This window comes from Aeromonas sp. SCS5 (assembly GCF_001887375.1).
GTDB classification, from domain to species: domain Bacteria; phylum Pseudomonadota; class Gammaproteobacteria; order Enterobacterales; family Aeromonadaceae; genus Aeromonas; species Aeromonas jandaei.
Window position 1 is genome coordinate 1 of sequence record NZ_LFCS01000007.1, and the last position, 57,128, is coordinate 57,128.

At 59.8% G+C, this 57,128-nt stretch carries 49 protein-coding genes, 1 pseudogene and 1 riboswitch; of the genes and pseudogenes, 24 read left to right on the forward strand and 26 right to left on the reverse strand.

Annotated features, from left to right (window positions below; genetic code table 11):
- The 3 genes from BS300_RS21430 to BS300_RS09890 all read left to right on the forward strand — a co-directional run.
- Positions 1-189: hypothetical protein (locus BS300_RS21430; RefSeq protein WP_204378240.1), on the forward strand; the 189-nt coding region annotated here is incomplete at its 5' end.
- Positions 190-282: 93 nt separating this feature from the next.
- A complete protein-coding gene (tmaR, locus tag BS300_RS09885) occupies positions 283-600 on the forward strand; it encodes a PTS system regulator TmaR (RefSeq protein ID WP_033115541.1) in 318 nt (105 codons plus the stop codon).
- A gap of 209 nt (positions 601-809) precedes the next feature.
- Complete coding sequence (locus tag BS300_RS09890; protein WP_071912448.1) at positions 810-3,893, forward strand: transglycosylase domain-containing protein; 3,084 nt, start codon at positions 810-812, stop codon at positions 3,891-3,893.
- A gap of 81 nt (positions 3,894-3,974) precedes the next feature.
- Here the strand turns inward: BS300_RS09890 and yidA are convergent, their stop codons facing one another.
- The 4 genes from yidA to BS300_RS09910 form a co-directional block, all read right to left on the reverse strand.
- The gene (yidA, locus tag BS300_RS09895; protein WP_071912449.1) at positions 3,975-4,784 is read right to left on the reverse strand and encodes a sugar-phosphatase; all 810 of its coding nucleotides are present in this window, start codon (positions 4,782-4,784) and stop codon (positions 3,975-3,977) included.
- A gap of 114 nt (positions 4,785-4,898) precedes the next feature.
- Positions 4,899-6,566: a FapA family protein gene (locus tag BS300_RS09900; RefSeq protein ID WP_083593462.1), complete on the reverse strand. Its 1,668-nt coding sequence runs from the start codon at positions 6,564-6,566 to the stop codon at positions 4,899-4,901.
- 257 nt (positions 6,567-6,823) lie between these two features.
- Entirely contained in the window at positions 6,824-7,987 is a 1,164-nt protein-coding gene (locus tag BS300_RS09905; protein ID WP_071912453.1) for a molybdopterin-binding protein, read from the reverse strand.
- A 54-nt stretch (positions 7,988-8,041) separates the two neighbouring features.
- Positions 8,042-9,286: a DUF3391 domain-containing protein gene (locus tag BS300_RS09910; RefSeq protein WP_071912456.1), complete on the reverse strand. Its 1,245-nt coding sequence runs from the start codon at positions 9,284-9,286 to the stop codon at positions 8,042-8,044.
- A 144-nt stretch (positions 9,287-9,430) separates the two neighbouring features.
- Between BS300_RS09910 and metA the strand changes: the two genes are divergently transcribed.
- Positions 9,431-10,378: a homoserine O-succinyltransferase gene (metA, locus tag BS300_RS09915; RefSeq protein WP_042032834.1), complete on the forward strand. Its 948-nt coding sequence runs from the start codon at positions 9,431-9,433 to the stop codon at positions 10,376-10,378.
- Here metA and BS300_RS09920 read toward each other — a convergent pair.
- On the reverse strand, positions 10,353-10,898 hold the full coding sequence (locus BS300_RS09920; protein WP_071912458.1) for a tyrosine-protein phosphatase: 546 nt from the start codon (positions 10,896-10,898) through the stop codon (positions 10,353-10,355). The two genes, metA and BS300_RS09920, sit on opposite strands and share 26 nt — an antisense overlap.
- Before the next feature lie 143 nt (positions 10,899-11,041).
- On the opposite strand from BS300_RS09920, the gene BS300_RS09925 reads away from it, so the two are divergent.
- Complete coding sequence (locus BS300_RS09925; protein ID WP_033115549.1) at positions 11,042-11,512, forward strand: Lrp/AsnC family transcriptional regulator; 471 nt, start codon at positions 11,042-11,044, stop codon at positions 11,510-11,512.
- 37 nt (positions 11,513-11,549) lie between these two features.
- Here BS300_RS09925 and BS300_RS09930 read toward each other — a convergent pair whose 3' ends face one another.
- The gene (locus BS300_RS09930; RefSeq protein ID WP_071912460.1) at positions 11,550-13,544 is read right to left on the reverse strand and encodes an LTA synthase family protein; all 1,995 of its coding nucleotides are present in this window, start codon (positions 13,542-13,544) and stop codon (positions 11,550-11,552) included.
- Positions 13,545-13,803: 259 nt separating this feature from the next.
- Between BS300_RS09930 and BS300_RS09935 the strand changes: the two genes are divergently transcribed.
- From BS300_RS09935 to BS300_RS09945, 3 genes are all read left to right on the forward strand, one after another.
- The gene (locus tag BS300_RS09935; protein WP_071912462.1) at positions 13,804-14,061 is read left to right on the forward strand and encodes a DUF2442 domain-containing protein; all 258 of its coding nucleotides are present in this window, start codon (positions 13,804-13,806) and stop codon (positions 14,059-14,061) included.
- Positions 14,062-14,306: 245 nt separating this feature from the next.
- Complete coding sequence (locus BS300_RS09940) at positions 14,307-16,274, forward strand: TonB-dependent copper receptor (protein WP_071912464.1); 1,968 nt, start codon at positions 14,307-14,309, stop codon at positions 16,272-16,274.
- Between the two features lie 109 nt (positions 16,275-16,383).
- Positions 16,384-18,012 carry an alpha-amylase family protein gene (locus BS300_RS09945; RefSeq protein WP_071912466.1) on the forward strand — a complete coding sequence of 543 codons (1,629 nt, stop codon included), beginning with the start codon at positions 16,384-16,386 and terminating at the stop codon, positions 18,010-18,012.
- A gap of 73 nt (positions 18,013-18,085) precedes the next feature.
- Here the strand turns inward: BS300_RS09945 and BS300_RS09950 are convergent, their stop codons facing one another.
- On the reverse strand, positions 18,086-18,625 hold the full coding sequence (locus BS300_RS09950; protein WP_042032827.1) for an MgtC/SapB family protein: 540 nt from the start codon (positions 18,623-18,625) through the stop codon (positions 18,086-18,088).
- Positions 18,626-18,652: 27 nt separating this feature from the next.
- Entirely contained in the window at positions 18,653-20,095 is a 1,443-nt protein-coding gene (locus BS300_RS09955; RefSeq protein WP_071912468.1) for a RimK family protein, read from the reverse strand.
- Positions 20,096-20,281: 186 nt separating this feature from the next.
- On the opposite strand from BS300_RS09955, the gene BS300_RS09960 reads away from it, so the two are divergent.
- From BS300_RS09960 to BS300_RS09970, 3 genes are read left to right on the forward strand one after another with little or no spacing between them, the layout of a single operon-like run.
- Complete coding sequence (locus tag BS300_RS09960; protein WP_071912470.1) at positions 20,282-20,761, forward strand: N-acetyltransferase; 480 nt, start codon at positions 20,282-20,284, stop codon at positions 20,759-20,761.
- A complete protein-coding gene (locus BS300_RS09965) occupies positions 20,758-21,003 on the forward strand; it encodes a DUF3624 domain-containing protein (RefSeq protein WP_071912472.1) in 246 nt (81 codons plus the stop codon). Before BS300_RS09960 ends, BS300_RS09965 begins: the two co-directional genes overlap by 4 nt.
- Positions 21,004-21,060: 57 nt before the next feature.
- A complete protein-coding gene (locus BS300_RS09970; RefSeq protein ID WP_071912474.1) occupies positions 21,061-21,807 on the forward strand; it encodes an SDR family oxidoreductase in 747 nt (248 codons plus the stop codon).
- Between the two features lie 87 nt (positions 21,808-21,894).
- On the opposite strand, the gene BS300_RS09975 is transcribed toward BS300_RS09970, so the two are convergent.
- Positions 21,895-23,367 carry a C69 family dipeptidase gene (locus BS300_RS09975; protein ID WP_071912476.1) on the reverse strand — a complete coding sequence of 491 codons (1,473 nt, stop codon included), beginning with the start codon at positions 23,365-23,367 and terminating at the stop codon, positions 21,895-21,897.
- Between the two features lie 472 nt (positions 23,368-23,839).
- On the opposite strand from BS300_RS09975, the gene BS300_RS09980 reads away from it, so the two are divergent.
- Both BS300_RS09980 and BS300_RS09985 read left to right on the forward strand, forming a co-directional pair.
- On the forward strand, positions 23,840-24,295 hold the full coding sequence (locus BS300_RS09980; RefSeq protein ID WP_071912478.1) for a hypothetical protein: 456 nt from the start codon (positions 23,840-23,842) through the stop codon (positions 24,293-24,295).
- Between the two features lie 143 nt (positions 24,296-24,438).
- Entirely contained in the window at positions 24,439-25,590 is a 1,152-nt protein-coding gene (locus BS300_RS09985) for an iron-containing alcohol dehydrogenase (RefSeq protein ID WP_071912479.1), read from the forward strand.
- Between the two features lie 269 nt (positions 25,591-25,859).
- On the opposite strand, the gene BS300_RS09990 is transcribed toward BS300_RS09985, so the two are convergent.
- The 3 genes from BS300_RS09990 to BS300_RS10000 all read right to left on the reverse strand — a co-directional run bounded on the left by BS300_RS09990 (position 25,860) and on the right by BS300_RS10000 (position 27,257).
- Positions 25,860-26,318, reverse strand: a complete 459-nt coding sequence (locus BS300_RS09990) for a methylglyoxal synthase (protein WP_033115561.1) — start codon at positions 26,316-26,318, stop codon at positions 25,860-25,862.
- A gap of 172 nt (positions 26,319-26,490) precedes the next feature.
- Positions 26,491-26,967, reverse strand: coding sequence for a bacterioferritin (bfr, locus tag BS300_RS09995; protein WP_033115562.1), 477 nt, complete (start codon positions 26,965-26,967; stop codon positions 26,491-26,493).
- Between the two features lie 83 nt (positions 26,968-27,050).
- Complete coding sequence (locus BS300_RS10000) at positions 27,051-27,257, reverse strand: bacterioferritin-associated ferredoxin (protein WP_071912481.1); 207 nt, start codon at positions 27,255-27,257, stop codon at positions 27,051-27,053.
- A gap of 137 nt (positions 27,258-27,394) precedes the next feature.
- On the opposite strand from BS300_RS10000, the gene BS300_RS10005 reads away from it, so the two are divergent.
- A complete protein-coding gene (locus tag BS300_RS10005) occupies positions 27,395-27,706 on the forward strand; it encodes an HlyU family transcriptional regulator (protein WP_033115564.1) in 312 nt (103 codons plus the stop codon).
- Positions 27,703-29,769, forward strand: a complete 2,067-nt coding sequence (locus BS300_RS10010; RefSeq protein ID WP_071912483.1) for a GNAT family N-acetyltransferase — start codon at positions 27,703-27,705, stop codon at positions 29,767-29,769. Before BS300_RS10005 ends, BS300_RS10010 begins: the two co-directional genes overlap by 4 nt.
- Here BS300_RS10010 and BS300_RS10015 read toward each other — a convergent pair.
- On the reverse strand, positions 29,756-30,475 hold the full coding sequence (locus BS300_RS10015; protein ID WP_071912485.1) for an SDR family NAD(P)-dependent oxidoreductase: 720 nt from the start codon (positions 30,473-30,475) through the stop codon (positions 29,756-29,758). The two genes, BS300_RS10010 and BS300_RS10015, sit on opposite strands and share 14 nt — an antisense overlap.
- Before the next feature lie 183 nt (positions 30,476-30,658).
- On the opposite strand from BS300_RS10015, the gene BS300_RS10020 reads away from it, so the two are divergent.
- Positions 30,659-31,675, forward strand: a complete 1,017-nt coding sequence (locus BS300_RS10020) for a chemotaxis protein (protein WP_041209293.1) — start codon at positions 30,659-30,661, stop codon at positions 31,673-31,675.
- 105 nt (positions 31,676-31,780) lie between these two features.
- On the opposite strand, the pseudogene BS300_RS10025 reads toward BS300_RS10020, so the two are convergent.
- The 3 genes and pseudogenes from BS300_RS10025 to BS300_RS10035 all read right to left on the reverse strand — a co-directional run.
- Positions 31,781-32,563: pseudogene (locus BS300_RS10025) on the reverse strand (ElyC/SanA/YdcF family protein); the annotation flags it as partial.
- A gap of 176 nt (positions 32,564-32,739) precedes the next feature.
- The gene (locus BS300_RS10030) at positions 32,740-35,487 is read right to left on the reverse strand and encodes a collagenase (RefSeq protein ID WP_071912487.1); all 2,748 of its coding nucleotides are present in this window, start codon (positions 35,485-35,487) and stop codon (positions 32,740-32,742) included.
- 345 nt (positions 35,488-35,832) lie between these two features.
- On the reverse strand, positions 35,833-36,150 hold the full coding sequence (locus BS300_RS10035) for a type 1 fimbrial protein (RefSeq protein ID WP_071912489.1): 318 nt from the start codon (positions 36,148-36,150) through the stop codon (positions 35,833-35,835).
- 87 nt (positions 36,151-36,237) lie between these two features.
- A riboswitch (cyclic di-GMP riboswitch) is annotated at positions 36,238-36,324 on the reverse strand.
- A gap of 804 nt (positions 36,325-37,128) precedes the next feature.
- Between BS300_RS10035 and BS300_RS10040 the strand changes: the two genes are divergently transcribed.
- The 6 genes from BS300_RS10040 to BS300_RS10065 all read left to right on the forward strand — a co-directional run bounded on the left by BS300_RS10040 (position 37,129) and on the right by BS300_RS10065 (position 43,100).
- Complete coding sequence (locus BS300_RS10040) at positions 37,129-37,671, forward strand: fimbrial protein (RefSeq protein WP_043849572.1); 543 nt, start codon at positions 37,129-37,131, stop codon at positions 37,669-37,671.
- Between the two features lie 99 nt (positions 37,672-37,770).
- Positions 37,771-38,160 (forward strand): hypothetical protein, encoded by a 390-nt coding sequence (locus BS300_RS10045; RefSeq protein WP_071912491.1) that lies wholly within the window; start codon positions 37,771-37,773, stop codon positions 38,158-38,160.
- Between the two features lie 67 nt (positions 38,161-38,227).
- On the forward strand, positions 38,228-40,762 hold the full coding sequence (locus BS300_RS10050; protein ID WP_071912494.1) for a fimbria/pilus outer membrane usher protein: 2,535 nt from the start codon (positions 38,228-38,230) through the stop codon (positions 40,760-40,762).
- Between the two features lie 10 nt (positions 40,763-40,772).
- Positions 40,773-41,504, forward strand: coding sequence for a fimbria/pilus periplasmic chaperone (locus BS300_RS10055; RefSeq protein ID WP_071912496.1), 732 nt, complete (start codon positions 40,773-40,775; stop codon positions 41,502-41,504).
- 4 nt (positions 41,505-41,508) lie between these two features.
- Entirely contained in the window at positions 41,509-42,537 is a 1,029-nt protein-coding gene (locus tag BS300_RS10060; RefSeq protein ID WP_071912498.1) for a fimbrial protein, read from the forward strand.
- An 11-nt stretch (positions 42,538-42,548) separates the two neighbouring features.
- A complete protein-coding gene (locus BS300_RS10065) occupies positions 42,549-43,100 on the forward strand; it encodes a fimbrial protein (RefSeq protein WP_071912500.1) in 552 nt (183 codons plus the stop codon).
- A gap of 2 nt (positions 43,101-43,102) precedes the next feature.
- Here BS300_RS10065 and BS300_RS10070 read toward each other — a convergent pair whose 3' ends face one another.
- From BS300_RS10070 to BS300_RS10100, 7 genes are all read right to left on the reverse strand, one after another.
- Positions 43,103-44,338 carry a winged helix-turn-helix domain-containing protein gene (locus BS300_RS10070; RefSeq protein WP_071912503.1) on the reverse strand — a complete coding sequence of 412 codons (1,236 nt, stop codon included), beginning with the start codon at positions 44,336-44,338 and terminating at the stop codon, positions 43,103-43,105.
- A 301-nt stretch (positions 44,339-44,639) separates the two neighbouring features.
- Positions 44,640-46,037 (reverse strand): AMP-binding protein, encoded by a 1,398-nt coding sequence (locus BS300_RS10075; protein WP_071912505.1) that lies wholly within the window; start codon positions 46,035-46,037, stop codon positions 44,640-44,642.
- Positions 46,030-46,959 (reverse strand): o-succinylbenzoate synthase, encoded by a 930-nt coding sequence (gene menC / locus BS300_RS10080; RefSeq protein ID WP_041209283.1) that lies wholly within the window; start codon positions 46,957-46,959, stop codon positions 46,030-46,032. Before menC ends, BS300_RS10075 begins: the two co-directional genes overlap by 8 nt.
- A complete protein-coding gene (menB, locus tag BS300_RS10085; protein WP_197025515.1) occupies positions 46,959-47,807 on the reverse strand; it encodes a 1,4-dihydroxy-2-naphthoyl-CoA synthase in 849 nt (282 codons plus the stop codon). Before menB ends, menC begins: the two co-directional genes overlap by 1 nt.
- A gap of 4 nt (positions 47,808-47,811) precedes the next feature.
- The gene (gene menH, locus BS300_RS10090) at positions 47,812-48,606 is read right to left on the reverse strand and encodes a 2-succinyl-6-hydroxy-2,4-cyclohexadiene-1-carboxylate synthase (RefSeq protein ID WP_071912507.1); all 795 of its coding nucleotides are present in this window, start codon (positions 48,604-48,606) and stop codon (positions 47,812-47,814) included.
- Positions 48,566-50,314, reverse strand: coding sequence for a 2-succinyl-5-enolpyruvyl-6-hydroxy-3-cyclohexene-1-carboxylic-acid synthase (gene menD, locus BS300_RS10095; RefSeq protein ID WP_071912508.1), 1,749 nt, complete (start codon positions 50,312-50,314; stop codon positions 48,566-48,568). The genes menH and menD overlap by 41 nt, the downstream gene beginning before the upstream one ends.
- 32 nt (positions 50,315-50,346) lie before the next feature.
- Positions 50,347-51,666: an isochorismate synthase gene (locus BS300_RS10100; RefSeq protein WP_071912510.1), complete on the reverse strand. Its 1,320-nt coding sequence runs from the start codon at positions 51,664-51,666 to the stop codon at positions 50,347-50,349.
- Positions 51,667-51,873: 207 nt separating this feature from the next.
- Here BS300_RS10100 and BS300_RS10105 point away from each other — a divergent pair, with 207 nt between their 5' ends.
- Positions 51,874-52,779, forward strand: a complete 906-nt coding sequence (locus BS300_RS10105; RefSeq protein ID WP_071912513.1) for a 1,4-dihydroxy-2-naphthoate polyprenyltransferase — start codon at positions 51,874-51,876, stop codon at positions 52,777-52,779.
- A 73-nt stretch (positions 52,780-52,852) separates the two neighbouring features.
- On the opposite strand, the gene BS300_RS10110 is transcribed toward BS300_RS10105, so the two are convergent.
- Positions 52,853-54,247 carry a PepSY domain-containing protein gene (locus BS300_RS10110; RefSeq protein ID WP_071912516.1) on the reverse strand — a complete coding sequence of 465 codons (1,395 nt, stop codon included), beginning with the start codon at positions 54,245-54,247 and terminating at the stop codon, positions 52,853-52,855.
- Between the two features lie 267 nt (positions 54,248-54,514).
- Here BS300_RS10110 and BS300_RS10115 point away from each other — a divergent pair, with 267 nt between their 5' ends.
- Positions 54,515-54,931 (forward strand): hypothetical protein, encoded by a 417-nt coding sequence (locus tag BS300_RS10115; protein WP_071912518.1) that lies wholly within the window; start codon positions 54,515-54,517, stop codon positions 54,929-54,931.
- On the opposite strand, the gene BS300_RS10120 is transcribed toward BS300_RS10115, so the two are convergent.
- On the reverse strand, positions 54,924-55,214 hold the full coding sequence (locus BS300_RS10120; RefSeq protein WP_041209276.1) for a YkgJ family cysteine cluster protein: 291 nt from the start codon (positions 55,212-55,214) through the stop codon (positions 54,924-54,926). The genes BS300_RS10115 and BS300_RS10120 overlap by 8 nt on opposite strands.
- A gap of 81 nt (positions 55,215-55,295) precedes the next feature.
- Entirely contained in the window at positions 55,296-56,675 is a 1,380-nt protein-coding gene (gene dbpA, locus BS300_RS10125) for an ATP-dependent RNA helicase DbpA (protein WP_071912521.1), read from the reverse strand.
- Positions 56,676-57,128 lie beyond the last annotated feature (453 nt).

Here is a 57,128-nt window from a genome sequence, read left to right on the forward strand (position 1 = left end):
GGCCTTTTTGCTATGAGCGATTTGCCCGTGGGCCACAGCCGCGTCCACGCCAGAATAGACACCAAAGCCCGGTCTGATGACCGGGCTTTTTCGTATGGAAATCCACCCGGCTTGTTTATTTTTACTGGTCTGCTTTTGGCTTGTGGTGCGCGATTAGGGTTGTATCTCGCTTATAACTCGGTAGAGTAAGGGCATCTTGAGTTTGCCTGTCCCGCGCCGAGTTCGCCGGGTTCCAGGTGTAACTTGGCCAGTTTTTATCAACCTTAAGCTAGTGGTATCGATATGGAACAAGTAAACAAGTCCACCTTCAGCGATGTACTGGAATATGTGCGTATGTCCCGTCGCCAGAACAAACTCAAGCGTGAAATTGCGGATAACGAGAAGAAGATCCGTGACAACCAGAAGCGTGTACTGCTGCTCGATAACCTGAGCGACTATATCAAGCCGGGTATGAGCATCGATGAAGTGCAGGCCATCATCGCCAACATGCGTACCGACTATGAAGAGCGCGTGGATGACCACATCATCAAGAACGCCGAGCTCTCCAAAGAGCGCAAAGAGCTGAGCACCAAACTGAAGAGCATGAGCTCCCACAAGTAATGCTTCGCTTACCATGTTAAACAACACCGGCCATTGGCCGGTGTTTTGTTATCAGCTCTGATCTCTGCCACTCCTGCAACAATCGGCTCCCCTTTTCAGAGTTGCCCTGTTACCATCAATGCAAAGCGGTCAATAGTTTCAAGCCATTGACTTGAAACGACTAAGCTTGATTGAAACACAATAAATTGCGCAACCATGGTGGGGCTTTTATGGGCGCATCAGAACAGACGGATTTGACACAAGTGGCATCTCAAGATTCATCTGTCCAGACCACGGACGGGAACCCCAAGCGCAAGCGTCGTTCCTGGTGGCGCTGGCTGTTTTGTTTCCTCTTCCTCGCGTGTCTTGGGGCTGTGATCGCTCTGGTTGGCTACGAGATGAAAACCTCGAAGCTGCAATCTCAGGAGATCTCGCGCTATGCCGCCAAGCTTACCTATCAGGTTGAGCCCGGCCAGAGCAAGCAAATCGCTTTCCCTGAAGATGGGCCGTTCGACAAGCGACTTGGCTACGTACAACTGCCAATGATGCAGGAGCGGCTGCTGCAGCGCGGCTATCAGGTGAGCAAGCAGGTGCATTTCTCCGATGCGCTCTACGACTATGCCAAGCGTGGCTTCTTTGTCCCCTATACCGAGAAGGTACAGGCCGGGCTGTCGCTCTATGATTGCCGTGCCGAACCTTTTTACCAGTTCCGGTATCCGACCCATCACTATCCGGATTTTGCCTCGATCCCGCCGCTCATCATCCAGTCGCTGCTCTTTATCGAGAACCGCGACCTGCTGAGCAATGAGGAGCCGTTGGCCAACCCAGCTGTGGATTGGCCACGCTTTGCCAAAGCGGCTGTTTCTCAGGTAGGCAAAGCGCTGGATATGCAGGATCAATCTGCTGGCGGCAGTACGCTGGCGACCCAGGTGGAGAAGTATCGTCACTCTCCGGACGGCTTGACCATGTCCCCCACCGAGAAGATCCGCCAGATGGCATCTGCCAGTGTGCGAGCCTACCGACTTGGGCCAGAGACGCTGGAAGCGCGCAAACTGGTGGCTTGGGCCTATCTCAACTCGGTGCCCCTCTCGGCTGCTCCCGGCTACGGCGAGGTGCACGGGTTAGGTGATGGCCTCTGGGTCTGGTTTGGCGCCAATGTCGAGGATGTAAACCGTCTGCTGGATCCGGCTCGCAACCAGAATGCCTCACTGGCGGAGCAGGGGCTTGCGCTGCGTCAGGTGGTTTCTCTGATGATCGCCCACCGTCGTCCCTCCTACTATCTGGCTCAGGGGCGGAGTGCGCTGGCAACACTGACCGACAGCTATCTGCGTCTGTTTGTGCAGGAGGGGATGATCACGCCTCCGCTGATGGAAGCCGCCCTCAAGGCCAAGGTGACTTTCCGCGACTTTTTGCAATCTCCGGCGGTGACCAAGGTCAATAACAGCAAGGGGTTACAGGTAGCACGTACCCGTCTGAGCCGGCAGCTCGGGGTGCAGCTTTACGATCTCGACCGGATGGATCTGACAGCCGAGACCAGCCTCAATATGCCGTTGCAAAACGAGATTTCTCACTATCTGCAACAGCTGGCTGATCCCGCTTTTGCGGCACAGGTCGGCCTGTTTGGTGAGCGCCTGCTTTCGCCAGAGAAGACCGGTGATGTGCGTTACAGCTTCACCCTGTTCGAGAAGTCGCCGGAAGGGTTCAAGGTGCGGGTGCAGACCGACAACACCGATCAGCCGTTCGACATCAACGAAGGATCCAAGCTCGAGCTGGGCTCCACTGCCAAGCTGCGGGTGCTGACCACCTATCTGGAGATAGTGGCCGAGCTGCATGACAACTATGCCGACATGCCGGCAGCGAGCCTGCGCAAGCTGGCCGATGCCTCTCAGGATAACCTCAGCCGTTGGGCCATCTCCTATCTGATGACGGCGAAGGACAAGAGCCTGCCCCCGATGCTGGAAGCCGCGCTGGATCGCCAATACTCCGCAAGCCCCAGCGAAGGCTTCTTTACCGGTGGCGGTATGCACACCTTCAACAACTTCCGCAAAGAGGATAACGGCCGCATACCGGCGATTCGCGATGCGCTGCGCGAGTCCATCAACCTGCCGTTTGTCCGCCTGCTGCGTGACATTGTGCGTTACAGCCTCTACAAGGAGGGGAACCGCGCCCAGCTGCTCAAGGATGACAAGGATCCCCGTCGTCAGGAGTATCTGGCCAAGTTTGCCGACAAGGAGGGTCAGACCTATCTGCTGCGCTTCTGGCGCAAGTATCACGGCAAGAGTGCCGATGAGCAGCTCGATACCTTCCTGGATGGGTTGAAGCCGAGTGCGGTGCGTCTGGCGGCGGTTCACCGCTATCTGATGCCAGATGCTGACCTGGCGACCTTCTCAGCCTTCCTTGCCAAGCGTCTGCCGAATGAGAAGCTGAGTGCAAAACGGGTCGAGCAGCTCTATGTCAGTTACGGCCCCGGCAAGTATTCACTGCCGGATCAGGGCTATATCGCGCGGGTGCACCCGCTGGAGCTGTGGCTGCTCTCCTACCTCAAGGAGTTCGACAAGGCGACCTTTGCCGATGCTGTCGCGGCAAGCCGTGACGAGCGCCAGGAGGTTTACAGCTGGTTGTTCAAGACCCGTCACCGCAGTGCCCGTGACAGTCGTATCCGCACCATGCTGGAGGTTGAGGCCTTCCTCGATATCCATCAGCGCTGGGCGCGGCTGGGCTATCCATTCGACCATCTGGTGCCGTCGCTGGCGACTGCGTTGGGCAGCTCGGGCGATCGTCCGGCAGCCTTGGCCGAGTTGATGGGGATTATCCAGAATGGCGGTATCCGGGTACCGACGCTGCGCATCGAGCATCTCTCGTTTGCCAGAGGCACGCCTTTCGAGACCGAGTTCGATCCGACTCATACCGAAGGGACACGCGTCTTGCCGGCCGAGGTGGCAACAGCGCTGCGCAATGCACTCTCCAAGGTTGTCGAAGGGGGGACGGCGAAGCGAATTGCCGGCGCCTTTACCATGCCGGATGGCACTGTGCTGGCAATGGGCGGCAAGACGGGGACCGGTGACAACCGGATCGAGACGGTCGGGCGCTATGGCAATGTGACCAGCTCGCAGGCTCGCAACCGTACCGCTACTTTCGTCTTCTATCTGGGGGATGATCACTTCGGCACGCTGACGGCTTATGTGCCGGGCAGCCAATCGGACAAGTTCCGGTTCACCTCCGCGTTGCCGGTGCAGGTGCTCAAGGGGATGGCGCCGCTGCTGATCCCCTATCTGCTACCGGGTTCACATACCCAGTGTCTGGCCACTCAGTGAGTGGCAGACAGAGATAAAAACGGGGAGGCTGTGAAGCCTCCCCGTTTTTTTATTATTGAATACAGAGCTCTCGCTGACTCGTCAGGCGTTCAGAATGAACTGTTCAATCACCTGAGCCACGCCATCTTCATCGTTGCGAGCGGTTGTGTGCTGCGCCAGCGCCTTGATCTCATCGGTTGCGTTACCCATGGCGACACCCAGTCCTGCGTATTCGATCATATGGTGGTCATTGCCGGCATCGCCCACGCAGATCACCTGCTCTGCGGTTAGTCCGAGATGCTCGGCCAATGCGGCAACCCCGGTCCCCTTGTTGCTCTGCTTGTTCATGAATTCGAGGAAGAAGGGGGCACTCTGCACCACTGTGTAGCGCTCATAGAGCTCTGCAGGCAGACTCTCGATAGCGCGGGCGAGCTGGGGCGGTTCGTCGATCATCATCACCTTCATGATCTGCTCGTCGGCCGGCAGGGTGGCGAAGTCGATCAGATTGATGGGCATGCCGATAAGACGGGATTCATGCTCGGTGTAACGGCTGACGCGCGGGCTGATAAGCCCCTTGGTGACAGAAAAACCGTGTACGTTCACCTCAAGCTCGTCGGCCAGTTTGGCGACGGCGCTGGCATCGCTGCCGGTCAGCAGCTGGCTGCGGATGATGCGCTGATCGGCAACCTGCTGTACCAGAGCGCCGTTGTAGCAGATGACATAGTCATGCTCCCCGGTGAGGCCGAGCTCGACCAGATAACGGCTCATCCCCTCCAGCGGCCGGCCAGAGGCCAGTACCACGGTGACACCTTTGGCACGAGCAGCCGTGATGGCGGCGTGGGTGCGGGGAGTAATCTGGCCTTGCGGGTTGAGCAGGGTGCCATCCATATCCAATGCGATCAGCTTGTACATCATTCACTACCTGAGTCTGGGCGGCCCGCCCAATGGGGCCTGGGAAGTGGCGAGTGTAGCGAAAATCGGCGGCCGGATCACGGTCACTACTGATATGAATAGGGTCAGCCTGACCTATTTATGCGCCTCATAGGGGATCATCAGCAGCTGATCTTCCCGGATGCAGAAGTGGATGGGGCCGTGTTCAATATCGACCCGGTTGTGGTGATGGGCCATCTCTACCTCGATACCGGGGAAGAGATGCTGGGTGGCGATGATGTCCATCTCTGCCATCAGCTTTTGCAGCTCTTCGTGGTTGGCCGCAAGTTGCTCTTCCAGCTGGCGGAGCTCCTGCTGATGGCGCTCGCGGATTGGTTTGAGCTTGCGCAGGGTATCGGGATTGCGTTTTTCAGTGGGGAGTTGCACCAGCCGCATCACCAGCTCCTTGATCTTGTCGAGCTGCTCCTGACAGAGCTGTTGCTGTTGTTTGAGCTGATGCTCCTGCTCCTTGTGAGTAAAGTAGCCGCCAAGGATCTGCAGCTTGGTATGGTTGCCGGCCGATGCACCGAGTACAGGAGAGATGATGAGCCGGTTGGCGATGGCGAGCCCTCCCAGCAGGTTGCCTTTGCGCATCCCGCTGTCACCCACCTTGATATCCTGACCGCTGCGGCTATAGCAGTGGCTGAGCTGGGTCTGGATCTGGATATCACCGCCGGCCTCCAGCTGGGCATATTGGGCGTAGTTGGCGTGGATCTCCCCCTGCGCGTTGAGCTGGCAGAGGTACTCGCCCTGTTCATTGCGCCGACCTATGATGCCGTGACGCACCGTGATGGTGCCTCCCGCTTCAATCCAGCCTCCCTCGATAAAGCCGCCGACGACGATGTCACCGCTCACCGAGATCTTCATGCCCGGATTGACATCATCATTGACGATGAGTCCTCCCTCAAAGGTGATGTGACCGTGGCGGGCATCCACCCTCTTCACGCTCAGCACCTCATCCACTTTCATTCCCGCCTTCTCCTGACAGGGGAGACCGGCACGGCTTGCAATCAGCACGTCCGGGTCATCGGGCGAGAAGAAGGTGCCCTCTCCGGCGCTCATGGGACTGTCCTTGCCATGCTTGGCGGGGAGCTCCTGACCGGTCACGGTGAAGCCGGGGACGCCCTGAGTGGCCGGGTGACGGCGCATCAGCTGGGCACCTGCCTTGACGGTGACGATGGAGCCGAGATCCCTCAGATCGACCCGGCCATGATCCAGCTCCTGAGGTTTGAGAATACGTTCGGCAGGGGTCTCCACCAGCCGCTCGTAGCGGGTGTCCTGACCGTTGACTGCGGCTTGGCCGCGGGCGATGACCAGTTTCAGCATGCTGCCGGGGGCCGCTTCCTTGGCGGAGAGGATGGCGGTAGCAAGCAGAGCCTCGCTGACCCCCTGCTTCACCTCGCTGATGGAGATCGCCTCTTGCAACTGTTCGAGGGTCAGGTACTTGCCACCCCAGTCGGCGGTGATCTGGGCGCTGGCACTCATCCGGTCTTTCTCGACCACAATCATCACCTTGGCATCGTGCCGCTTGGCGATGGGGATGGGAGTCGTTGGAACAGAGGCGGCAGGGTTGCCTTGCAGCATGTTGAGCAGGGAGATCGACTGTTTGATCCCCTCCGTCAGGGGTTGGTAGCGGCGGCAGTTGGAAGCGAGCAGCAGGGTCTGCACATCCTGTTCGGTGACAGGTTTGGTGAGTCCCGGCGCGATGCGCAGGCAGACCTGATCCATGTCACTTGATAGCAGCAGCCACTCTTTGCTTAACACCGGCTCTCCTTGCTGGGTGGGAGAGGGAAGAGCCCCTCTACTGTCATTAAATCTCTCAATGATGGATAAAGCGAATCACTGAGCCGAAGAGTGTGCAGTATTTGGATATTTCTGCTGGAAGGTCAATGGATTGAGTGCAAATGGGTGACCGGATCGTAAGAAATGACAGTGCTGATTGGAGATGACCCGGCCCAATGCCGGATCATGAAAACGAGCCTGTGCGGCGCAGACGATTCAGGATTGGTTTTCAGCGTAGGTCAGTCGCCGAGCTGGGCCGTTCTGGTCAGGGTGAGGTAATCGGCCACTACCGGCAATCCCAGCAGATGGCGGCGCAGCATGTCGAGGGCGGCGAAGGCGAGGATCTTGCGGCGGCTCTCGGGATCCGGGTGGCTGACCTTGAGGGTCTGGCCGAACGAGATTTCATCGGCGCAGAGCAGCAGGGGCACGCCGTTCGGTCCCGCCCGGCCTATGGTCAGACTCATGCCATGGGGAGTGCCCGTCAGCTGGGCAAGTTCGCAGCTCAAGGCGCTGCTAAAGCTGGCCTCCAGCGCAGCGTGTTCATGGCACATGGCCAGCAAGGCCCCCCGGCTCTCACATTCATACAGAGTGAGTGGTTTCTCTCCCAGCAGAGTGAGGATCTGCTGCTCCGGTTCGAGATCCCCTCTGCCGACCAGCCAGGGCTCGATGGTGGCGAGCAGTCGCGCTTCGGCTGCATCCATGTCTGCCGTGCTGGCACCGTGGCCAATGAGCTTCAGCTCGATAAGCGGCATAGCGGATCGGTAACCGAGTTCGATCCCGCTGGGCCAGGGGGCCGCATCCAGCATATCGCTGAGGGCTGATTCCGAGACGCCAAACGTGTAGAAGCGGCGCAGCTCGGTGTCGGTCCGGGCACCGGCCAGCACCTTGAGGCGCGGCATGATCTGCTCGCGCACCATCTGTTTGAATTCGAAGGGGACGCCCGGGGTGAAGAAGAGCCGGCTCAGGCCGTGGCTGGCCGGGTGATTGACCATAAAGCCGCAAGCGGTACCGACCGGGTTGTCGAGGATCTCGCAATCCTGCGGCAGCCAGGCCTGCTTGGCATTGCTGGTGGGCATGGTTCGGCCGCGGCTGGCGTAACGCGCTTCAATGGTGGCGAGCCAGTCCGGAAACAGGGTGAGCGGCTGGCCGAAGGCCTCGGCCGCTGCCTGGGCGGTGAGATCGTCGGCAGTGGGGCCGAGCCCGCCACACACCAGCACCACCTCGGCGCGGCTGGCGCTCTCCTGCAGCACGTTTTTCAGGTCGGCGAGGTTGTCCCCCACCGTCAGGCGGCGGCGCACCTGCCACCCCTGTTCCAGCAGCAGGGCGCTGAGCCAGGCCGCATTGGTATCCACCACCAGTCCCGTCACTATCTCGTCTCCGGTGCTGATGATCTCGATACGCATGGCGGGCTCCTTGTGCTGAAACGGGGAAAAGATAGGGCTACTGGCCTGCGGGGATCAGGGCTTGTTGTGCTCGAAGTAGTAACTGATCCGGGTACGCGGGTTGAGGTACTCGAACACCGCAGGTGGCAACCGCTTGGGATGGATCACTTTGGCGATGGAGAGCTCGGCCTGCTGCAGGTCGATGATGGCCGCCTCCTGACGCGGGATACGCGGATCGTAGACCAGCACCGAGGGGTAGAGCAGGCGGGAGGCGTTGACCGACATCACCAGCCCGACCTGGCCGTTGGAGAGCTGCACCACGCTGCCGGGCGGGTAGATCCCCATCAGCCGGATCAGCATGCTGAGGTACTCCGGATTGAACTGGGCCTTGCGCTGCTTGTAGAGGCCGCTCAGGGCCGAGTAGGGCACCTTGGCCTGCATGTGGCAGAGGTTATCGTACTCGTTGATGAGGGAGACCATCTGGGTGAGCGGATCGAGCTGCCCCTTCTTGAGCCCTTCCGGCCCGCTGCCATCCAGATATTCGTGGTGGTGCAGCACAATGCCCTTCGCTTCGGCCGGGAAATCCTTGGCCAGATTGAGCAGATCCAGCCCGTAGCGCGGGTGCTGGGCCATCAGGTTCTGCTCCGGCTTGGTCAGCGGCTCGGTCTTGCGCAGGATCTGGCTCGGGATCTTCAATTTACCGATGTCGTGGAACAGGGCCCCCATGCCAACCTGGCGGATCTCGTCGGCCGTCATGCAGCACTCCTTGGCGAGCAGCATGCTGAGCACGCTCACATTGAGGGAGTGGAAGTAGAGGTTGTTGCCATCCTCGCCATCAGAGACCAGATGGAGCACCATCTCGTCTACCGAGAGCAACTGCTCGGTCATGGCGTTGACCAGCTCCTGCGCCTCGCCGATGGCATTGAGGGGGCGAGACTGGATCTTGCTCATCACGCTGCGCACCTGCGCCAGCGACTGCTGGAACTGCTTTTCGCACTGCTGCAGATTGCGGCGATAGAGTTGCAACTGCTCGATGCGGCGATCCTTCTCCTGCTGCATCTGGGCTTGCCGCAGGGCTGCATCGGCGTTTTCCGATGGCTGGGTGACGGCATGAGCCTGCTCGAGAGGCTTGGGCGGTACATCGCTCTTGTCGGGAATGATGGTCACCAGTTTGAGGCCCAGGCGACGGATCAGTTCGATCTCTTCTTCATTCTTGATTTTGAAGCTGGAAAACAGGAACGGGTGTTCGCGCCACCCCAGTGGCAGGGATACATAGTTGCCGACTTGCAGTCGATCTACGGAAATCTTGATACCGGTCATTATCTTGGATGCAGGGGAGATACTGAGCCGTATGCTAGTCAAAGGCGAGGGTGAATACAAAAGGTATCTGATGACAGGGTGAACGCTTTATTATAGGCTTCTGGATGTCCAGACATATTTACCGATGCAGTACAGGGAGTAAGCATGCCGATCAAGATCCCGGACCAGTTACCCGCCGCCGAAGTGCTGGGGCAGGAGAACATCTTCGTGATGACGGAATCACGGGCCGTCACCCAGAACATCCGCCCGCTGCGGGTGTTGATCCTCAATTTGATGCCCAAGAAGATTGAGACCGAGATCCAGTTGATGCGGATGCTCTCCAACTCGCCGCTACAGGTGGATGTGGATCTGCTGCGCATCGACGATCGGGAGTCGAAGAACACGCCGCAGGCGCATCTGGAGAACTTCTATCACGACTTCGAACAGGTGCGTGGCAACAACTACGACGGCATGATCATCACCGGGGCGCCGCTCGGGCTGGTGGAGTTCGAGGAGGTGGTTTACTGGCCGCGCATCGTCGAGATCATCGAGTGGTCACATCAGCATGTGACCTCTACCCTGTTCCTCTGCTGGGCAGTGCAGGCGGCGCTGAAAGCCCTTTATGGCATGGAGAAGCAGACCCGGGGCGAGAAGCTCTCCGGCGTCTATCACCACCACCGTCTCGACGAGCACGAGCCGCTGCTGCGCGGCTTTGATGACGAGTTTGTCGCGCCTCACTCCCGCTATGCGGCGTTCGACGGCGACCTGATCCGCGCTCACACCGATCTGCAGATTTTCGCGGAATCAGCAGAGGCGGGCGTCTATCTGGCAGCGACCAAAGATTGTCGTCAGGTCTTCGTGACCGGCCATCCCGAGTACGATGCGTTGACCCTGGATGGTGAATATCGCCGGGATCTGGCCGCGGGGCTCGACCCCATCATCCCGGTCAACTACTACCCGAACAACGACCCGAGCCAGACCCCGCGCGCCAGCTGGCGCAGCCACGGCCATCTGCTGTTCTCCAACTGGCTCAACTACTACGTCTATCAGCTCACCAGCTACCGGGTGGAGGATATCGGCAAGGTCTTTACCTACGACCAGAGCGGCAAGTAGTTAAGGCGTTGTTCTCCAGTCGATCGGCCTGCTGCTGCAGCCAGTGGCGGTGGGTATCCAGAGTGAATGCCTTGGGTCTGTGCGCCTTGACGGTGGCCATCGCCTCGTCAAGGGGCCGGCCAAGGGAGATCAGCAGAAGGGCGGCCAGCAGTCCGGTGCGACCGCTTCCCCCCTTGCAGTGGATGACCAGATGCTTGCCATCGCGCAGCAGCTCGGTCAGCCGGGGCAGAAGTTGCAGCCAGCTCTGCTCGAAACGGGAGTCGGGGGCTTGATCATCTTCGATGGGAAGGTGGAACCAGCGCATTCCCTCCCGTTCGACCTGCACGCCAAGATGGGCGAGGTCGAAGCGGGTCAGTTCGGCGTCAGTCATCAGGGTGATGACGGCGTGGGCACCGGCCAGTCGCAGCTGGTCGAGGGCGAGAGTCAGCGGCACCTGCTGGGTGCCCGGACAGGGGGTCAGCAGCAGCTGACCATCGACGCGGGGAAGCTCCAGGCTCCAGAAGGGATGAAACGGGTGCATGGCGGATCCTCGTGTGGCGGCCGGTTTACCGAGCCCGGCGAATGGCGCCAAGCATAGGCAGGGCGGGGGGGATGTCAATGGCCGTTGTGTTTGGCCCGGTTTACGGGCAGAGTCTAAAAAATTGAGCGGTTAGAGGAGTGAAGATGAGAAATCTGGATCAACTGGATTTGGATATCCTGGCCCATCTGTTTCGGGATGCAGGCATGACCAACAAGGATCTGGCCGCGCTGGTGGGGGTTGCTCCCTCCACCTGTCTGGAACGGGTACGCAAGCTGCAACAGGACGGGGTGCTCAAGGGGGCGCACTGCGAGGTCGATTATCAGGCCCTCGGTGGTCATATTCAGGCCATGGTCTCCCTGCAACTGGCCCGCCATAGCCGCCAGATCATCGATGATTTTCGCGATGCCATTCTGGTGCTGCCCGAGGTGATCAGCCTGTTCCACATGGGTGGCAAGGATGATTTCCTAGTGCACCTCTGCGTGGCCGATACCGAACACCTGCGCAACTTTGTCTTCGATCACTTCACCTCCCGCGAAGAGGTGGTGCATCTCGAGACCTCGCTGGTATTCGAGCACAGGTTCAGCCGCTCGCTGCCCTGTTTCCCCCAGCCATAACGCCAGTGTGAAAAAACCGCCTTTCGGCGGTTTTTTTCTATCGGGCGGCGCTGGTTGATGGCGCCTGTTCGGCAGCGGCGGTTCGCTCATCTTTAGCCGTCCGGTAGAGCCCCTTCTGATAAGCCAGGCTGCCCCAGAGCGCCAGCCCCAGCGTCGCCTCTTTCATGGCGGCTGGTTGTGCTACCGGCGTCAGCGTTTCGGTGGCATCGTCATAACGATACCCTTCAGCCGGACGCTCCGGTTGCAGGATCACCACATCCTGACCGCGCATCAGGGCAAAGTTCTTGTCGTACTGCATGATAGCGCGCCCCGGCCAGTCGGCTGGCATGCGGGTGAGATCCTTGCCAAGCATCGGATAGTCGGCACTGATCCCCATCAGGGAGAGCAGGGTCGGTGCCATGTCGATCTGGCTGACGATGCGCGGATCTTTCTTCGGCGCTATGCCGTCACCCACGATAACCCCCGGAATATGGAAGCGGGGAATGGGCACCAGACTGGCGCCGCTGACCCGGCTGTCGTGGTCGGCGATGACCAGAAACAGGGTGTCTTTCCAGTACTCCGAATTTCTCGCCTTTTTGAAGAACTCGCCAATGGCGTAATCCGCATACTTGGCCGCGTTGTTGCGGGTCTGCTTGGGCTGCTCATAGAGGGCGATGCGATTGTCGGGAAATTCGAACGGATCGTGGTTGCTGGAGCTGAACACCAGGCTGAAGAAGGGCTTGCCCTGTTTGTGCAGCTCTCTGAAGGTTTCGTCAGCCTTGGCCATCAGATCCTCATCGGAGGCGCCCCATGAGCCCTTGAAGACCGGGTTGGTGAAATCCTTCTGCTCGACGATGTTGGTGAAGCCGTTGCCGAGGAAGAAGCTGCGCATATTGTCGAAGTGACTCTCGCCGCCATAGATAAAGCTGGTGTCGTAACCTCGCTGCTTAAGCAAATCCGCGATGGTGAAGAAGTTGGTCTGGCTCTTGCCGAGCTTGACCACGGCCTGTGCCGGGGTCGGCGTGAAGCCGGTCAGCACGGCCTCGATGCCGCGCACCGAGCGGGTGCCGGTGGCGTAGAGCTGCTCGAACGCCCAGCCCTGTTGCGACAGGGCATCGATGTTGGGAGTGAGCGGCAGGCCGCCGAGGGAGCCGACGAACTGGGCGCCGAGGCTCTCCTGCAGCAGGATCACCAGATTCTTCGGTTTGCCGCCGTAGCTGGCTTCGTTGAAGGTCTGGCTCGGCAAGGTGTCGGAGCTGAACTCATGGGCGGCCCGGCCACTCTCCTGACGCACAATCTCGATGATCTGCTTGTCAGTCATCTTGCCGTAAAACTGGCTGGCATCCTCTTCGTCTCCCATCTGCTTGATGGCAAAGAAGAGGGAGTAGGCGGAGTTGACGGTCAGCGCATTGACCAGCGGGTCATCGGCAAAGGCGACCATGGCCGGGTTCAGGGCGCGATGGCCCAGGCTGGAGCGGGCACCGAGAAAACCTATGGCCAGAATGAGCAGGGCGAAGGCGGGCCGCCAGTACCAGCGCGGGAAGGTAAGATCGCGCAGCAGACGGCCACTCAGCCACCAGCCTCCGGTCAGCACGGCGCCACTGAAGACCACCGCCAGCAGCAGCTCGGCTTTGCGGCCCGCCCACAGCATGGAGAGCACCTCTTTCGGATAGATGAGGTATTCCACATAGAGGCGATTGGGGCGCACGCCATATTCGGTGACAAACGAGGGGGTGGAGATCTCGAGGAAGAGCATCAGCCAGAGCCCGACGGTCAGCCAGACGCGCATCAGCTGCATCCAGCCCCGACCGATGGTGTGAGGCCCCGCCAGCAGCAGGGTAAACATGGCCGGGACACCCCAGAGCCAGCAGATTGTGGCGAAATCGACCCGGATCCCTTGCTGCAGCATCTCCTGCCAGCCGGCGACGGCATCGACCCGTTCCAGTTGCCAAATCCCCAGCGCAATACGGCTGAGAGTCAGAGAGCCAAGGGCAAGCGCACAGAAGACGGCAAAAGGCCAGAACGGGCCTAGCCGCTGTTTCAGAGTTGTCATGGTTGTTCCTGATTGAGCCTGTAAGCATCTGTCCACAGATGCTTTTTTTGTTTTGTTGGGAGATATGACAAGGAGATGGGGAGAAGGTTGCGTGCTGATCGCGGTAAAAGAGATAAATTGCGTGCTGCTTATGCAAAAGTGTGACATCAGACAGCTGTAGCACACAGCATAACCTGCTGCCGGAAGTGTGAGCCGGCACGCTAATGGGGCCATGACAGCTATTTATAATTGCCGCGAATTATCTGGGTGGAGCCGAAGGATGCCGGTCTTTATCGATGTCGACTATTTGCAGGGATGGCGCCTGTTTCTGGTGTTGTCGGATGGCACAACAGGCGTGCTGGATCTGACCCCGTGGCGAGGTCAGCCGTTGTTTGCTGCGCTGGAGACGGAGCGTCATTGCGCCCGGGTCTTCATCAACCGCCACCACCAGCTGGAGTGGCCTGTTGGCTGCACGCTATCCGCCTATGAGGTCTATCACCTCATCATGCCGATGGACGAGCGGGAAGCCTTCCGCTAATCCCTGCTTTTTGTGAGCCAACGCCAGATTCCTGTTACTGGAATGTTTGGGCGTTTGCCTTCCTGAATCAAATTGGGTAAAAACAGCGCAACATTTTGCCAACCTGGCTTTGTTTCGTCTGATCAAGGCTTGCCGCACTCATGCAGCAGGCCTTTTTTGCGACCAGAGCCCAAACCTTTCCCTTGCTGAAAGGTTTGGCTGGCAAGATGAAAAAAACATAACAAACAAATACATAAGGAAAATGTATGGCTTGTCATATGCGCACACCCCTTGCCCTGCTGGTGGGAGGGTTGGCCTGTCACGGTGCTGCCGGGCAGGAGCAGATTCAGCAACCGGAAACCATGGTGGTCGTGGCGAGTCGCCCCGCCAGCACCCTGGAGGTGACGCTCGATCCCAAGAAACCCGGCTCTCCCATGCCGGCTGCCGATGGCGCCGGTTATCTCAAAAACGTCACCGGCATGAGCATGGTGCGCAAGGGCGGTCTGGGTGGCGATCCCGTGCTGCGGGGGATGGGGATGTCCCGTCTCAACGTGCAGATGGATGGCGGCATGCTGGCCGGTGGCTGTGGCGGCCGGATGGACCCGCCCACTGCCTATGTGTTCCCCCAATCTTTTGACCGGATCCGGGTGCTCAAGGGGCCGCAATCCCTCGAGCAGGGGGCGACCCTGGCGGGAACCGTGCTGTTCGAGCGGGACAGACCCGAGTTTATGGCGCCGGGCTTCAAGAGCGACGCCTCGGCCCTCTTTGGTAGCTTCGGCCGCGATGACCAGATGGTCGACATGACGGCGGGCTCGACCGATGGTTATCTGCGCGGTCAGTTCACCCACTCCGACAGCGACGATTACCGCGATGGTCACGGTAACAAGGTGCGATCCTTCTATCGCCGCGAGAACGGCACCGCCCAGTTGGGCTGGACGCCGGGGGAGCACACCTGGCTGGAACTCACCGCCGAGCGCAGCAATGCCCGAGCCGCCTATGCGGACCGCACCATGGATGGCCCCATGTTTGATCGCGAATCCTTCGGGCTGAAGCTCAAGCAGGAGGAGATCACCACTCACTGGCAGCGCAGCGAGCTGACCCTGTGGGACAACTACATCGACCACATCATGGACAACTTCAGTCTGCGGCCAAGCAGCGGCATGAAGATGCTCTCCAACCCGGATCGCCGCAACACCGGTGGGCGCTGGGCCAACGACATCGCTCTGCCAGCCGACTGGTTGCTGACAGCCGGGCTCGACAGCAACCGGGATCAGCACCGCAGCCGGAGTGGCGTCGACTATGCCACCAAGGATCGCCAGCGCACCCTGCGTTTCGAGCAGCAGGGCGGTTTTGCCGAGCTGGGGCGCCAGCAGGGGGCCCACAGCTACAAGGGGGGGTATCGTCAGGATCGGGTCGAGACAACCCGTTATGGTGCGGGTGATCAGACCCTCTACAGCGAGACCGAGCACCTCGACAGCGGTTTTGGTCGCTATGAGTACCAGTGGTCGCCCCGCTGGTCCAGCTATCTGGCGTGGGGACAGGCAGAGCGAGCGCCGGACTACTGGGAGCGCAGCAAGGACAGCACCCCGTTCACCCTCAACCCGGAGCGCAGCCGCCAGTGGGATGCGGGTCTGGCTTTGCGCAGCCGCGAGCTGGATCTGACCCTCTCCCTCTTTAGCGCCAACATCAAGGATTACCTGCTCTACAACAGCAAGTCGAACCAGGTGCGCAACATCGATGCCCAGACCCGGGGCGGCGAGCTGGAGGGGCGCTGGCAGTTTGCCGAGCAGTGGCGTCTCGATGGTGGTCTGGCGGTGGTCTACGGCGAAAACCAGAGCGACAACAAACCGCTGGCGCAGATGCCGCCCCTCGATGGCAAGCTGGCGCTGGGCTGGCAGCCGGACGAAGCGCTGAGCTTCACCCTGCTGGGGCGCGCCGTGGCGGCGCAGGATCGGGTAGATCTCTGGTCCGGTACCGTTGCGGGTCAGGATCAGGGGGAGACTCCGGGCTTCTTCACCATGAACCTGAGTGGCGCCTGGCAGTTTGCCAAGGGGTGGCAGCTCTCGGCCGGGGTAGACAACCTGTTCGACACCTTCTACTACGAGCACCTCTCCAAGTCGGTGCACAGCAGTCAGGCCGGGTTGGGCTATGAGCAGAGCGGCCGCATTCCCGAGCCGGGGCGTGCCTACTGGATCTCGGTCAACTACCGCTTTGCCTCCGACGGCGTACTCTGAGCAAGACGAGCGGGTAACGTTTTCAGTCACAGACCCCTCTGCGAGCGCTCGCTATCATGGCGAAAAGCAGGTGCATTCAGACACTTGTGCTCACAGCGGGAACATGACAATGAAACAGGGAACGTTGCGTTATGGCGGCCTCATCGGGGCCGCCCTGTTACTCGCCGCTTGCGGCGGCAGTGGAAGTTCTGGCGGGGGGAGTACGCCTCCCGCCGTCAATCCACCGGTTACTCACCCTCCGGTCGCCACGGCCAGTCGGGCCTGCTACGGCGATGAGCAACTCGCCTGCAATCTGCGCATCTATCAGGTGATGGTGGAGTCCTTCGTCGATGGCGACGGCAGCGCCAACTACGGCGTCGGCTACGGCCCCTCCCGCCACAACGGTGATCTGCAGGGGATCATCGACAGCCTCGACCACATCAAGAGCCTCAACGTCAATGCAATCTGGCTCACCCCCGTGTTCGACTCCTGCGCAGGGCAAGGGGGTGATGACAAGCTCGATGCCACCGGCTACTTTGCCTGCGACTTCTTCAACGTCGATCCCAGCTTCGGCAGCAATGCCCAGCTGAAAAAGCTGGTGGACGGGGCGCACCAGCGCGGCCTCTACGTCTTCCTCGACGGGGTGTTCGGCCACGTCAACAAGGTGGGGGTGAGCAAACCTTCACCGGCCGGCTTGCTGCCCGCCCTCAAGAGCGGCGGTGCCGGTTATCCCGGCCAGCTGGTGGATTACAGCCAGCCCCAGAGTCTCGCCTACTTCAAGGAGGTGGCCCGCTACTGGGTCGAGCAGTACGGCATCGACGGCTGGCGTCTCGATCAAGCCTATCAGCTGAGCCTCGATGAGTGGCGCGCCATTCGCCGCGAGGTGGAGCAGGCCAGCGCGGCACGCAAGGCGGCCGGTCAGCAGTGGGGCACCCTCGGCTACATGGTGGGCGAGGTGTGGAAGGGGGCCGACGAGATCCGCGCCCAGGCGTATGGGTCGAGCGACAACCCGGCGCTCTCGTCTGCGTTCGACTTCCCGCTGCGCTACGGCATCGTACAGGCGCTGGCGGTGGAGGAGTCCGGCAAGGGCGGGCAGGGGGCCAGCGTGCTCGACGCCAGCTGGAACAAGGTGGAGAACTACCCGAATCACGCCATGCCGAACCTGATGCTCGGCAACCACGATCTGGTGCGTTTCGGCGATCTGCTGGAGCGAGGTCATTTCAATCCGGCGGAGTACTGGCAGCGCCACAAGGCGGCCTTCAGCTTCCTCGCTGCCCGCTCCGGCCCCATCACTCTCTACTATGGCGAGGAGTTTGGCGACGAGGTGCCGGGCTTTGCCGCCAAGGTGGGCGGTGACTGCGCCGCGCTGGGATTGTGCGACGATCATGTTGCCCGCAGCGACGGCAAGGTGCTCGATGTCACCGGCTTTGTACCGGGCAGCGAGCAGGCAGAGCTCAAGCTGTGGCTCAGCCAGCTGCTGGCTCTGCGCGCCAAACACCCCGCCCTCTATCAGGGGGAGCGGGTCAAGCTGGTGGCCGAGGGGAGCCTCTATGGCGACATCAAGGAGACGGCAGCAGAGCAGATCGTCTACCTGCTCAACGTCTCGAGCACGCCCCAGAGCTATGCAGTGCCAGTCGGCAAACTGCGCAGCGGCAGTGCGCTGGTGGATCTGCAGAGCGGCGAGAGCCTGGCCATCGGCAGCAGCAGCGTAACGGTGGAGTTGCCCCCCCTCACCGGTCGCTTCCTGTTGCTGCAATAGCGCGACCACGACCCAACGCAAAGGGCTCCATATCGGAGCCCTTTTTCATGGCGATGCCCGTTGCGACGTCGTCCTACTTCTCTATGCCGCTGCCCAGCTCATCCGGGCGGGGAGCGGCTGGCGGGTGACCATTGCCGTTGCCATTGCGCCAGCTCTCCAGCCGGTTGTGCACCCCGCGGCGCAGGCTCTTGAAGCTGGTCTCCAGATAGTCGACACCGACCAGAATGGAGAGGGTGACGCCGGTGAGCAGCAGCGCCTGATGGAGCATCTGCATGCCGATGAGGGCGCCGAGGGCGGCCAGCATCCAGACAGTGGCGGCGGAGGTGACCCCCAGTACCTGGCCATCCCGGGTCATCATCACCCCGGCACCGAGAAAGCCGATGCCGGTGATGAGCTGGCCCAGCACCCGTGCCTGATCGGCGCTCTGGGGGCTGAGGGCGGCGCCGATGGCGAGAAAGCAGTAGGTGCCGAGGATGATGAGCGAGGAGGTGCGGATGCCGACCGGCTTGCCGCGTAGCTGGCGCTCCAGCCCTACCAGAGTGCCGCACACCAGACAGACCAGGATGTTCTCCCAGCCAAGGGGCGCAATGTCCCACCAATCAGTCGTCATCATATCCACCTCTGCAATCGATGCTTGTTGTTATCCGGCCGCGCTCTGCCCCCGGTTCTCCAGCCGCTGGCGGAAGGCGCGAGCGAGGCGCTCGTAGAGGTCCTTTGCCTCTCTGTCCTCAATATCGCCACGTATCCAGGGATTGTCGATGATTTCCAGCAGCACGCAGTCGCGCCCCTGCTGGCGCAGGTCGACCCCGAACAGGCCGTTGCCGAGCTGATGAACGGCGCGGCGGGCAGTTTGCAGCACCCGTTCTGGCACTTCGTTCAGTGGCAGCGCCTCGATCCGGCTCATGTCGAGAGGGTGCTTGCGGCGGCGGATGCGGTTGCCGGGCTCGGGGCGGAAACGGCGGCAGGCAAACAGCGGCGAGCCATCGAGAAAGCCGATGCGCCAGTCGAACTCGGCGGGGATCCGGCTCTGCACCAGCAGCAGGGCGGAGCGGGCCAGCCCCTCGTCCAGCAGGCGAGCCAGCTGCTGCTCGTCGCTGGCCATGGCCAGATCCCGCCCCTGTGCGCCGTCGGGCACCTTCACCATCAGCGGCAGGCCGAGCCGCTGCACCAGCTCGTCAACGTGGTGGCGGCCACGGCGGGTCACCACCATGGTGGGCGGCATGGGCACGCCGCTACGCACCATCAGCTCGTAGAGATAGAGCTTGTTGCTGCAGGCGAGGATGGCGCGGGAGCTGTCGATCACCGGCATCTTGAGCTGCTCGGCGCGGCGGGCAAATTCGAAGGTGTAGTGGCCGACCGCCGTCTCGGAGCGTAGCCAGAGGGTATCGAACTCCGGCAGCCGCTCGATGGCTGACGGCGCCAGGATCTCGGCCCGGATCCCCTGCGCTGCGGCCGCTTTGATAAAGCGCTCCAGCGCCACTGCATCGCTGCTGGCGCGGCCGTCGTTGGGGTCGACCAGAATGGCGAGCTGGTAGAGCGGCGCCGCCTGCTCCTCGTCGCCGGTGCCCACCAGTGCCTGGGCGTGGTGCAGCATCAACTCTTTCTCGCTCGTGCTCAGTTCCAGCGGTGACAGGCTCTGCTGCTGGCGCACCGACCAGCCGTGGCGGCCGCGCTTGAGGGTCAGCTCTTGCAGCGGCAGCTGGCTCAGGCCGTAGTAGTAGCGGGCCAGCCCCGCCAGCTCGCTCTGTTCGCACTGGCCGAAAATGGCGCGTACCCGGATTCGGTCCTCGCTCTGCTGGGCCAGCCAGCCCTGCAATTTTCGCCACAGCTTGGCCGGTGGCTGCTGGGGTTGCAGCTGGCTGATGGCCTGTAAACCCGGTAGACAGTGGTGGCCGCGGGCCTGGGCCAGCAGTGAGCAGTAGTAGCCGGCACTGAGGTGTTCCAGATTGCGGCAGAGGTTGATGATGCGGGGGCGGCCGCCGGTGGTGGGCACTCCGTGTTGCAGGTAGGTGCGGGCGGTCAGCAGATAATCGGCATGGCAGGGCCAGTCGCCCAGCTCTTCGACGATGACGTAGGTACTCATATTTTCGGCTCCACAGATGAAACTGCCTTAAGCGGCAGGATCCCCAGTGGGCTTCGATGCACCGACAAGCACGACAATGGCGCGAGGGGAAACAAGAGGTTACAGTGCCTAATATTCTGCCTTGGTAACTTGTGATACAAGTCGCATTTTTGGTGCTGAGGATAAATAACCGCACAAGGACTCCCCGTGTTGACCGTCCGCGCCGCCCGACCCAGCGATCTGGGCGCCATCGTTAAACTGGAACGCTACTGTTTTCCTCCCGAGGTCGCCTTTGGCCGCAGTCGCTGGCACTATCTGCTCGCCCAGGCCAGAGGCCGCACCCTGCTGGTGCTGGATGAGAAGGAGCAGCTGATGGGCTATCTCTGCCTGCTGGAGCACAAGGGGTGGGATCGCCTCATCGTGCAGACCCTCGCCATCCGCTGGACCATCCGTCGTCAGGGCTGGGCGCGGCGCCTGCTGGAGCAGGTGATCCGCGAAGGGCAGAAGGCTGGCTGGGGGGCGATCCGGCTGGAGGTCGGCGATGCCAACGCCGAGGCGCTGGCGCTCTACCTGGGGCTGGGGTTCAAAGCCACCCAGCGGCTGTCCGACTACTATGGCCCGGGTCAGCATGCCCATCGGCTGGTGCTGAAGCTGGCCGGGGAGAGGAGAGAAGAGGAGAGGGGATGAGCTGCGACAACTGTCTTGCCACCGCCATCAGGGCCAAGCTGGGGCGCTGCCCGGTCTGCGCCGGCCAGACCTTTGCCGTCGGCATGGTCGGCTGGCTGGTATGGTGGTGGTGTGGCGCCGACACCTCGGTCAACGCCCTCACCGGCTTGCTGTTTGCGCTGGGTGGCTCGGCCCTCTTGCTGCTCCATCTGGCGGTATTTGTCTGGCGCAAGGCGACCGGACGTGAATTGAGCGATGAATAAATCAGATTGGTTTCAACAACATAAATAACAATATCGGTTGAGATAATGGAGGTTCAGATGATAGCAATGGTAACGGGCGCCTCGTCCGGTTTTGGGGAGTCCATCAGCCGCCAGCTGGTGCAGGCGGGCTACAAGGTGATCGGTACCGGTCGCCGCGCCGAGCGGCTCGCTGCGCTGGCTGACGAGCTGGGCGAGCAGTTCCTGCCGCTGGCGTTCGACGTGCAGGACAAGGCGGCCACCCGCGCCGCCATCGCCGCTCTGCCAGCCGAGTGGAGCGAGGTGGATCTGCTGGTCAACAACGCAGGTCTGGCGCTGGGGCTGGAGCCGGCCCACAAGGCGGATCTGGAAGATTGGGAGCAGATGATCGCCACCAACATCAGCGGTCTGACCCTGCTCACCCGACTGCTGCTGCCGGGCATGGTGGCGCGCAATCGCGGTCACGTCATCAACATCGGCTCCATCGCCGGCACCTACCCCTATCCGGGCGGCAACGTCTACGGCGCCACCAAGGCGTTCGTGAAGCAGTTCAGCCTCAACCTGCGCGCCGATCTGGCGGGCACCGCCATCCGCGTCACCAACGTGGAGCCGGGCCTGTGTGGCGGCACCGAGTTCTCCAACGTGCGCTTCCACGGTGACGATGCCAAGGCGGCCTCCGTCTATCAGGGTGTGGAGGCGATCCTGCCGGACGATATCGCCAATACCGTGCTCTGGATCAGCCAGCAGCCCGCCCACGTCAACATCAATAGCATCGAGATCATGCCGGTGGCTCAGACCTTCGGCCCGCTCAATATCAGCCGCCGCTGATTGCAGATTTTGATGAAGCCAGCTTGATGAAATGAACAGAGGCACCCCGGGGTGCCTCTGTTCATGCTGTTCTATCAACCGAGCCGGTTACAGGCTCATGATCTTCTTGAACTCCTCCTCCGAGTATTTCTTCTCACTGCTTTTGGTCAGATCCGTCATCAGCTTGTAGCGCAGCGTTTTGGCCATCTGATAGGTCTGCTCCAACTGGCCATAGGAGTAGTCGGCGGCCAGCCCGATGGCGGTAGCCTTGTCGCTGGCGTAGGCCTGCTTCAGGCTCTGGTCGAGCAGTGCTACCTCCTTGTAAAGCTTGCTGCTCTCCTTGCTCCAGACGCCGCGCAGCAGCGGCAGGTACTTGTCCGGATCAGCGCTGGCCAGCGTGGTCAGGCTGCGGAACTGCCAGTAGGCGGAATCATCGGAGTAGCTGTCGCTACCGGTGCGATAGGGCAGGGGGTAGGATTCCAGCGTGTTGTAGAGCGGCACCATCACAGATTCGGCCAGCACGCCGTAGCTCTGCCAGATCAATCCCTGCAGCTCTTTGGGCATCTCCTTGCGCAGCTGGATGACGTGGGATTCCAGCTGGCGATCGATGCGGATCGGCCGCTCCGCCTTGCCCGCCAGCGGCGTGCCCTCATAGGTGGCGCTCAGCAGTTTGGCTACGTCCGGCACGGCGATAGGGGCATCCGGCTTCATAAAGAGCGGATATTGCGCCTGCCGGGTCGGCTGCGGGTGGCTGGCAGTCAGCATTTTCTGGCCGAGCCACTCCCGATCCACGTTGTAGGGGTCAGCGATGACCCCGAACGCCTTGGCGAAGTTGAACTCTTTCGGATCGGCGTTATCCAGCAGTTTGTGTTCGCGTACAAACTCCAGCAGCTTGGGTGAGTGCAGCACATCGGCGCTGTCGAGATTGACGCCGTGGATCCGCAGGCCGTTGGCCACCATGGCGTAGCTGTCGTCCGGCACCCGCACTGCGATCCAGTGGTGGCCGGAGCCAATCTCCATCAGCCAGGCCTCGTTCACATCCGCCAGATAGAGGCTGTTGCCCTCACCGGCGCCATATTGCTCTACATAGCGGCCAAGCAGCTCGACCCCCTCTTTGGCCGTCCTGGCCTGCGGCAGGATCAGGGTGGGGATGATGGCTTCAATCACTCCCTTCTCGATCAGCGGATCGGCTTTCTGGGCCTTGTCGTTGATCTCGGCACTGGTGGTGGCCGAAATGGCGACGTTGAACTCGTTGATGCCGCGCTCCTCGTAATACTTGCCGTCCGGGTCGCTGGCTGTGGCATCCCAGTCACGAATGGCTGAGTAGGCGAAAAACGCCTTTGGCATCGGCACCTCCAGCCCGTTGCCCAGCTTCCAGACCTTGCCCTCGTTCTGCTGGGCGGGCCGGAAGGCCAGGTACTTGTTCCAGTTGTTGACGCCAAAATCCTCGTTTCTGGCGATCATCACGCTGCCATCGGCACTGGCGCCCTTGCCGACGATGAGGCCGGTACAGGCGTCGGCACTGGTGCCAAGCAGGGTGAGCAGGGTGGCGGAGAGAAGACTCAAAGTGTGTTTTTTCATCGTTATGCCCGAAAGGTTGCGGTGAGTGAGAGTCAGACGAGGGGATGAGGTGTGGGGAGGCTGCAACTCCGAACTGGCAGCGGAGCAAGCACGGCAGATTGGTCTGCCTGTTATTGGGTTTACGAACAGATCATCCATGACACGGCTGGCTGGTTGTTATGTGCGCCAAAATTGTATGCCTCGCTGGTTGTTTGTTTTGTGATCGACGGAGCGTTCCTGCGGTTTATAGGGTGCAGTGTTTTTGAGGCAGCGGTATGTGTCGGAAATCGGGGTAAAAGCAGCGGATGAGTCATGATTCTGACGCTGCGTCGGGGCTGTAACCGCTACCAGGCTTGCCAGAGCGGGGATCTCACCCAATCTGACAAGTTGGCCTGTAACTTGCTGGTTTTATTGTCAAAGGTGGGGCCAGACCCCATACCGCCGCATTCAGTCGGCCCGCTCCGGCGGGTCGGCACACAGAACGGGAGTCTTCATGGATATCAAACCCTACAGCCAGCAGCTTGCCCAGAGCGCCTCCAACAACCGCGCCCTCGCCACCCTAAACAGTGCCAGTAGCGGTGGTCAGGGTGGTGGCTGGGAGGAGATGGTCAGCCTCTCCACCCAGCGCATGACCGGTCAGGCCCAGCAGGTGCTCACCTATGAACATCTGGCCAAGAACAGCAAGTTGCCGCCGGCGCTCGACATGAACTCCGACAAGGGGGGCGTGGTGCAACAGCTGGTGGACAAGGCGCTCGGGTTTGATCGCAAGAAATTCAACGAGATAGAAGACAAACTCAAGGCTATTGCCGACAACAAGAAGCTGACGCCGGAAGAGCGGGCTGAGCAGAGCAAGCCGCTCAACGAGCAGAAAGATGCGATGCTGAAAGAGGCAATGGATCGCCTGACCGGCAAGAAGAGCTCATCCAAAGATGAGGCCAAAACCGCCTGATCCCGTCACTGTTGTGTGAGATACCCGGTCGGCACAGATGGGCCAGTGTCGACCGCCGATGGGCAAGCTTCTGCCACCTCTTTTGACCTCACCTCCCCACAGGCGCACAATGTCCGCGCATTGAGCCAGTCGAGGAGTCCGCCGTGTACAACTTCCAATATGCCAATCCGACCCGCATCTGTTTCGGCGAGGGGCAGATCGCCAGCCTGCCCGAACTGATCCCGCCCGGCTGCCGGCTGCTGGTACTCTACGGCGGTGGCAGCATCAAGCAGAACGGGGTGTATGAGCAGCTGACCCGGGCGCTGGAGGGGGTGACGTGGCAGGAGTTTTCCGGCATCGGCGCCAACCCCAGATTCGAGCTGTTGATGGAGGCGGTGGCGCAGGTGAAGCGCGAGCGCATCGACTTCCTGCTGGCGGTCGGTGGCGGCTCGGTAGTCGATGGCACCAAGTTTGTCGCGGCGGCAGCCTGCTACGAGGGGGATGATCCCTGGGATATCTGCGGCAAGCAGGCGAGCGTGCACAAGGCGCTGCCGATGGGCTGCGTGCTGACCCTGCCGGCGACCGGCTCAGAGAGCAATCCCACCTCGGTGGTGAGCCGGAGAGATGTGAAGATCTCCTTCAGAAGCCCGCTGGTGCAGCCGCAGTTTGCGGTGCTCGACCCGACCACCACCTACAGCCTGCCGCCGTGCCAGATCGGCAACGGGGTGGTGGATGCCTTCGTCCATATCGCCGAGCAGTACCTCACCTTCCCGGTGGGGGGCGAGGTGCAGGACAGACTGGCGGAGGGGCTGTTGCAGGTGTTGGTGGAAAACGGCCCCAAGGCGCTGGCGGAGCCAACCAACTATCAGGTGCGGGCCAATCTGATGTGGGCGGCCAGTCTGGCGCTCAACGGCCTTATCGGTTGCGGGGTGCCGCAGGATTGGGCCTCCCACGCCATTGGCCATCAGCTGACGGCGCTTTACGGGCTCGACCACGGCCAGAGTCTGGCGGTGGTGCTTCCCGCCCTGCTGCGGGAGCGGGCAGCGCAGAAGCAGGAGAAGCTGGCCCAGTTTGCCGAGCGGGTGTGGCACTCCAGCCGCGAGGATTATGCCCTGCGCATCGAAGAGGCGATCATCCGTACCGAACAGTTCTTCCAGCAGATGGGGCTAGGCACCCGCCTCTCTGACTATGGCCTCAGCGAAAGTTGCATTCCGGCGGTCTGCTCCAATCTCAAGCGGGTCGGGCGTACCGCACTCGGGGAGCAGCAGGATATCGACCCGGATCAGGTAGCGCGGATCCTCGCCCAGGCGCTTTGAACGGCCAGAAGGGACGATCGGAGGTTTGCTCTCACTCCTCTGCCTGAGTGGCAGGCGTCAGCGCCAAACAAGATTGTTGCAAGAAAAGCTGACTATAAAATTTTTCTGTTGCGCTAGTGAGATAATCGCGCGACCACGCCAGCGGCTTGTTTCATCAGTGCTGGCAAATCCCGCTGGCCGATCTTCCGGTCAATTCTTGCTGACCAGAGGTTATCCCCGGCAATAACAAGGGCCGCTTGCTGCGGCCCTTGGTGTATCTGGCAGATCTGTTACTCGGTGCGTGCCTTGAGGTAGCCGGCGTAGTCCGGGATCTGCACGCTGAACGCCTGCCGCATATGGGGGCTGTCCATGATGAAGTCGGCGGTCGCTTCGTTGGTGGCAACCGGGATGTTCCACACCGCAGCCAGTCGCAGCAGCGCCTTCACATCCGGGTCGTGGGGCACCGCATTGAGGGGATCCCAGAAGAAGATCAGCACGTCGATCTTCCCTTCGGCAATCAGGGCGCCAAGCTGCTGGTCGCCACCCATGGGGCCGGAGAAAAGGCAGGTGATGGGCAACTCGGCCTTTTTGCCGAGCATGGTGCCGGTGGTGCCGGTGGCATAGAGGTGGTGCAGCTTGAGCTCCTCCTTGCGGCGCATGACCCAGTTCAGCAGAGGGGTTTTCATGTTGTCGTGAGCGACCAGTGCCACCCGCTTGTGGGGTGCCATCTCGCGTGCAATCTGTTCCATGAAGGTATCCGTAGCATTGTGATTGGAATTGAGCCGTATCCTAATCGAAAGCCATGACAGATGCTGTGTCGGGCGTATTAACTGTGATCCTGCCGGAAAGTTTTCGGGCAATGGTGGCCCAAATGAAGAGACCCGCCAGCAGCGGGTCTCTTCATTTGAGTTCTTTGGCGGGTCAGGAGCCGTGGTGCAGCTGTGCCTGCTGGTAGTTCTCCAGCCCGATGCGATCGATGAGATCGAGCTGGGTCTCCAGCCAGTCCACATGCTCCTCCTCATCTTCCAGGATCTCCTGAAACAGGTCGCGGCTGATGTAATCCTGCACCGACTCGGCGTAGGCGATGGCCACTTTCAGGTCGGGAATGGCATCCATCTCCAGCGAAAGGTCGCAGCGCAGCATCTCTTCGACGGTCTCGCCGATACGCAGCTTGCCGAGATCCTGCAGGTTGGGCAGCCCTTCGAGAAACAGCACCCGCTTGACCAGCTCGTCGGCGTGCTTCATCTCGTCGATGGATTCGTGGTACTCCTTGTGCCCGAGCGCCTTGAGGCCCCAGTCATCGTAGATGCGGGCGTGCAGGAAGTATTGGTTGATGGCTATCAGCTCATTGGCCAGCACCTTGTTGAGGTGGGCAATGATCTTGGGGTCTCCTTTCATCGACAGTGCTCCTTGGTTCGTGCCTGAGGTGGCAATCATCAGAGCTTAGTCGAGAAACATGACGACTTCGGGATGGCGGCGGATCAGGCCACTTCGTAGTAGAGCGGGGTTTGCTCCTGCTCCAGCTTGTCGAGTTCGGCGGCGATGATCTCCATGGTCATGCGCACGCACTTGCCGCACTGGGCGCCCACCTCGAGCGACTGCTTGAGCTGGCGGAACTCGCTGCTACCTGACTGCACCGCCTTGCGGATCTGGGTATCTGTGATGCCGCGGCACAAACAGACGTACATGGTGGATTACCTCATATGAAATTGAGTGAAATCTAAATGAGAGTGGTTCGCAATGCAAATAACCATTGGTAATAAGATCCCCCGCTTGCCACTTGTCACCCCCTTGGGGAGAATGCCCTGATACAGAGGGAACCATCATGCTCAAGAAACTGTTCAGCGCCCTGTTCGGGGGCGAGCCAGCCAAGGCTGCGGAAGTCACTCCCACCGAATATGCCGGCTATCTCATCTATCCGGAACCCATGGCCGAAGGTGGCCAGTATCGGCTGGCAGGCCGCATCACCAAAGAGGTGGACGGCGTGCTGCAAACCCACCGCTTTATCCGCTCCGATCTGTTTGCCAATCCGGCCGATGCCGAGCGCTTCATGGTGCAGAAGGCCCACACCTTTATCGATCAGATGGGGGATCGCATGTTCGAGCCCCGCAAACCGGCTGACAGCCAGGCTTCATGACCCCGCCTGAGCTCAACAGCCTGCGCGAGGCGCTGGCCCGCGCCGGTGAGCGACGCCTGATCTGGCTGGAGGGGGAGGAGGCCGACTGCATTGCCCGCGCCCAATCCCTGCTCGGCGAGACCGTCTTCTGGCTGGGGGAGGGGCCCGAGTGTTATGCCCCGCAACCCGCAGCCAAGGCACTGCAGCGGCTCGGTCAGGAGTGCGACACGCTGGTGTTCAACGCCTTCAGCGGCTTTCATCCCGACGCCTTCGGGGCGCTGGCAGGCACTCTGCGCGCTGGCGGCTTGCTGTTGCTGCTAACGCCGCCCAGAGCACAGTGGCCTTCATGGCCGGATCCTGATCGGATTCGGCTGGTGGCCCAGCCGGAGGATGCCGGTCGGGCCGGTCACGGCTTTATCGCCCGCCTGGTGCGGTTGCTGGCGGGGGATCCTGCCCGCTCGCTGGAGCCGCCGGTTTGCTCGCAGCCTTGGCAACCACTTGGGCCCGAGCGCAGGCTGAGCTGCGATCAGACACGGGCACTGCCCGCCATCCACAAGGTGTTGCACGGTCATCGCCGCCGGCCGCTGGTGCTGAGTGCCGACCGGGGTCGTGGCAAGAGTGCGCTGCTGGGGCTGGCTGCCGCCGAGCTGCTGCGCCAGCAACCCGGGCTGAACATAGTGGTAACGGCCCCCTCACAGGCGACGGTGGCGACCCTGTTTGCCCACGCCGCTCGCGGGTTAGATACTACGTCGGAACAGCTGATCGGGCTGAGCTACTGCTCGCCGGATCGGCTGGTGCACGAGGCGATGAATCCCGATCTGCTGCTTGTGGATGAGGCTGCCGCCATTCCGACCCCGCTGCTCGAGGCCATGCTGGCCCGCCACAGCCGCATTGTGTTTGCCACCACCGAGCACGGTTACGAGGGGACGGGGCGCGGTTTCCACCTGCGCTTCAAGCGGGTGCTCGATAGCCAGACCCCGGAGTGGCAGGAGATCCACCTCTCTGAGCCCATTCGCTGGAGTGAGCGTGATCCGCTGGAGCCGCTGATCTTCCGTCTGCTGGGGCTTGATGCCGAGGTGGCAACTCCCTTGCCGCCGACCAGCCCGAGCTGGCGTCTGATCAGTCAGGAGGCGCTGGCAAGCGACGAATCGCTGCTCAACCAGCTGTTTGGCTTGCTGGTGCTGGCCCACTACCAGACCACGCCGAGCGATCTCAGATCCCTGCTGGAGAGCCCGGATCTCGACATCCATCTGCTGGAGCAGGATGCGAGCCTGCTGGGTGTGGCCTTGGTTGCGCGGGAAGGGGAAATCGAACCTGAACTGGCCGAGGCGATCTGGGCCGGGCGCCGCCGCCCACGCGGCCATCTGCTGCCCCAGTCGCTGCTGGCTCACGCCGGGTTCAAAACGGCGGGGGCGCGCAGTTACGCCCGGGTGATGCGCATCGCCATCCATCCCGAGCTGCATCGCCACGGGCTGGGCTCGCTGCTGCTTGGCAAGCTTGAGGAGCACTATCGCCAGGCTGGGATCGATTACCTCGGCTCTGCCTTTTCGGCCAGCGCCGACCTGCTCCCCTTCTGGCGCAAGGCCGGGCTGGTGGTGCTGCGCATCGGCCTGCAGCGGGATGCCGCCAGCGGCTGTCACGCTGCCCTGCTGTTAAAAGCCCTTAAACCCGAGCATGCGCCTGAGCTGGCCCGGTGGCAGCAGCGTTTTGTACGCCAGCTGCCGACCTTGCTGGCGGGCGAGCTGAACGTGTTGGAGCCTGAGCTGATATGGCAATGCCTGCAAGGTTCTACCGTCACCACGCCGGAGCTTGGCGAGTTTGAGCGCGATGAGGTTGAGTGTTTTGCCCTGCATCACAAGCCCTTCGAATTGTGCCAATCCAGCTTGCAGCAGTGGCTGGCGCGTCATCTGGCTGTGCTGGCTGCGCTGACCCCAGCCGAGCGCCAGCTGCTGATCGCTACCATTTGGCAATACGCAGACTGGGGCGCGCTGGCCGCGAAGTTGCAGCTGGCGGGCAAGCCAGCCGTTATCAAGGCGTTGCGGGCACTGCTGGCGCGTCTCCTGACCTCCCCTACCACTCGATAGGTTTGCCCTGCCAGTCGAGAAAGCTCAGTTCGCCGTCCGGTTGCAGCCGGTTCATCAGGTTAATCAGATGGCCGGCTACCAGCTCGGGACTCTGCACATTTCCCGCCGGTACGTTGGCGTGAAACGGGCTGGAGAGTGGGGTATCCACGGTGCCGGGATGGAAGGCCAGCAATTTGACACCGAGGGCTCGCCGGGCCAGCTCGATGGCAGCACACTTGAGCAGCATGTTGAGGGCGGCCTTGGATGCGCGATAGCCATACCAGCCGCCCGCCCGGTTGTCGCCAATGCTGCCGACCCGGGCGCTGATAACGGCCAGAGAGCAAGGCTCGCGGCCAAACAACGGTAACAGCTGGCTGATCCAGCGCAGCGGCAGCAAGGCGTTGGTCTGGTAGAGACGGGTCATGGCATCAAGATTGAGTGCTTCCAGCCGCTTCTCCGGCTGAATCTCTCCCTGATGCAGGATGCCGTTGCATATCACTACCCGATGGGGTCTCGGTGCCAACTCCGCGATACAGGCTACCGCAGCTACCATCTGCTCATCGCTGTAATCGCAACATAGCCAGTGCAGACCCGGCGATGAGAGGCCTGCAGGTGCGGGCTGACGACTGATGGCAATCACTGGCCCGACACCCGCCGCCAGCCAGTGTGCGACCAGCGCCGCCCCGATACCGCCAGAAGCGCCAATCACGACGACACCTTCACTCATCTCTGGCTCCTTATCAGCGCATGGATTTGTCCTGATTGGCAGATACGATCGTGCCAGCCTGCGGGATCAAGCGGTTAAGGCTGCAATCTTGCCGAGATCCGAGCCGCAGGGTGAATTCCATTCCTATACTGAGGGAAAACCGCAGCGGAGTGCTGCCTGCGCAACCAGAGCATGAGAGTCACCATGATGGCCAAAGACGGGGAAGAGCGTAAATCCATTCTGACCGAGAGCGGCACCAACGAGCTCGAGATCATCGAATTTCACCTCAAGAAGCAGCTGCCGGACGGGCGCGAGAAGATCGCCTACTACGGGATCAACGTCGCCAAGGTGCGTGAGGTGATCCGGGTGCCAGAAACCACCGACTACCCCAACGCCCAGCGCCATATGGTGGGGGTTTTCTCCCTGCGGGATCGCCTCATCCCGCTGGTGGATCTGGCGGGGTGGCTCGGCATCAAGACCAACCCAGACCCCAGCCACAAGGTGGTGATCGTCACCGACTTCAACAAGATGGCCAACGGCTTTCTGATCGATAGCGTCAGCCGGATTCACCGGGTCTCCTGGGAGGATGTGGAGTCCCCCAGCCAGTTTCTGGAGGCCGGGGAGAACGACTGCGTGGTGGCCGTGGTCAGGCGCGATGGCAACCTCATCATGATCCTCGACTTCGAGAAGATCATCGCCGACATCAACCCCGAGCTCAGCATGGAGAAGTACGACGTCACTCAGGATCGCAAGGTGATCATCGACGATCGCATGATGGCGCTGCGTCAGAGCAAAACCATTCTGGTGGTGGACGACTCGGCTTTTATCCGCAAGATGATCGAAACCACCCTGCGCACCGCCGGTTATAACGTGATCACGGCCAAGGATGGGGGAGAGGGTTTGGAGATGATGACTGATTTCGATCGTCTGGCCCAGGAGGAGAGGATGCCGGTGACCGGCTTCGTCAACGCGGTGATCACCGATGTGGAGATGCCGCGTATGGACGGTATGCACCTGCTCAAGCGGTTGCGGGAGACCCCCTCCTACAAGGAGATGCCCATCGTGATGTTCTCCTCGCTGATGAGCGATGACAACCGCCAGAAGGCGCTGCAACTGGGGGCGAACGATACCATCACCAAACCCGAGATTGGGCGGATGGTGGGGATGATGGATCACATGCTGCTGGGGATAGCACTCCCTTCGCCCGCCAACAATATCTGATAGCGGATTAGCCAAGAGAAAATGGCCACCTTATGGGGTGGCCGTTTTGCTTTGACTTGCTATCCGAAGGTCAGGCAGTTTTTTCCTGATCAAGCGTCACCCTCAGGAGGCAACGCTGGCACTGGCTGCTGAGGGGGCAACCGGCAGTTCGATAGCCGGTTTGGCCGGCTCTTCGGCAGGCTTGGGTGGCTTGATACAGGGCTGCTGGGTGCCGATGGTGCTTAGCGACAGGCAGGGGATCGGCAGACCGATATGGACTGGTTCGCCGAGAAACTTGGGCCCCTTGTCCAGCACGTAGAGATCGACCAGCCCCATCACCCGGGCAAACACCTCGCGGATCCGGGTACGGATGCCCTGATAGGCGCTGGGATCATCGGCGTTGAAGCCGACCGCATCGATGCCAAAGTGACGGGCAATAAAGATGGCCCGCTCGTTGTGAAAGCCCTGGGAGACCACGGTAAAGCGATCCTGACCGAATACCTCTTTGGCTCTGACCACAGAGTCGAGGGTGCGGAAGCCGGCGAAATCCATGTAGATGGCGGAGGCCGGGATCCCCGCCTTGATCAGGGCGCGCCGCATCTGGCGCGGTTCGTTGTACTGCAGGGTGGCGTTGTCGCCGGAGACCAGGATGTAGTCCACCTTGGCATTGTTGTAGAGCTCGGCCGCCGCCTTGATGCGGTATTTGAAGTAGTGGTTGGGGCCACCGCCCGAGAGGTATTTGGAGGTGCCCAGCACCACGGCAACCCGGTTGTATGGCACGTCGCTCACCTTGTCGAAGGTGTAGTGGCGTGCATCCGAGACGATCCACTCGCTATAGGCCAGCACCGAGGCAATCAGGGCCAGCAGTGACAGCAGGCAGGCGAGGAGGATCTTGGCAAACTTCTTCATGCGCGATGCGGTTTGGGTCTGAAATTGGGAATGGCTTCCGGCATTCTATTACAACTCGGCTGTTGGCGTCAGGCTTGATAGCAGTAGCTGGACGCATTGGGGCAGGGCTTGTCGCAGGAAATCACGGATATAAAGAGGGGCTGCGCTGGCAGCCCCTCGACGTTTTCAGGCCCGGGTCAGTGAGCCGAGTCATTGGCCTTGCAGGCTTCCGACTCCTTGTTGGCTTGCCACCAAGGCAGCAGATCCCGGCTCAGCCACTCCTGATAGGCTGCGCTGTCATTTGCGATCAGTTTGTCGAGCTCCGCCTCGAAGTCGCTCAGCGCCAGCTGCCGATCCGGATTGCGCAGTGCCTGCGCCATCGCCAGCCAGCTGGCATTGCGACCGGTATCGTTGAGGAAGCGGTGCACCGTGTAGGACCAGGAGTAGACCATCTCGCCCCCCTGGTCGTAATCAAGGTGCAGGATGGATGCCAGAGTCGGCCGCTGGTTGGCGGGGCGGTTGCTCACATTGTCCAGACCTCTGGCAAAGCACTTGCCATGGGCGATGTACTCCGCTACCCCCTCGGCCCACCAGGTGGTGCGATTGAGGGGATAGTGGCCAAAGCTGCCGTACTGGTTGAAGCGGCCGTCGAGATAGTGAACGTACTCGTGGCGCAGGTTCCACACCTGGAAGGCGGGGCGTTTCCACTCGGCCTCATAGGCAAAGAAGCGTGCCTGATTGCCGGGGCGAGCCGGATCCCCCTCGATGTAGATGCCGCCATTGTCGGTGGAGACGCCAAAGAGGGCGCCGCCGTACCGGCTCCAGTCGGCGGATGAGTTGAAGATCACCAGCTCCAGCGCCTCGTTGTGATCATCCGCCACCGGTTGTTCGCCGGTTTCCATCAGCTGGTGGAAATGCTGCTCTTCCTCACCCAGCTCGCGGCAGATCCCTTCAGCCTGAGCCTGGGTAAGATCTTGGGCGCGCAGGCGCAGGGTCGGTGAACAGGTGTGCTCGAATGGCAGGATATCCTCCATGCGGATTGGGGTGCAGAGCCCGGCAAACTCGCCGCTGACACAGGCTTCGCTGGTGCGATCCGTGTAGGTGAGGTAGTAGCTGGAGAGGGTAAGAGAGACCTCTTCCAGCAGGGCCGCGGGCTGGTTGCCTCCCGGAACCAGCCCGTGCTGGCGCATGATGGCGATGACATCGCGGTCGAGCTGCTGGCGATAGCTGTTTGCCTCGTCCGGTCTGGTGTAGCGCATCATCTGATAGAGGCGGCTGTGGGCATCGAGGATGTTGTTGAAGATAAACAGATCCCGCGAACCGTCACGCTGTTTCCAGAGTGCCAGCTCGCTCATGCCGAGCAGACGCAGGTTCTGGCGGATGGCTGTCTCCTGCGCCAGCATGGTGGCGGTGAAGTCCGCCTGCTGGCCATAGGATGCGCTCTGATCGACCAGATTGAGCAGTTCGAACAGCCCGTCAGCCCAGGGCTTGTGGCCATTGATCTGTGCCGCATGTTGCACGGCATAGCCGAGCGCCTGATTGAGCTGGGCCAGCATGGGGGCAGCGCTTTGCCGGAAGGCTTCCTGTCCCAGCTGTCCCTGGGCGGCCACGCTCCACGCTTCCAGCATGGTTCCGGCCTGATCCTGCGGTTCTGCGCCCAGCAGCAAGGGGTGGTTGAGCAGGTCAATCATGACGCCAGCCAGTGCGCGGGCGACCTGATCGCTCTCCTGCTTGATGCCGCCGTGATAGTTGTGGGCGCGCACATAGTAGAGCAGCTTGTCCATCGCCGGATGGGTCGGCTGATTGGCCGCCAGCAGGGCACGCATGCCACGCACCACCGCCATCAGCTTGGCATCGTCGTGACCATAGTCCGGCTGCCACGCGGGGCTGTTCTGCCCGCTCACATCGGCCACCAGCTTGGCGGCGTCGGCATCGAGCAGATCCGTATCGGGTTGCTCGGGCTCCGAGCAGGGGCGGCCGTTGGCGCGGCGACACTCCAGCTGCTCCTCCTTGCTATCAAGGATGATGGGGCGATTGAGTACCCTGCTCTCCTGCCACTCGTCGGTTTCCGGCAGCGGCTGCCACTCGCCCCCGGCGATCGAGTATTGGTAACCACTGTCCTTGAGGGTTACGGCGACGTTGCTGCCAGCCGGGATGACCTGACGGCAGATGCGATAGCGGATGGTGTTGGTTCCCTCCTTGCGCTCCTGCGGTTCGTCGCACTCCTGCTGTGGCGTGATCTGATCGAGCTGCCACTGATAACGGCGCCAGACGTGGATCTCGCTCACCTGAGCGGCCGCCTGAGAGCCGCTGTTCGGTTGCAGGCGGAAGAAGATCTGCTCCAGCCGGCCATCCCGTTCGCTGGGGCTCTCTTCCAGCACATGCAGTTGTAGCCAATCCTGTGGCTGGTAGTGCCACTCCGGCTCGGCGCAGCGCCCCTGTGCGTTGAGTTCACAGCGGTCCAGTTCGCGCTCGCTTTGCCCCAGGATCACCGCAGAGGGGAGTGGCAGGCGATCCTGGCGGGTGGCGGTCGGCGTGCCGGCCAGCTGCTCCCAGCGGCCCTGTTTCATGCCATAGCCGAAGTCATAGCTGCTGGCGGGGATCAGCTTGCCGGCCGGAACCCGATCTTCGCAGCGGACGAAGCGGATCTGCCAGCCGGATTCCACCCTGAGCTGGGGCTCGCCACACTGCTGCTCAGCGAGGGCCGCGAGGTCGCTCCCCTGCCAGTCAAAGCGGCGATAGACCCTGAGCTGCTGATAGGGAGCGCTGGTGCTGCGAGCCTTGAGCTCGTAGGTGATCTCGGTGATGCGTGCGGCGAGTTGCCGGCTCGACTCTCCGGTCAGCTGATACTGTTGCCAGTCGCTGGGGGTGTAGTTGGCCTGTGTTGAGGAGGCAAAAAGCAGAGGTGCTGCCAATAGCAGCCACCCGGAACCTGAACGATTCATTTTTATCCCTTGTTATTGTCTGCGTTGTAACCGACAGGCAATTTATAGGGATTCAAAAGAATATCAATTGCGATTTAAAAAAGATAAAAATCAATAAGATGTGCTTTATTTTTCGGGCGGGTGGTATGAGGGCGCTTCAGCAGTAGTAAAGGCTCACATGAGACATTCTCATGTATGGAGTGAAATCACGAAAATGGGAGAAACATCACATTCGGTTGCTGAGGCCAGGTCTGTTGACTGAATTAACCACCGCTCTCTCATCCCGGCGTTGGCCGGTTTTAGAGAGCGGCAGACCCGTTGTTAGCCGCAAATCCAGCGACACACCTCTAATGCCGCGAAGGGCCCTCAGAGATAGCTGACAGTCACAATGGTCATGCTGCCACTATCAGCAACTTTATAGCTGATGGTGTTGCTGAGGAGATGGGTTTGACCACTTTGCCACAGTTTATTCAAAGCCATGCTTTGCTGGCTGGCGCCTGAATAGCAGGTCACGCTGCTGTCAGAAAAATTGCAGGGGGTCTCATAGATGGTTCCACTGAAAGTGACAGTGCCATCGTATGCAGATGCAGCCATTGGCATCAGCGATGTGCCAACAAGCAACGCAGAACAAATTGACAATGCGGATTTACGAGCTAAGCGGGAGAGGATGTGTTGAGCTTTCATTTCAATGTCCTTTTCGTCACTGGGTGGTACGAAAAGGGCAACGCAATATGAAGAAGATGCACACAAACAACGACATCAATCTTCTCAGATGGCGGCTCCGCTGTCTTAGGCATGGTAACCCTTAGACCGGTGGCTTTGCGTCCCGACCTTTCGATCGGTTTGCCCTTTACTCTATGTGTAGATGATAACACCCCACTTTGTGAAATCAATCATCCTAAAAAAGTCTGGGATATCAGTCACACATCGTTTGTATTGAGTGCTATGACCATAGTAAATGACTCCCATTCATCCAGACCAAATAGGTTATTCGGTTCATTTTTCGTAACAGGTATTAATGTTTTTTATTTTATAAAAATAACTTGCCATACCCTGAATATATAAAATGATAGATTACCTGATTACCTGATTACCTGATTACCTGATTACCTGATTGGTGGTGGTTCGCAAGGTTGGTGATAACTATTACCAAATAACTTGAAGTTATTTTTGTTTTGCTTTTGTTGTGTGCTTGTTAACCGCTTTAAATTCATGGCCTGACAATATTGAAATAGATGTCTCTTATATGAACTTTATTTATTTCATGAGATTTCCTTATGTTGTGTGGTCGCCATAACCATTTGTTTTAATTGTGTTTATAAAAAAATTTATACAAATCAAAATGTATTTGATGTGCATCAAACGAGTCGTTAATTTGCTCGTCAAGCAAAAGCGGAATGCGGCTTTCTACACAGGAAAAAAGGATGTATGTAGCTGTGCGGTTCAGGGGTAGCGGGAACTACCCCTGATGCGGCGTGCTGCTTTTGCTTATTTAAATAAACCTGAAAAGGCACAGTTTATTATTGGCATGACCTCTCATCGGCTTAATGAGGGGCGAGCACCAACAGTTGCTGTGCAGTATATCGCCGCATCACTAAATATCGTGACTCCAGCATGATGTGAGTGATGCAGTACAACACACGTTAATGTAGGTATAAACGAATGAAAGCTAATAAGATTCTGGTTGCTATGGGTGTTGGTTCCATGCTGCTGTGCGGCTCCGCTTTTGCTGCTGGCGGCGCTGGTTCAGGTAAAGTCACCTTTAACGGTGAAATCATCAACGCCCCTTGCTCTGTAGCCCCTGAGTCTGTTGACCAGGTAGTTGAAATGGGTCAGATCAGCACTAAAGAGCTGGCCAATGGTGGTGAGTCCAGCTCCAAGCCGTTCAGCATCAAGCTGCTGAACTGTGAAATCTCCGACAAGGATGATGCCGTCAAGGTGACCTTCAGCGGTGCCAAAGACCCGGTAGATTCCACCCTGCTGGTTATCGGTGGTGGTGACGCCGCTGGTGCCGGTATCAAGATGACCGCTCCGGGCGGTGCTCCGATTGTTCTGGGTGCCCCGACAGCCGCCTTCGGTCTGGTAAACGGTAACAACGAGCTGCCCTTCAGCGCCGTGCTGAAAGGTTATGCAAGCCAAGACACCAATCCGCTGAAAGCTGGCGCTTTCACTGCAGTGACCAACTTTACTCTCTCTTACGAGTAATAGAGTGCCTTAACGTGTGACAAGGGTTGTGGTGGTGTGAGCCACCACAACTTCACACATTCTGTTTCCTCACATCGAACCTTGATCATGAAAACTTCAATGATGGCAGCCATAGCGCTGCAGCTGGTGATGATGGCGGGATCAGTCCACGCCAATCAACTCACGGATGGACTGGCCGAATCGGGCTGTACGCTTGAGGTGCTGCGCAGCATTCCGCTGCAGGCTCAGCAACCAGGCACGCTGAAAATCAGCGGCTGTCAGGTTGAAGGGGCGACAGAGGCATTACTGCCTTTTATTTCCATGTCCGTGCGCGGTGCCATGAGCGATGAGCTGGGCATTCTCAACAACGGCCAATATCACAAGGTATCCGGCGAGCGTTTTATTGTTTCGGATATCGTCAACAGTGATCTGGAATTCAATTTGGGGCTAACCAGCAGTCAACTGTTTTTTCCGGACAGTACGACGCTGTTGGAACTCAATTATATGTAAGCAAGCCAATTGCTTAGTGTAGATACCTCATTACGTGAGACCGTTATGCAATTCCTAGAGTGAAAATATGAGCGTTTCAACATCAGACTCTGTGAGAAAAAAACATTATTCAAAAATGGCTTTTATGCTATGCGTGCCCGGCCTGATGGCGGTGGCAAATCACGCATGGGCAGAAACGGAGTTTAATATTGATGCGCTCGATCTGGATGAGCGAACCAAGATCGACCTCTCCCAGTTTGCCGACGAAGGCTATATCCTGCCCGGCGACTATTACCTCGAAATCGAGGTCAACAAGAATAAGCTGCCCCTGCAGAAGATCCCTTTCTACGAGACCGACACAGGTAAGGGAAAGGGCGGGGTTGCCTGCTTGCCGCAAGAAGTGATCCCCAAGCTGGCACTGACCGACGAGGCTATCGCCAAGATCGATACCTGGCACGATGGCCAGTGTGCCAACCTGCTGGCACTGGACGGTGTGGTGATCTCCAACGACATCGGTAACGGTTTGCTGCGCATCGCCGTGCCCCAGGCGTGGATGAAATACAGCGATCCGAACTGGATTCCGCCCGAGCAATGGGATGAAGGGATCACGGGGATGATGCTGGATTACAACATCAACGCCCAGGTCAACGAAGGGGATGGTTACTCCAATCGCAATATCAGCAGCTACGGTACTCTGGGGTTCAATTATGGCGCCTGGCGTCTGCGGGGTGACTATCAGGCCAGCTCTTACTGGGGCGACAATGAGCGGACGTCGACCGAGCTAAACCGCATCTATGCCTATCGTCCGCTGCCGAACATGGCCGCCAAGCTGACGGTAGGTGAGCAGCAGCTCAACTCTCAGCTGATCGATGGCTTCCGCTATACCGGCGTCAACCTGGCCAATGATGAGCGCATGCTGCCGCCTAGCCTGCAGGGTTATGCGCCGGAAGTGAGCGGTATTGCCAAGACCAACGCCAAGGTGACCATCTCCCAGTCCGGCCGGGTCATCTATGAGACCAACGTACCGGCTGGTCCGTTTCGCATCCAGGGGCTGGATAGCTCGGTGCGCGGCCGCCTCGACGTGCGGGTAGAGGAGCAGGATGGCAGCGTCAACTCGTTCCAGGTAGACACCGCGACCGTTCCCTACCTGACTCGCCCCGGCTACGTCCGATACAACCTGGCGGTCGGCGCCCCTTCAGAACAGAGTGATTCGGTTCATGATGTGCACGGTCCGGCCTTTGTGACCGGTGATTTCTCCTGGGGGGTGGCAAACTCCTGGTCGCTGTACGGTGGCAGCCTAATCGCCGGTGAATACAATTCCATGGGATTGGGTATCGGTCGCGACCTCTATGCGTTTGGTGCCATCTCGGCTGACCTGACCCAATCCATCTCCAAGCTGCCTGGCCTGTCGACCAAGATTGGCCAGTCGGTGCGGGTGAACTACGCCAAGCAGTTCGATGAATACAACAGCTCGATCACCTTTGCAGGTTATCGCTTCTCCCAACATGACTTCATGACAATGTCGCAGTTCCTCAATAACAAGGAGCGGTTGGAGAAAAACGAGACCACCTCGAGTGATGACTACAACAACTGGGGTGACAAGGAGCTCTATACCATCACCGCCAACAAGACCTTCTGGGCAGATGATGCGTCCAAGGCGCTGACCGTCTACCTGGACTACACCCACAGAACCTACTGGGATCATGATGCCGAGGATCGCTACGGCCTCTCCATCAACAAGAACGTGAACATCGGCAGCTTCAAGGATGTTTCCGTCTACGTATCGGCCTACAAGACCAAGACCGAAAACTACGAGGATGACAAGAGCATCATGCTGACCCTGAGCATGCCGATCGGGGACAGAAAGAGCGCGGGATATAGCGTGCAGTCCTCCAATGGCAAGGTGACCCATCTTGCCACTTATCAGGATTACAGCCGGCCGGATGATACCTATCAGCTGGGGGCGGGTGTGCAGAGCAATGGCCACGCCGTGGCGCGGGGCTACTACAACCACAATAGCGACATCGGGGCGGTCAGTCTCAATGCCTATAGCGTGCAGAGCGAATACACCTCGGTCGGGGCCAGCCTGCGTGGTGGCCTGACGGCGACCGAGCACGGCGCGGCCCTGCACCAGGCGACCCGCCGTGGTGGTACCCGCATGATGGTGGATACCGACAAGACTTCTGGCGTCTCCTTCAACAACGGCCGCGCCGTGACCAACCGTTTTGGTGTCGCGGTGATCAGCGACATGACCGATTATCGCAAGAGCGATACCCGGGTCGATGTGGATCAGCTGAGCGACAACATTGATGCGATGAACGCCATCAAGCAGGGGACCCTGACCGAGGGGGCAATTGGGTATAATGCCTTCGAAATTGCGGAAGGGTTCAAGCTGCTGGCCAATGTCAGGCTGCCCGATGGCTCAGTGCCGCCGTTTGGTGCTACCGTCGTCAAGGATTCCGGCCGGGTGCTCTCGGTGGTGGATGAAGATGGCCTGGTCTATCTGACCGGGGTGAAACCGAATGAAACGTTTGAACTTTCATGGGGCGGGGCCCGCCAGTGCAAGATAGTGGCGCCGCAACAAGTAACCGATCTGTCGATGAAGACTCTCACTTGCAAGTAATGGGATACCGATGAAAAAGCTGCTCTCTTATACCTGTCTGGCTGTGCTGGGCATGACCTCGCTCAACGTCAGCGCCGCCATCGTACTGGACCGTACTCGCGCCGTTTATCCGGGCGGTGCCAAGTCCATCAGCCTAAACATCAAGAACGAGAACCAGAAGCTGCCCTACCTGGCGCAGGCCTGGATTGAAGATGCCCATGGCCAGAAGATCTCTTCTCCTTTCGTGGTGCTGCCGCCGGTACAGCGGGTGGATGCCAACCAGAAGTCCATCGTGCGCATCGCCAGTGTGCCGGCCATAGACAGCCTGCCCAAGGATCGCGAGTCCATCTACTACTTCAACCTGCGCGAGATCCCGCCCAAGAGCGAGAAGAGCAACGTGATGCAGATTGCCGTGCAGTCCAAGATAAAGCTGTTCTACCGCCCCGAGGCCATCCTGCCCGAGCGTGGGGCAGTCTGGCAGGATCAGGTGCTGATCACCAAGCAGGGCAAAGCTCTGAAGGTCAACAACCCGACCCCTTACTACATCACCTACGTGGGCCTCGGCCATCCGCAGGGCAAGGAGCGGACCACCATCAAGGGTTTCTCTGCCTTTATGGTTGCCCCCAAGTCAGAGCAGACGGTCACCATCCCGGAAACACTGGGCAATGAATTTGTGATCAGCTACGTCAATGACTACGGCGGATATATGGACATCAAATACCAGTGCACAGGCAATGCCTGTAAAGCCGTGAAGAGCGAGTAACGTTATGTATCGTTTCATTATCTGTGCAGGGATGATTGCTTTAGCGTCCCCGGCATTGGCAGTCAATGGCGCAGTGGTACCAGATGCAACTCAAACATATAATATAAATCTTGATAAGGCTGACATTGTAAATAAGCCAGGATCGAAGACTAAGCCTTTTAAATGGGAGCTGGGCACAACCTATGGTGGAACAGTCTATTGTCCAACCCAGACAATTCAGACATCTCCTATTTATTACAAAGCGGTGATCAGTGATGGTTTGACACAGGTTGGTGAGGGTTTTGTAAAGCTTAATGAATTTCTGGATATGAAGGTTGAAATATTTATAGCGGGCAATAGAAGAGAACTTGTCACCGCACCATTCAATAATGAAACAAATAAAGGTAGATATGGGCCTTGTTATCAGGGTGGGAAGGTTAGGTTCAACTTTGAGAGTGGCAGCCATGGTCAAGTTACCTTCCGTGTAAGAAAACCCATCATAAATGGGGTGCATATATCTGACCACCAAATAGTGGAAATGTTTGGGCGATTGGGAATGACCGACTCAGACTTCAGTGGCGACGTAATGTCACGAATTGTAATTCAGTCATCTATTCTCTATGTGCCGGAAGAGTGTGTGATAAATGGCGGCCAGACCATCGAGGTTGAATTTGGTGATCTTCCTGCTAATGGATTGGACGGAAATAACTTTGAAAAAATACTTCCATTGACTTTCCAATGTAAAGGGGGGGCATTTGAGGGAAATGCGCTAAAAATCAACCTAGGTATTTCTGGAAGACCAGCATCCTTCAATCAAGACTATTTGAGAACAACCAAAGATGGCTATCAGGGGGGAACAGTTATCCCTGACTTGGGTATCAAGTTTAAGCAGCTGGATGGTTCACCGCTTAATTTGAATACATTCTATCCAGTTTCCATGCAGGGCAATATCGGTGATTGGGGTTTTATCGCTGCGCCAGTAACACCCGCAGGGGCGGATATCCCAGCTGGTGACTTTTACGCCACAGCCACTATCGTTGCAGAGTTCCAATGAGGAGTCATTTTATGCTACGGACATTGTGGATAGGCTTGGCAGTGTGCCCACTGTTGGCGGTAACGGCAGCCCCCCGTGCTAGCAATGACTTGGAATTGTTGGGTAACACAGTTCATCTTCACGGCCGGATCATCGATCAGCCATGTGTTGTTGCCCCGGAATCCGTTGACCAAGAGGTCGACATGGGGGTGGTCGACGTGAAGGAGCTTTATGCCAACGGGGTCGGTGCCCACGTGCCTTTCGTGATCCGGTTGACCAACTGCAAGCCCGGGATCTTCCGTATGGCCAAGGTGACCTTTACCGGCTCGCAGGATACCCAACTCAGCGGCGGGTTGGCATTCACGGCTGGGATTGCCAAGGGGGCTGGTATCCGCCTATATGATGTGACTCAATCACCCCTGAATTTGGGTACTGCCTCTCGCGGCTATCTGCTGGGAGGTACGGCAGATAATCAGCTGCAATTCTTTGCTCGGGTTGAAGGGCATCCGGCGGCTCTGGCGGCCAAGAACATCCAGCCTGGCGACTATTCTGCCGTCGCCAATTTCATCATTGCTTATGAATAAACTCAGAAGTCGTTGCGCTGGATGACTTTTGAGTTACCAAGGCTGGGCCAGGTGATGACGCCCCCCAGATAACTGGAGAGGTAAATTCCGCCAGGCAATTGAATGAACTGGGACTTTTGTTTAGGTGGCGTCAGCGCAGCCACCAAAGTGGCTACCATACCGTTATTGGTCAGTGCCTGCTGATCAATGAAATTGACAATGGTATTTTTTACCTCGACCGAAATATCGCCATTATCCCGCTCCAGATCCCCGACGGAATCCATATTGAACAGTATCTTTCCCTGATTGTCGGTTGCTATCATGGTTGCCACAACTATTTCCCTGTTCATGGTTACAATGAATTTACTCTTTCTGGTTATCTCTACCCAGTTGTCCGGTGCCTGACAATTTCTGTGATATCTGACAGTGGTGTCTGGATTGTTGTAATAGTTGTGGGAAACATTCTCTACCTGTTGGGTCATGGTTGTGATGACGCATTGCACTTCTTCAGCCACCGGATGACCACTGCGCAGTAAAAAAACATTCTCTGATAATTTTCTGCGATTATTATCGATGGAAAAATAGCTGATGGCTTCTTTGCCGACTAAAATGGAAATCTGCTCATCGGCCTTGCGCGAAATACGCGTTATCAAGGGGGCTATTGAATCTATTTTGACATTCAGCGCTTTTTCTGTATCGCTGGTCATATAGAGAGAAATCTGACTGAGATTGATAGCGCGCAGCGTATTCGCCGTCACATAGTTATAAATAAAGATGGCCAGTGAAGTCAGTGAAACTAGCAGCAACACAAACAGCAGAATACGTTTTGGGTTGAAATAGCGGTCATATTTTCGGCGAGTATATTGCCGTCTGGCTTGAGGGGGATGGGAAGTCATCGCCGTTTGAGTTTCTTCATTTGACGTTGCTTCTTCCGTTTCACCTGCTGCTTCAATAGGGGCACAAAAGATATATCCCACTCGCGGAATAGTGTCGATAGCATCCATCAAACTGAATGATTCCAGCTTTCTTCTCAATGAGAGGATCTGCCGGTTCAAATTGGTGTCGGTATTGTCCTGATTGGGCCACAAGGTATCCTGCAGCTTGCTTCTGGGAATGACAGTACCTGCCTCATCACACAGCATTTCGAGCAGCTCGGCTTCCTTGTTGCTGAGCTTGATGTCCTTGTCTCCTTTTGAGAGTCGGAATATTGCAGCGGAGAAAAAGATATCCTCTGCAATTTTATAAATTTTGTTACTCATGTGTGACTCGTCTTACTGCCAAGGAGTGCATTTTACCACCATGCAGTCTTTGTTCAAATAATGATAAATTACTGATTTCCTTTACTATCAACCAGTTACCTCATTGCTTAAACGCATGGCGGGGGATATGGTACTACAGCTCATTAATTTGGTTCAAAAAATGTGCAAAAAAATGGCCGTTTATGTAATCGTTCTCACTTACTCCTGCATGTGCGGGAAATTTTGACGCTGTCAGCATTTTCTTTCGAATAATGTGCGTATTTGGATGACTCTTGCATGCCGGTTTTTGTCGCATGGCCGATTATTGCGCCTTAAAAAAATTCTGATATTGCTTGCGCTGGGGTTTGAGATTACCGCCGAGATCGGGCCAGGGGAGCCAGCGGTCGGGCACCATAAAGCCGGGCAGGGTGGCACGGATCCAGGCTGCCAGTTCGGGGTAGGGGACCGGTTCGCCGTGCCAGTCGATAAAGGCGGCGGGGCGCTGCCCCCACTCGTCGCTTGGTACCGGCACCACCAGTGCCTGGGCGACGGCCGGGTGATCCACCAGCCGCTGCTCTATGGTCTCGGGCTGGATATTTTCGCCCCCCGAGATAAAGAGGTTGTCGAGTCGCCCCTCTACCACCAGTTCGCCGTTCTCGCTGAAGTGGCCCTTGTCGCGGGTATGAAACCAACCGTCAGCATCGAGCGGCAGATCGAGAGTTCCATCGCGGTAGTAACCGGCAAACAGGGTGGCACCGCGCACGCAGATCTCCTGCTCCCTGATGCACACCTCCCGTCCCGGTAGCGGGTGGCCGACCACACCGGCATTGCCGGGGATGGTGGTGCAAACCTGACTGCCCATCTCGGAGAGGCCATAACTCACCTTGGGTTCGAGCCCCATGGCGCAGAGACGGCTCACCAGTGGCTGCGGGATGGCGGCACCACCGAGCAGCAGCTCGCGCAGGCGAGTGCTGGCTGGGTCAAAGCCCTCTGCCAGCAGGCGCCAGAGCTGGGTCGGCACCAGCGAGAGGTGGGTGATCGGTTGCTGTTCAAGCCGCGCCTTGAGCGGCTGACTGCGATCGTCCAGCACCAGAGTGGCGCCCGCCAGAAAGACCCGAAACAGGATGGCGTAACCGCCAACGTGAAACAGCGGCAGGGAGAGCAGCCAGCCGCACCCCTGATCGAGGGGGATCAGAGCGGCTGAACCGCGAGCCGAGGCCAGATGGTTGGCCAGCCGGTGTACCACGGCCTTCGGCGTACCGCTGGAGCCTGAGGTGAGGATCATGTTGTTGAGCCGGGCTGGCACCAGCATACAGTCGTTTTCGTCTGCTGCCTGCTCATGGGAAAAGTTAAGGCGCAAGGGTTGCCAGCTGCCCGTCGGGATCTCGCCAGCCGACCAGAAGGCAGTGGCATCGAGCAGGGTTGCCAGCTCGGCCTGCCGCGCCGGCGGAAAGGCGGGATTGAGCGGACAGAAGATGATGCCGCTGCGCACGCAGGCCCACGCCAGCAGCACATCCTGCTGCGCGCCGCGCACTACCGCTGCAAGGTGATCGCCGCGCTGGAGCCCAGCTTGTGCCAGCTGTTGGCACAGGCTGTTGATGTGGCGATCGAGCTGGCGATAGCTGAGCGGGGTTGGGCCATAAATGGCGATATGGTCGGGCGTGAGCTCTGCCCAGTGGCGTACCGGGCAGGGTTCCTTGCTGTGGGCGGGCTCAATCACGGAGAAACAGCTGGGTCAGTTGGCTCACGTCGGGCTTGCCATCGCTATCGAGCAGATCCCCCGCCATCCAGCGACGGGTATCGAGACCGGGAGCCTGCTCTGGCGCCCACTCACCCGCCAGACGGGCGAGCTGATTCAGCCCGAGACCCGACTCGAAGCAGGAGGAGATGATCACCTTGAGCCGCAGCTCGCGGGCACGGTTGACCAGTGCTTCGATGTTGGCAAGCGAGCCGAGCAGGGTGGGCTTGAGCACCAGCGCCTTCAGCTGCGGGATGGGTTCCCACGGCTTGCCCTGCGCCAGGAGTTCGTCCAGCGCCACCGGCATGCCGGTGCGGTTGGCAACGAAGGCGATATCGGCGAAGTCGGCGCAAGGGTCTTCCAGATACTCGATGCGGTTCGGGTCGAGATGGCCGCAGAAAGTCCAAGCCTCCTCGCGGGTCCAGCCCTGGTTGGCATCCAGCACCAGCTTGAGGGAGGGCACCCGATCGCACAGCAGGCGGATGAGCGCCAGCTCGTCACGCATCGGATAGCGGGCCACCTTCAGCTTGGCCTTGCTGGGGGTGCTGTGGAGCCACTCTTTCCAATTTTTCAGCAGCTCTTGCGGCGAGCCCTGAATAAGGGGGTAAGGCGCGGGCAGCGGGTTGCTCTGCTCCGGCCATTTGCGGCGTGCGCAGTCGAGGCCAAATTGCACCGACGGCAGCACGGGATTCGGGGTATCTCCGGCGGCCAGGGCCGCCAGAGCGGCGAGCGCTTCCTGCTCCGCCTGTTGTAGGCTCTCTTGCGAGAAGCCGGGCAGGGGGGCAATTTCCCCCCAGCCGTCGTTGATGCGCACCAACAGCCCCTCTCGCGCCACCTCCACCTTGCCGTGAAAGGTCAGTGGCTGGGTAAAAGGCAGTTGATAGCGATAGAGGGCTAGTGTCATCAGGGGTTCCGCTTGTATTTGGAGAAGTCGGGACGGCGTTTTTCGTTGAACGCGTTGCGCCCTTCCTGACCCTCTTCGGTCATGTAGAACAGCATGGTGGCATTGCCAGCCAGCTCCTGCAACCCTGCCTGGCCGTCACAGTCGGCATTGAGGGCCGCCTTCAGGCAGCGCAGCGCCATCGGGCTGTTTTGCAGCATCTCGCGGCACCAGCGCACGGTTTCGCGCTCCAGATCTGCCAGCGGCACGACGGTGTTGACCAGACCCATGTCGAGGGCTTGCCGGGCATCGTACATGCGGCAGAGGAACCAGATTTCGCGGGCTTTCTTCTGGCCGACGATGCGGGCCATGTAGGAGGCGCCCCAACCGCCGTCGAAGGAGCCCACTTTCGGGCCGGTCTGGCCAAACTGGGCGTTGTCGGCGGCGATGGTCAGGTCACACATCATGTGCAGCACGTGGCCGCCACCGACCGCATAGCCGGCGACCATGGCCACCACCGGTTTCGGGCAGGTGCGGATGTCGCGCTGGAAGTCGAGCACGTTGAGGTGATGAGTCCCCTCGTCATCACGATAGCCACCGTAGTCGCCACGGATCTTCTGGTCGCCACCGGCGCAGAAGGCCTTCTCGCCGAAGCCGGTCAGGATGATGGTACCGACCTGATCGTCATAACGGGCATCGGCCAGCGCCTGCAGCATCTCTTTGACGGTGCGGGGACGGAAGGCGTTGCGTACCTGGGGGCGGTTGATAGTGATCTTGGCAATGCCATCGCCGGACTTGTGATAGAGGATGTCCTCGTAACCGGCGGAGCAATCACGCCACTCGACAGGTGCGTAGAGTTCCGCTTCAGTCATTGCTTCAATCATGACTCTTCTCTTCTTGTTGTTGGTTGACCCACTCCGCAAGGAGTCGGGCAAAAGCCTCGGGCTGGTGGGCATGCAGGTTATGGCCGCCATCCAGCTCCAAGTGGTTGATTTTGCGATGCTGACTCGCCATCAGGCAAGCCAGCTGATGGAATTTGTGATCCCGCTTGCCGCTGACATAAGTGACTGGCAACTCGCTTTGCGCCAGCCAGGAAGCAAGATCCGGCTGCTGGCCAAGGGAGGTGGCGCGCAGCATGGTGGCCACGGCCTTGCCGTCGTTGCCAAGGCGGCGGGCGATCTGGCGAGCACGGGCTGCCTCGTCGAGATCGGCAAATACCCCCTGCCGATACCAATCTTCCAGCACATCAGCCAGGGGCTCGCGCTCGAAACGCTCTGCCCAGCTCTCATCGTGGGCGATGCGGGCTGCCCGCTCATCGGCTGGCAGCCCCGGGTGGCAGTTCTCCAGCAGCAGTCCCGATAGACCCGCCGGCTCACGGCTGGCGTGGTAGAGGGCCAGTCGCCCGCCCAGGGAGTAGCCGACCAGCAGGTAGCGCTCGATACTGCGACTGGCTAGCTCGCGGCACAGCCACTGGTGACTCTGCTCGAAGTCGTTGACCCGCAGCTCGTGATGCTGGCCGTGACCCGGCAGGTCGAGGGCAATGCAGTGGTGGCCGGGCAGGCGGTCAATGACCGGTTGCCAGTCGTTTGCATCGCCGAGCAGACCGTGCAGCAATACCAGCGGTGTGTCGCTACAGCTCACGGATGGAAGCTCCCAATGCCTTGAGATCATCGGCCACCTGCTCGCTCGGTACCCTGATCTCGATCAGGGTAACGCCACCCTTGAGGGCCAAACCGTACTCCTGCTCGAACTCGGCCAGAGTCGTCGGCGCGCGGTAGGCGAGGCCAAACATGGCGGCGGCATGTGCAAAGCTGAGGCCGTGGGGCAGCCGGTAGTAGCTCTCCAGCAGCTCCCCTTCGGTGGGCACCGGCAACATGCGAAAGATGCTGCCGCCATCGTTGTTGAGCAGGATCACCACCAGCGGCTGGCTCGCCTTGCTGAGCAGGGCCAGGCTGTTGAGATCGTGCAGGGCGCTCAGATCGCCGATCAGCAGGGTGGTGGGTTGGGTGCTGCTTTGCGCAAATCCGTAAGCGGTGGCGATAAGGCCATCGATGCCGGAGGCGCCGCGGTTGGTCATCACCCGGCTCGGCCCCTTGCCCGTTTCGCCGAGCATGTCCATCAACCGGGCCGGCATGCTGTTGCCGACAAAGAGCTGCCCCTCGATAAGGCGATTGATGCGATGGCAGACTCCGAGCTCGGAGAAGCGATCGCAGGCGGCGGCTATTGCCTGACCGACCGGTTGCAGCAGCCCGGCCAGCCGATGCCAGGGAGCCTTGCTGGCGGTGACCGGATGGGCAGAGGCAAAGGCGCCGGCACTGCAGAGCAGGCGGTTGCGCAGCCGGTAGTCGGGGTCGAGCCGCGCCGGCTGCGGGTCCACCAGCCAGTAGTCGTGCCACGTCTGCTGCTTGATGAACTGGCCAAGGCGCTTGGAGACCAGTCGGGCGCCAAATTGCAGCAGCACCTCGGCACAGCCCAGCTCGGCGGCCACGGCTGCATTGTTGAGGGCGAGATCCAGCTCGATCAGATTGCGGCGATCGAAGCGCAGCTGGCTCTGGATATCGGCCAGCAGCGGCCAGCCAAGTCGCTCCGCCAGCTCGGCGGCTGCCTCTGCTTGCTGCGGGTCGGTAATGCGACCGGCTACCACGATGCCGCGCTTTTGCCGAAAATTTTCCCACTCTGCTTGAGGGGGGCAGGTCGCTTCGCTCTGCTGCCACGGGCTCCAGGGTTTGTGTGAGCTGAGCCAGTCACCGAGGGGGGCCAGATAGTCGGAGAAATCCTGATAGTGTTCGCCCGGGTAGAGGGGCTCGGGGTACATGCAGTTGAAGTGCACCACCCCGGGGATGAGCGCCTGCCTGGCCAAGGCTTGATCTACCGAACTCAGCACAAACGCCGCCGGAATGGTCGGGGTGGGGCTTGGCAGGTTCTGCTGATAGACGGGGTAGCGGCCGAAGATCCCCTGCTGGTCGATCGCCTGATTTGCGCCGTTGTCGATAAGCTCGTGGGGACGATCGGCGGAGAGAATAATCAGCGGCACGCCGGTGAGCTGGGCCTCGGCCACCGCAGGCCAGAGGTTGGCCACTGCGGTGCCCGAGGTCATGATCACCGCCACCGGGCGATTGCTCCCCTTGGCCAGCCCGAGCGCCATAAAGCCGAGGCCGCGTTCGTCAAAATGCAGATGGCGGCGAAAACCGGTATGGGCGGCTGCCGCCATGGTCAGCGGCGCGGAGCGGGAGCCGGGAGCCAGCACCAGATCGCGCACGCCGAGGCGAAAGAGCTCCTCCAGCAACAGGGAGGACCAGACATGGTTGAAGGTGGCGTGCTGATTTGAAAACGGGGTGCAGGCAAACACTTCGCTGGCTGGCTCTTTACGGGTGGGCATAGGGGCTCTCGTGGCGTGAAAAGGGTAAATGACTATCCCAGCAGGGAGAGCACATTGGCGATCTTGTTGTCGAGCTCGGCCCACTCTGCGGCAGGCTCGGAACCGGCGACGATGCCGGCACCTGCAAACAGGGTGACGCTGCCGGGCTGGATGCGGGCGCTGCGGATGGCGACTGAAAACTCCGAGGTTTCCCGGCTCAGCATGCCGCAGGCGCCGGCATACCAGCCGCGCTCGTAGGGCTCGAACTCGCGGATAAAGGCGAGCGCCGCCTCGCGCGGGGCACCGCCCACCGCCGGAGTCGGGTGGAGGGCGTCGAGCAGTTGCCAGTCACAGACGCCGGGTTTTAGCTCGGCTTCGATATCGCACTTGAGGTGTTGCAGCAGCCGCAGTTTGAGAATGCGCGGCTCGGTCAGGGTGGCATCGTGGGCCAGTGGCGCCAGTCGACTCAGGATGTCGGCGTGAACCAGCCGGTTCTCCAGCCGGTTTTTGCTGTCGGTGAGCAGCTCGGTGGCCAGCGCTTCATCGGTCGCCTCGTCGCCGGAGCGGCGAATGGTGCCCGCCAGCGCCTCGGTAAAGAGGTGACGCTCCTCGCGGCGGTAGAGCCGCTCGGGGGAGCAGGCGATAAAGGCCTGTTCGGGAGAGAATTGGAAACCGAAGTGGAAGCAATCCTGAGCGTGGTTAGCCCACTGATCCAGCATGGCCCAGGGATTGATCTGGCCAGCGTCGTGCTGGCTGGTCAGCACGCTTTCGCGCGATAGCACCACCTTGGGGGTACTGGCCTGAAAGTCGGGGGCGGTGACTCGCTCCACCAGCGTCTGCCAGCGCTCGGGGCCGGGGCAGTCTTGACGATGCCAGCGCTGCTTTTGCAGCGGGGGCAGCGGCGCTTCCGGTTGCAGCGCATCGAGGGCGGTTTCGGCCGCGTGCAGCTCCTGCTCCAGATTGTCGCTGGTCAGCCAGAGGTTGAGGCAGAGGCTGATGCACTCGCCGCGGCGCACCAGCTCGATGCGCGGCAGTACGAAACGACAGGCGCCAAAGCCCTGCCAGCCTGGCTGGGTCGGGTCGAACGCCAGACCGCCATAGTAGCGGGGGCTGTCATCATGGGGCTCTGCCGTGTTGCTGCACACCTGACGGATATCTTCCGGCGCAGTCAGCTCCTGAATGGCGCCCAGCGCGACATATTCGGGGCTGCTCTGGCCACGGGCATGCCAATAGATACGCGGATAGAGGGTTTGCGCCGCGAGCCAGCCCAGAAAAGAGCGGATCTCGAACGTCACGCGCAGCCGCACGAAGCCGCAGGCCTTGCTGTGACGCAGGGCGTCCAGTTGTTGCTTGATATGGGTCTGAGCCAACATGGATTCTTGTCTGAGCCGGATAGTAACGGCCGATCCCGCAGCGGGATGCCGTAGGTTTATGCCAAAGGCGATGATTTCCTATATATTATCTGCCCATTCGTCCATGTAAATCGCCCGAGGGTGCTGCACTCTCAGGGGCCAAGTATACCCAAATCCGGTTCGATAACCCTTAATCCGATCAATATCCGATAGTTTGGCCATCACAATATGACAAATAACGTATCTGTTTGGTTGCTGGCGGCGCGTTTGCGCACCTTGCCGCTCGCCTGCTCCTCCATCCTGCTGGGCTCCGGGCTGGCTGCCAGCCGCGGTGCCTTCGATGGCACCATCATGGCGCTCTCCCTGCTGACCGCCATCCTGCTGCAGATCCTCTCCAATCTGGCCAACGACTATGGCGATGCGGTCTCCGGTGCCGACAACGGTGAGCGGATCGGGCCACAACGGGCGGTCGTTTCCGGCCTGATTACCCGCAAGCAGATGTGCGTGGCGATGGCGTTGACCGCGCTGGCGGCGGTGGCCAGCGGTCTGCTGCTGCTCGGCTGCGCCTTTGGTGGCCAGTGGTTGCAGATCCTCACCTTCGTGGTGCTGGGTGGTGCGGCCATTGTTGCGGCAGTGACCTATACCGTAGGCAAGACTCCCTATGGCTACCGCGGTTTTGGTGACATCTCTGTGTTCCTCTTCTTTGGTCTGCTTGGGGTGCTCGGCTCCTACTACCTCTTTACCAAGACGCTGGAGCTGGATCTGCTGCTCCCTGCGACAGCCTGTGGCCTGCTGGCGACCGCGGTGCTTAACATCAACAATGTGCGCGATATCGAGACCGATGCCGCCAGCGGCAAGATCACTCTGGCTGTACGCCTTGGCCGCAATCGTGCCATCGCCTATCACTGGGTGTTGCTGGGAGGGGCGCTGCTGGCGACCATCGCCTTTATCCTGACCCAGCCCGCCAGCTTCTGGCCGTGGATCTTCCTGCCTGCTATGAAGCCGCTCACCGATGCCGCCAGAACCCTGCGCGAAAGCTTCGATGGCGAGGTGCTGACCGGTGCCCTCAAGAAGACTGCCATCAGTGCATTTCTGTTCAGCCTGCTGCTCTCCATCGGGTTGGCGCTCTCCTGACCTGCTGGATGGAACGGCGATAAATGAAAAGGGCTCCCGAACGGGAGCCCTTTTTGGTCGTTATCGAGGCAGCTCAGCTGGCCTTGGCCAGCGCCGGAGTCCGGCGGGAGAAGAGCAGGGTATCCAGCAGCCAGATGGCGACCAGCGAGGCACCCACCAGCGGGAAGGCAATGCCCAGCAGGATCAGCAGGGCGATGGCGCCACGCATAGGCGGAAGTTTGGCGGGCAGTGGCGGTGCGGCGAGACGCCCCTGCGGGCGGCGGCACCACCAGATCCAGAGGCCGCTCACGGCGCTGGCCAGCACCATCAGGCAGATGAGCAGCATGGCAAGCTGGTGGGGCCAGCCGTAGAGCTTGCCCATGTGCAGCATGACGCCACTCTCCACCGTTTTGGCGACCGGGCCGTAATCCTGCCAGCGCACATCGGCCAGCACCTTGCCGCTGTATTGATCGATATGCAGGGTAGCGTCGTTGCGCGGATCATCGGCAAAGATCGCGAGGGTATAGACACCTGTGGTGCCGACCGGCGGGGTGATGCTGTACCCCGGACTCACCTTCCTGGCTGTGGCGATATCCACTACCTGTTGCAGCGGGATCCGCTGGCTGGCCATCACCATTCCCTCGTGCTCGCCATGGTTCATGGCGCCGTGATCGTGCCCCTCATCGACCGGCTGCGAGCTGGGCATGGGGGTGTTCTCCACCGCCCAGGGGACGGTCTGCTCATGGGCCTGATTCAGGCTGCGGGCCAGCGGTGCCGATTTGGGCACCTCGTTCCACATGGCGGCCGGGAAGCGGTTCCAGACCGCGGCAAACTGATCGCCCCAGAAGCCGGTCCAGGTCATGCCACTCAAGAGCAGCAGCAGCAGGAAACCTGCGCCCCAGAAGCCGATAACGGCGTGCAAATCGCGCCACCAGAGGCGGCCACGCTGGCTCACTCTGGGCCAGAGGATGCCGCCCACACCGGGCCCCTTGCGGGGCCACCAGAGATAGAGTCCGCTCAGCAGCAACACTATGCCCCAGCCGGCTGCCAGCTCGATCAGCCGATCTCCGGTGGTGCCGAGCAGCAGCTCGGCGTGCAGAGCGCGAGCGACTGCCTGCAGATTCCACTTGTTATCCATGGTACCGAGCAGGGCGCCGCTGGCGGGATCGAGAAACAGGGTCAGCTCGCGATCCCCCTGATTGACGATGAACTGGGCGCTCTGGTCTGCTGCCGCAGGCGGCAGATATTTGCGCAGGCTGGCGTCCGGCATGGCGATCATGGCCTTGGCCAGCAGCTGGTCGGCACTCAGGGTTTGACTGGCGGGGGTGACCTTCATCAGCTCGGGATACATCAGGTTGTCGAGCTGGGGTTTGAACAGATAGACGATCCCGGTTAGTGACAGCAGGATCAGAAAGGGGGCGACAAAGAGCCCTGCATAGAAGTGCCAGCGCCAGATCCGCTGGTAGTGGTTAGAATCCCTGCTTTTCATTGCCCGTCCTTGTTGAGTGTTCAAACATTTCTGTAGGTGGAAGGTTTGTGGTGGCGCGGATAATAGCAGCAACGTTTCGTTAACTGCAATCACACATTTTGGCTATTCATCTGACCATGCGAGACGGTGCCGCCAGCGGGATATTCGAGGCATAACCCGCTCTGGAAGGGCTGGAGGGAGACCGGATTTATCTGGACTTTTTCATATAAATTATTACGTTATGGTAACAATCAGATTTCGGATGCCAATAAAAAGAGGGACGCAAGGATGCAGCCGCACGGTCAATTCGAGATGGAACGCAGGGGACAGATGATGATCTGTCGGCCGAGCGGCCCCTTCAATCTGGCGGGGGCAGCCGCCTATGAAGCGCACTTTGCCCGTGAGCTGACCGGGTTGGCGGCGCATCCCTGGGGAATCGTCGAGGTGGCGACCGAGTTTGAAGCGGCCGGGCCCGAGGTACTGACCCGTTTTCGCCGCCAGTTTGGCTGGTGTGCCGAGAACGGCTGTCTCTTTCTGGCGGTTGTGCTGTCGGGGGGATTCAAGCGCTATCTGGCCGATCAAATCTTCAAAGGCTTGCCGTTTCGGGCTGTGCGCTATTTCGAGCAGGAGGGGGCCGCCATTCGCTGGCTGGAGCAGGAGCTATCACTCTGCGCAGTGAACAGCCGAGCCACTCACGTCAGCTGAGGTTGATAAACCACTTGTCCCGCTCGTCGATGCAGTCGGGTTCCCCCATCTCGAAATCGCGGCAGATCAGCGGTCTGACTTCATAGATGCGGCACATCATGGTGTTGCGGTCGAGCGCCGCGCACCAGCCATCTTCCAGCCGATGCATAACCGGCACCTCGCCTTCCCGCTCCTCGATATAGCGATCCGGCACGCCGGTATCGGTAATGATCATCACTTCGAGACGGCAGCAGCAGGCTTCGCAATTCTGGCAGCTGACGGCTGGCTGGGTTGTCCGGGGCATGTTGTCTCTCTGGCCGGATAGCGGCATTGATGGATATGAAACAGGCGCCGTGACGGCGCCTGTGTCCGGGCAGGATGAACCTTAGCCCAGTTTGCGGGCGCGGTAGCTGCGGCCCTTGATCTTGCCTTCCTGCAGCCGCTTGAGTGCAGCCTTGGCCACGCTCTGTTTGACCGCGACGTAGGAGTACTGCTCGGAGATCTGGATCTTGCCGACGTCGGCGCCGGCAATGCCGCCTTCACCGGTCAGGGCACCCAGGATATCGCCAGCGCGCACCTTGGTCTTGCGGCCCGCATCGATGGAGAGGGTCACCATCTGCGGCGCCAGCGGCTTGATGGCACGGCCGATGGCATCGAGATCCCCCAGCGGCATAGGTGCCTGCTGGTACTCCTCGATGAGGTTTACCCGCTGCGCTTCATTCGGCTGATAGAGGCTCAGGGCCAGACCCTGCTGACCGGCGCGGCCGGTACGACCGATGCGGTGTACGTGCACTTCCGGGTCATAGGTGAGCTCGTAGTTGATGACGGCGCCCAGCTCCTTGATGTCGAGGCCGCGAGCCGCCACGTCGGTGGCGACCAGAATGGTGGCGCTGCCGTTGGCAAAACGCACCAGCACCTGATCCCGCTCGCGCTGCTCCAGATCGCCGTTCAGCGCCAGTGCCGAGAAGCCCTTGGCGGCCAGGTGATCGGCCACGTCATTGCAGGCCCGCTTGGTGTTGCAGAACACCACGCAGGAGCTTGGCTGATAGTGGCTCAGCAGCCAGGTGAGCGCGTCGAGGCGCTGACCGGCCGGTACTTCATAGAGCTTCTGTTCGATGGCGCTCTCTTCATGGAGTGCCTCTACGCTTACCTCGACCGGATTGCGCTGCACGCCGCGGCTCATCTGGGCAATCCCCTCTGGATAGGTGGCGGAGAAGAGCAGAGTCTGACGGTCGCGCGGGGCATGGCTGATGACCCGGTTGATGTCTTCGCCAAAGCCCATGTCCAGCATGCGGTCTGCTTCATCCAGCACCAGCGTCTTGAGGCTATCCAGCTCCAGAGTGCCCTGCTCCAGATGCTTGAGAATGCGGCCCGGGGTGCCGACGGCGATGTGGGCGCCAAAGCTCAGGGTGGCCGATTGCGGTGCGGTCGGGGTGCCGCCGCACAGGGTCACCAGCTTGACGTTGGGCAGGGTGCGGGCGAGACGACGGATCTCGGTCGCCACCTGATCCGCCAGTTCGCGAGTCGGGCAGAGTACCAGCGCCTGTACCTCGAGCCGGTTGACGTCGAGGCTGGAGAGCAGGCCGAGGCCGAAGGCTGCGGTCTTGCCGCTGCCGGTTTTTGCCTTGGCGATCAAGTCTTTGCCGTCGAGTACCAGAGGCAGGCTTTGAGCCTGGATCGGGGTCATCTGCAGATAACCCAGAGTGGTGAGGTTCTCGAGCAGGGCGGGGGAGAGGTTCAGGCTGCTAAATTCGCTGTTGTTCACAAAAAGGCTCTATTTCGGAGAAAAACGGGCAGCGCCATGGCGCCAGGGGCGCGCATCATACCAGAATCCGGCGCAGGATGTGGCGGAAATTTGAACGACTGGTCCGCATCGGGTCATCTCGGGGTCATTTGTCGCCAAAGTAACAAACACGAGAGACCGGGAATAAATAGCAGGCATTTTTTAAACGTGTTTTTAATTATTCATCGCAGATAAACGTTTTTCGCTTAGATCGATTAAATTATCGGGTGAAAAAACGGCGCAAATGGGGGTAGAGCAATTAACTGGCTGTTATGAAAATGATATGAAAATATCGGTCGGTATCGTTGCTTACATCCGTTTATTTTCTATCGCTATGTTTTATATGAAGTTTGTTGGTGATGATGTTGCATGATTAATATGGTTTTATTGCTTAATTAATTTAAAAACGTTTGTATTATCTAGCATGCATATTAT

Bases quoted from the DNA above. Each gene is read 5' to 3' on its own strand.
- BS300_RS10110 (WP_071912516.1), bottom strand. From the start codon at position 54,247: ATGAAAAGCAGGGATTCTAACCACTACCAGCGGATCTGGCGCTGGCAC.
- BS300_RS09955 (WP_071912468.1), bottom strand. From the start codon at position 20,095: ATGAGTACCTACGTCATCGTCGAAGAGCTGGGCGACTGGCCCTGCCAT.
- BS300_RS09940 (WP_071912464.1), top strand. From the start codon at position 14,307: ATGGCTTGTCATATGCGCACACCCCTTGCCCTGCTGGTGGGAGGGTTG.
- BS300_RS10000 (WP_071912481.1), bottom strand. From the start codon at position 27,257: ATGTACGTCTGTTTGTGCCGCGGCATCACAGATACCCAGATCCGCAAG.
- BS300_RS09925 (WP_033115549.1), top strand. From the start codon at position 11,042: ATGAGAAATCTGGATCAACTGGATTTGGATATCCTGGCCCATCTGTTT.
- BS300_RS10060 (WP_071912498.1), top strand. From the start codon at position 41,509: ATGTATCGTTTCATTATCTGTGCAGGGATGATTGCTTTAGCGTCCCCG.
- BS300_RS10040 (WP_043849572.1), top strand. From the start codon at position 37,129: ATGAAAGCTAATAAGATTCTGGTTGCTATGGGTGTTGGTTCCATGCTG.
- BS300_RS09890 (WP_071912448.1), top strand. From the start codon at position 810: ATGGGCGCATCAGAACAGACGGATTTGACACAAGTGGCATCTCAAGAT.
- tmaR (WP_033115541.1), top strand. From the start codon at position 283: ATGGAACAAGTAAACAAGTCCACCTTCAGCGATGTACTGGAATATGTG.
- menH (WP_071912507.1), bottom strand. From the start codon at position 48,606: ATGATCTCAAGGCATTGGGAGCTTCCATCCGTGAGCTGTAGCGACACA.
- BS300_RS09950 (WP_042032827.1), bottom strand. From the start codon at position 18,625: ATGATGACGACTGATTGGTGGGACATTGCGCCCCTTGGCTGGGAGAAC.
- bfr (WP_033115562.1), bottom strand. From the start codon at position 26,967: ATGAAAGGAGACCCCAAGATCATTGCCCACCTCAACAAGGTGCTGGCC.
- BS300_RS09930 (WP_071912460.1), bottom strand. From the start codon at position 13,544: ATGACAACTCTGAAACAGCGGCTAGGCCCGTTCTGGCCTTTTGCCGTC.
- menB (WP_197025515.1), bottom strand. From the start codon at position 47,807: ATGACTGAAGCGGAACTCTACGCACCTGTCGAGTGGCGTGATTGCTCC.
- BS300_RS10050 (WP_071912494.1), top strand. From the start codon at position 38,228: ATGAGCGTTTCAACATCAGACTCTGTGAGAAAAAAACATTATTCAAAA.
- BS300_RS10005 (WP_033115564.1), top strand. From the start codon at position 27,395: ATGCTCAAGAAACTGTTCAGCGCCCTGTTCGGGGGCGAGCCAGCCAAG.
- BS300_RS09910 (WP_071912456.1), bottom strand. From the start codon at position 9,286: ATGACCGGTATCAAGATTTCCGTAGATCGACTGCAAGTCGGCAACTAT.
- BS300_RS10015 (WP_071912485.1), bottom strand. From the start codon at position 30,475: ATGAGTGAAGGTGTCGTCGTGATTGGCGCTTCTGGCGGTATCGGGGCG.
- BS300_RS10070 (WP_071912503.1), bottom strand. From the start codon at position 44,338: ATGAGTAACAAAATTTATAAAATTGCAGAGGATATCTTTTTCTCCGCT.
- BS300_RS10035 (WP_071912489.1), bottom strand. From the start codon at position 36,150: ATGAAAGCTCAACACATCCTCTCCCGCTTAGCTCGTAAATCCGCATTG.
- metA (WP_042032834.1), top strand. From the start codon at position 9,431: ATGCCGATCAAGATCCCGGACCAGTTACCCGCCGCCGAAGTGCTGGGG.
- yidA (WP_071912449.1), bottom strand. From the start codon at position 4,784: ATGTACAAGCTGATCGCATTGGATATGGATGGCACCCTGCTCAACCCG.
- BS300_RS10100 (WP_071912510.1), bottom strand. From the start codon at position 51,666: ATGTTGGCTCAGACCCATATCAAGCAACAACTGGACGCCCTGCGTCAC.
- BS300_RS10045 (WP_071912491.1), top strand. From the start codon at position 37,771: ATGATGGCAGCCATAGCGCTGCAGCTGGTGATGATGGCGGGATCAGTC.
- BS300_RS10115 (WP_071912518.1), top strand. From the start codon at position 54,515: ATGCAGCCGCACGGTCAATTCGAGATGGAACGCAGGGGACAGATGATG.
- BS300_RS09970 (WP_071912474.1), top strand. From the start codon at position 21,061: ATGATAGCAATGGTAACGGGCGCCTCGTCCGGTTTTGGGGAGTCCATC.
- BS300_RS09965 (WP_071912472.1), top strand. From the start codon at position 20,758: ATGAGCTGCGACAACTGTCTTGCCACCGCCATCAGGGCCAAGCTGGGG.
- BS300_RS09920 (WP_071912458.1), bottom strand. From the start codon at position 10,898: ATGCACCCGTTTCATCCCTTCTGGAGCCTGGAGCTTCCCCGCGTCGAT.
- menC (WP_041209283.1), bottom strand. From the start codon at position 46,959: ATGACACTAGCCCTCTATCGCTATCAACTGCCTTTTACCCAGCCACTG.
- BS300_RS10105 (WP_071912513.1), top strand. From the start codon at position 51,874: ATGACAAATAACGTATCTGTTTGGTTGCTGGCGGCGCGTTTGCGCACC.
- BS300_RS09990 (WP_033115561.1), bottom strand. From the start codon at position 26,318: ATGGAACAGATTGCACGCGAGATGGCACCCCACAAGCGGGTGGCACTG.
- BS300_RS10020 (WP_041209293.1), top strand. From the start codon at position 30,659: ATGATGGCCAAAGACGGGGAAGAGCGTAAATCCATTCTGACCGAGAGC.
- BS300_RS09935 (WP_071912462.1), top strand. From the start codon at position 13,804: ATGCCGGTCTTTATCGATGTCGACTATTTGCAGGGATGGCGCCTGTTT.
- BS300_RS10055 (WP_071912496.1), top strand. From the start codon at position 40,773: ATGAAAAAGCTGCTCTCTTATACCTGTCTGGCTGTGCTGGGCATGACC.
- BS300_RS09905 (WP_071912453.1), bottom strand. From the start codon at position 7,987: ATGCGTATCGAGATCATCAGCACCGGAGACGAGATAGTGACGGGACTG.
- BS300_RS10120 (WP_041209276.1), bottom strand. From the start codon at position 55,214: ATGCCCCGGACAACCCAGCCAGCCGTCAGCTGCCAGAATTGCGAAGCC.
- BS300_RS10065 (WP_071912500.1), top strand. From the start codon at position 42,549: ATGCTACGGACATTGTGGATAGGCTTGGCAGTGTGCCCACTGTTGGCG.
- BS300_RS10010 (WP_071912483.1), top strand. From the start codon at position 27,703: ATGACCCCGCCTGAGCTCAACAGCCTGCGCGAGGCGCTGGCCCGCGCC.
- BS300_RS09980 (WP_071912478.1), top strand. From the start codon at position 23,840: ATGGATATCAAACCCTACAGCCAGCAGCTTGCCCAGAGCGCCTCCAAC.
- BS300_RS09945 (WP_071912466.1), top strand. From the start codon at position 16,384: ATGAAACAGGGAACGTTGCGTTATGGCGGCCTCATCGGGGCCGCCCTG.
- menD (WP_071912508.1), bottom strand. From the start codon at position 50,314: ATGCCCACCCGTAAAGAGCCAGCCAGCGAAGTGTTTGCCTGCACCCCG.
- BS300_RS09975 (WP_071912476.1), bottom strand. From the start codon at position 23,367: ATGAAAAAACACACTTTGAGTCTTCTCTCCGCCACCCTGCTCACCCTG.
- BS300_RS10030 (WP_071912487.1), bottom strand. From the start codon at position 35,487: ATGAATCGTTCAGGTTCCGGGTGGCTGCTATTGGCAGCACCTCTGCTT.